The sequence below is a fragment of the Hydrogenophaga palleronii NBRC 102513 genome, assembly GCF_001571225.1.
GTDB classification, from domain to species: domain Bacteria; phylum Pseudomonadota; class Gammaproteobacteria; order Burkholderiales; family Burkholderiaceae_C; genus Hydrogenophaga; species Hydrogenophaga palleronii.
Genome location: NZ_BCTJ01000016.1, coordinates 54901 through 106768, shown reverse-complemented (window position 1 = coordinate 106768; position 51868 = coordinate 54901). Strand labels below are relative to the sequence as shown.

General features: G+C 67.5%; 51 protein-coding genes and 1 tRNA gene (1 of these 52 cut by a window edge). 17 read left to right on the top strand and 35 right to left on the bottom strand.

Annotated elements, in window-relative coordinates:
• Nucleotides 1-14: 14 nt before the first annotated feature.
• Nucleotides 15-659, bottom strand: coding sequence for a response regulator (locus HPA01S_RS13100; RefSeq protein ID WP_174525298.1), 645 nt, complete (start codon nt 657-659; stop codon nt 15-17).
• The gene (locus HPA01S_RS13095) at nt 634-1785 is read right to left on the bottom strand and encodes a sensor histidine kinase (protein WP_066270633.1); all 1152 of its coding nucleotides are present in this window, start codon (nt 1783-1785) and stop codon (nt 634-636) included. Before HPA01S_RS13095 ends, HPA01S_RS13100 begins: the two co-directional genes overlap by 26 nt.
• 196 nt (nt 1786-1981) lie before the next feature.
• Here HPA01S_RS13095 and HPA01S_RS13090 point away from each other — a divergent pair, with 196 nt between their 5' ends.
• The 3 genes from HPA01S_RS13090 (at nt 1982) to HPA01S_RS13080 (ending at nt 5079) form a co-directional block, all read left to right on the top strand.
• Complete coding sequence (locus tag HPA01S_RS13090) at nt 1982-3868, top strand: methanol/ethanol family PQQ-dependent dehydrogenase (protein ID WP_066270632.1); 1887 nt, start codon at nt 1982-1984, stop codon at nt 3866-3868.
• Nucleotides 3869-3947: 79 nt separating this feature from the next.
• Nucleotides 3948-4562 (top strand): pentapeptide repeat-containing protein, encoded by a 615-nt coding sequence (locus tag HPA01S_RS13085; RefSeq protein WP_066270631.1) that lies wholly within the window; start codon nt 3948-3950, stop codon nt 4560-4562.
• 13 nt (nt 4563-4575) lie between these two features.
• Nucleotides 4576-5079 carry a c-type cytochrome gene (locus HPA01S_RS13080; RefSeq protein ID WP_218005349.1) on the top strand — a complete coding sequence of 168 codons (504 nt, stop codon included), beginning with the start codon at nt 4576-4578 and terminating at the stop codon, nt 5077-5079.
• Between the two features lie 69 nt (nt 5080-5148).
• Here HPA01S_RS13080 and HPA01S_RS13075 read toward each other — a convergent pair whose 3' ends face one another.
• Both HPA01S_RS13075 and HPA01S_RS13070 read right to left on the bottom strand, forming a co-directional pair.
• Nucleotides 5149-5886: an alpha/beta fold hydrolase gene (locus HPA01S_RS13075; protein WP_066270629.1), complete on the bottom strand. Its 738-nt coding sequence runs from the start codon at nt 5884-5886 to the stop codon at nt 5149-5151.
• A 77-nt stretch (nt 5887-5963) separates the two neighbouring features.
• Nucleotides 5964-6944, bottom strand: coding sequence for a Bug family tripartite tricarboxylate transporter substrate binding protein (locus HPA01S_RS13070; RefSeq protein WP_066270627.1), 981 nt, complete (start codon nt 6942-6944; stop codon nt 5964-5966).
• Nucleotides 6945-7050: 106 nt separating this feature from the next.
• On the opposite strand from HPA01S_RS13070, the gene HPA01S_RS13065 reads away from it, so the two are divergent.
• The 3 genes from HPA01S_RS13065 to HPA01S_RS13055 all read left to right on the top strand — a co-directional run bounded on the left by HPA01S_RS13065 (nt 7051) and on the right by HPA01S_RS13055 (nt 9678).
• Complete coding sequence (locus HPA01S_RS13065) at nt 7051-8028, top strand: LysR family transcriptional regulator (protein ID WP_066270623.1); 978 nt, start codon at nt 7051-7053, stop codon at nt 8026-8028.
• Nucleotides 8029-8100: 72 nt separating this feature from the next.
• Nucleotides 8101-8430 (top strand): LuxR C-terminal-related transcriptional regulator, encoded by a 330-nt coding sequence (locus HPA01S_RS13060; RefSeq protein ID WP_169801531.1) that lies wholly within the window; start codon nt 8101-8103, stop codon nt 8428-8430.
• Between the two features lie 237 nt (nt 8431-8667).
• Entirely contained in the window at nt 8668-9678 is a 1011-nt protein-coding gene (locus tag HPA01S_RS13055) for a helix-turn-helix transcriptional regulator (RefSeq protein WP_245638645.1), read from the top strand.
• Nucleotides 9679-9726: 48 nt separating this feature from the next.
• Here HPA01S_RS13055 and HPA01S_RS13050 read toward each other — a convergent pair whose 3' ends face one another.
• The 6 genes from HPA01S_RS13050 to exaC all read right to left on the bottom strand — a co-directional run bounded on the left by HPA01S_RS13050 (nt 9727) and on the right by exaC (nt 16393).
• Entirely contained in the window at nt 9727-10062 is a 336-nt protein-coding gene (locus HPA01S_RS13050; protein ID WP_066270619.1) for a c-type cytochrome, read from the bottom strand.
• Between the two features lie 184 nt (nt 10063-10246).
• The gene (locus tag HPA01S_RS13045) at nt 10247-11236 is read right to left on the bottom strand and encodes a quinoprotein relay system zinc metallohydrolase 1 (protein ID WP_084360665.1); all 990 of its coding nucleotides are present in this window, start codon (nt 11234-11236) and stop codon (nt 10247-10249) included.
• Complete coding sequence (locus HPA01S_RS13040) at nt 11233-12072, bottom strand: quinoprotein dehydrogenase-associated SoxYZ-like carrier (RefSeq protein ID WP_245638644.1); 840 nt, start codon at nt 12070-12072, stop codon at nt 11233-11235. The genes HPA01S_RS13045 and HPA01S_RS13040 overlap by 4 nt, the downstream gene beginning before the upstream one ends.
• Nucleotides 12073-12081: 9 nt before the next feature.
• Nucleotides 12082-14208: a TonB-dependent receptor family protein gene (locus tag HPA01S_RS13035; RefSeq protein WP_084360664.1), complete on the bottom strand. Its 2127-nt coding sequence runs from the start codon at nt 14206-14208 to the stop codon at nt 12082-12084.
• A gap of 165 nt (nt 14209-14373) precedes the next feature.
• A complete protein-coding gene (locus HPA01S_RS13030; protein WP_066270616.1) occupies nt 14374-14748 on the bottom strand; it encodes a DUF779 domain-containing protein in 375 nt (124 codons plus the stop codon).
• A gap of 124 nt (nt 14749-14872) precedes the next feature.
• The gene (gene exaC, locus HPA01S_RS13025) at nt 14873-16393 is read right to left on the bottom strand and encodes an acetaldehyde dehydrogenase ExaC (RefSeq protein ID WP_066270614.1); all 1521 of its coding nucleotides are present in this window, start codon (nt 16391-16393) and stop codon (nt 14873-14875) included.
• Between the two features lie 213 nt (nt 16394-16606).
• Between exaC and HPA01S_RS13020 the strand changes: the two genes are divergently transcribed.
• A complete protein-coding gene (locus HPA01S_RS13020) occupies nt 16607-16795 on the top strand; it encodes a hypothetical protein (protein WP_157085004.1) in 189 nt (62 codons plus the stop codon).
• Between the two features lie 102 nt (nt 16796-16897).
• On the top strand, nt 16898-17359 hold the full coding sequence (locus HPA01S_RS13015; RefSeq protein ID WP_066270611.1) for a GAF domain-containing protein: 462 nt from the start codon (nt 16898-16900) through the stop codon (nt 17357-17359).
• Between the two features lie 83 nt (nt 17360-17442).
• Here the strand turns inward: HPA01S_RS13015 and HPA01S_RS13010 are convergent, their stop codons facing one another.
• The 5 genes from HPA01S_RS13010 to HPA01S_RS12990 all read right to left on the bottom strand — a co-directional run bounded on the left by HPA01S_RS13010 (nt 17443) and on the right by HPA01S_RS12990 (nt 21268).
• Nucleotides 17443-17856: a DUF3597 family protein gene (locus HPA01S_RS13010; RefSeq protein WP_066270609.1), complete on the bottom strand. Its 414-nt coding sequence runs from the start codon at nt 17854-17856 to the stop codon at nt 17443-17445.
• A 166-nt stretch (nt 17857-18022) separates the two neighbouring features.
• The gene (locus HPA01S_RS13005) at nt 18023-18808 is read right to left on the bottom strand and encodes a molybdate ABC transporter substrate-binding protein (protein ID WP_066270606.1); all 786 of its coding nucleotides are present in this window, start codon (nt 18806-18808) and stop codon (nt 18023-18025) included.
• 122 nt (nt 18809-18930) lie between these two features.
• Entirely contained in the window at nt 18931-19749 is an 819-nt protein-coding gene (locus HPA01S_RS13000; RefSeq protein WP_066270604.1) for an ABC transporter substrate-binding protein, read from the bottom strand.
• A complete protein-coding gene (locus HPA01S_RS12995; RefSeq protein WP_066270602.1) occupies nt 19746-20531 on the bottom strand; it encodes an ABC transporter ATP-binding protein in 786 nt (261 codons plus the stop codon). Before HPA01S_RS12995 ends, HPA01S_RS13000 begins: the two co-directional genes overlap by 4 nt.
• On the bottom strand, nt 20528-21268 hold the full coding sequence (locus HPA01S_RS12990) for an ABC transporter permease (RefSeq protein WP_066270601.1): 741 nt from the start codon (nt 21266-21268) through the stop codon (nt 20528-20530). The genes HPA01S_RS12995 and HPA01S_RS12990 overlap by 4 nt, the downstream gene beginning before the upstream one ends.
• A gap of 124 nt (nt 21269-21392) precedes the next feature.
• On the opposite strand from HPA01S_RS12990, the gene HPA01S_RS12985 reads away from it, so the two are divergent.
• Complete coding sequence (locus tag HPA01S_RS12985; protein ID WP_066270599.1) at nt 21393-22520, top strand: substrate-binding domain-containing protein; 1128 nt, start codon at nt 21393-21395, stop codon at nt 22518-22520.
• Nucleotides 22521-22665: 145 nt separating this feature from the next.
• Here the strand turns inward: HPA01S_RS12985 and HPA01S_RS12980 are convergent, their stop codons facing one another.
• The 16 genes from HPA01S_RS12980 to coaBC form a co-directional block, all read right to left on the bottom strand.
• A complete protein-coding gene (locus HPA01S_RS12980) occupies nt 22666-23253 on the bottom strand; it encodes a nitroreductase family protein (RefSeq protein ID WP_066270597.1) in 588 nt (195 codons plus the stop codon).
• Nucleotides 23254-23263: 10 nt separating this feature from the next.
• A complete protein-coding gene (locus tag HPA01S_RS12975) occupies nt 23264-23656 on the bottom strand; it encodes a DsrE family protein (protein ID WP_066270595.1) in 393 nt (130 codons plus the stop codon).
• On the bottom strand, nt 23649-24098 hold the full coding sequence (locus tag HPA01S_RS12970; protein WP_066270657.1) for a glycine cleavage system protein H: 450 nt from the start codon (nt 24096-24098) through the stop codon (nt 23649-23651). Before HPA01S_RS12970 ends, HPA01S_RS12975 begins: the two co-directional genes overlap by 8 nt.
• 127 nt (nt 24099-24225) lie before the next feature.
• A tRNA-Sec gene (locus HPA01S_RS12965) sits at nt 24226-24321 on the bottom strand.
• Nucleotides 24322-24339: 18 nt separating this feature from the next.
• Nucleotides 24340-26280, bottom strand: a complete 1941-nt coding sequence (selB, locus tag HPA01S_RS12960) for a selenocysteine-specific translation elongation factor (RefSeq protein ID WP_066270594.1) — start codon at nt 26278-26280, stop codon at nt 24340-24342.
• The gene (phnE, locus tag HPA01S_RS12955; RefSeq protein WP_066270590.1) at nt 26277-27077 is read right to left on the bottom strand and encodes a phosphonate ABC transporter, permease protein PhnE; all 801 of its coding nucleotides are present in this window, start codon (nt 27075-27077) and stop codon (nt 26277-26279) included. Before phnE ends, selB begins: the two co-directional genes overlap by 4 nt.
• Nucleotides 27078-27201: 124 nt before the next feature.
• A complete protein-coding gene (locus tag HPA01S_RS12950) occupies nt 27202-28032 on the bottom strand; it encodes a PhnE/PtxC family ABC transporter permease (protein ID WP_066270588.1) in 831 nt (276 codons plus the stop codon).
• Between the two features lie 7 nt (nt 28033-28039).
• Nucleotides 28040-28873: a phosphonate ABC transporter ATP-binding protein gene (locus HPA01S_RS12945; protein WP_066270655.1), complete on the bottom strand. Its 834-nt coding sequence runs from the start codon at nt 28871-28873 to the stop codon at nt 28040-28042.
• An 8-nt stretch (nt 28874-28881) separates the two neighbouring features.
• Entirely contained in the window at nt 28882-29757 is an 876-nt protein-coding gene (locus HPA01S_RS12940; RefSeq protein ID WP_066270586.1) for a putative selenate ABC transporter substrate-binding protein, read from the bottom strand.
• 56 nt (nt 29758-29813) lie between these two features.
• Nucleotides 29814-31172 (bottom strand): NAD(P)/FAD-dependent oxidoreductase, encoded by a 1359-nt coding sequence (locus HPA01S_RS12935; RefSeq protein ID WP_084360663.1) that lies wholly within the window; start codon nt 31170-31172, stop codon nt 29814-29816.
• Nucleotides 31173-31215: 43 nt separating this feature from the next.
• Nucleotides 31216-32673: an L-seryl-tRNA(Sec) selenium transferase gene (selA, locus tag HPA01S_RS12930; protein ID WP_157085002.1), complete on the bottom strand. Its 1458-nt coding sequence runs from the start codon at nt 32671-32673 to the stop codon at nt 31216-31218.
• On the bottom strand, nt 32673-33716 hold the full coding sequence (gene fdhE, locus HPA01S_RS12925; RefSeq protein WP_066270585.1) for a formate dehydrogenase accessory protein FdhE: 1044 nt from the start codon (nt 33714-33716) through the stop codon (nt 32673-32675). Before fdhE ends, selA begins: the two co-directional genes overlap by 1 nt.
• Before the next feature lie 136 nt (nt 33717-33852).
• Entirely contained in the window at nt 33853-34473 is a 621-nt protein-coding gene (locus HPA01S_RS12920; RefSeq protein WP_066270584.1) for a formate dehydrogenase subunit gamma, read from the bottom strand.
• Complete coding sequence (gene fdxH, locus HPA01S_RS12915) at nt 34470-35366, bottom strand: formate dehydrogenase subunit beta (RefSeq protein ID WP_066270583.1); 897 nt, start codon at nt 35364-35366, stop codon at nt 34470-34472. The genes HPA01S_RS12920 and fdxH overlap by 4 nt, the downstream gene beginning before the upstream one ends.
• Before the next feature lie 75 nt (nt 35367-35441).
• Nucleotides 35442-38528: a formate dehydrogenase-N subunit alpha gene (gene fdnG / locus HPA01S_RS12910; protein WP_157085001.1), complete on the bottom strand. Its 3087-nt coding sequence runs from the start codon at nt 38526-38528 to the stop codon at nt 35442-35444.
• Between the two features lie 374 nt (nt 38529-38902).
• Entirely contained in the window at nt 38903-40132 is a 1230-nt protein-coding gene (coaBC, locus tag HPA01S_RS12900) for a bifunctional phosphopantothenoylcysteine decarboxylase/phosphopantothenate--cysteine ligase CoaBC (protein WP_066270578.1), read from the bottom strand.
• Nucleotides 40133-40269: 137 nt separating this feature from the next.
• On the opposite strand from coaBC, the gene pyrG reads away from it, so the two are divergent.
• The 5 genes from pyrG (at nt 40270) to HPA01S_RS12875 (ending at nt 45339) form a co-directional block, all read left to right on the top strand.
• Complete coding sequence (pyrG, locus tag HPA01S_RS12895) at nt 40270-41943, top strand: CTP synthase (RefSeq protein ID WP_066270576.1); 1674 nt, start codon at nt 40270-40272, stop codon at nt 41941-41943.
• A 23-nt stretch (nt 41944-41966) separates the two neighbouring features.
• On the top strand, nt 41967-42824 hold the full coding sequence (gene kdsA, locus HPA01S_RS12890) for a 3-deoxy-8-phosphooctulonate synthase (RefSeq protein ID WP_066270574.1): 858 nt from the start codon (nt 41967-41969) through the stop codon (nt 42822-42824).
• 43 nt (nt 42825-42867) lie between these two features.
• Nucleotides 42868-44154, top strand: coding sequence for a phosphopyruvate hydratase (eno, locus tag HPA01S_RS12885; RefSeq protein WP_066270572.1), 1287 nt, complete (start codon nt 42868-42870; stop codon nt 44152-44154).
• A gap of 115 nt (nt 44155-44269) precedes the next feature.
• The gene (locus HPA01S_RS12880) at nt 44270-44554 is read left to right on the top strand and encodes a septum formation initiator family protein (protein WP_066270568.1); all 285 of its coding nucleotides are present in this window, start codon (nt 44270-44272) and stop codon (nt 44552-44554) included.
• A gap of 92 nt (nt 44555-44646) precedes the next feature.
• On the top strand, nt 44647-45339 hold the full coding sequence (locus HPA01S_RS12875) for an AAA family ATPase (protein ID WP_066270566.1): 693 nt from the start codon (nt 44647-44649) through the stop codon (nt 45337-45339).
• A 32-nt stretch (nt 45340-45371) separates the two neighbouring features.
• Here HPA01S_RS12875 and hslO read toward each other — a convergent pair whose 3' ends face one another.
• Together hslO and HPA01S_RS12865 are read right to left on the bottom strand one after the other, a co-directional pair.
• On the bottom strand, nt 45372-46349 hold the full coding sequence (hslO, locus tag HPA01S_RS12870; RefSeq protein ID WP_066270565.1) for an Hsp33 family molecular chaperone HslO: 978 nt from the start codon (nt 46347-46349) through the stop codon (nt 45372-45374).
• 51 nt (nt 46350-46400) lie between these two features.
• A complete protein-coding gene (locus HPA01S_RS12865) occupies nt 46401-46925 on the bottom strand; it encodes a gamma carbonic anhydrase family protein (protein WP_066270562.1) in 525 nt (174 codons plus the stop codon).
• A 47-nt stretch (nt 46926-46972) separates the two neighbouring features.
• Between HPA01S_RS12865 and HPA01S_RS12860 the strand changes: the two genes are divergently transcribed.
• Nucleotides 46973-47809, top strand: a complete 837-nt coding sequence (locus HPA01S_RS12860; RefSeq protein WP_066270560.1) for a ferritin-like domain-containing protein — start codon at nt 46973-46975, stop codon at nt 47807-47809.
• A 129-nt stretch (nt 47810-47938) separates the two neighbouring features.
• Here the strand turns inward: HPA01S_RS12860 and HPA01S_RS22730 are convergent, their stop codons facing one another.
• Both HPA01S_RS22730 and HPA01S_RS12855 read right to left on the bottom strand, forming a co-directional pair.
• Nucleotides 47939-48430, bottom strand: a complete 492-nt coding sequence (locus HPA01S_RS22730) for a DUF4279 domain-containing protein (protein ID WP_169801530.1) — start codon at nt 48428-48430, stop codon at nt 47939-47941.
• A gap of 125 nt (nt 48431-48555) precedes the next feature.
• Entirely contained in the window at nt 48556-49578 is a 1023-nt protein-coding gene (locus tag HPA01S_RS12855) for an NAD-dependent epimerase/dehydratase family protein (RefSeq protein ID WP_084360660.1), read from the bottom strand.
• A 127-nt stretch (nt 49579-49705) separates the two neighbouring features.
• Here HPA01S_RS12855 and dbpA point away from each other — a divergent pair, with 127 nt between their 5' ends.
• Both dbpA and HPA01S_RS12845 read left to right on the top strand, forming a co-directional pair.
• Nucleotides 49706-51100, top strand: coding sequence for an ATP-dependent RNA helicase DbpA (dbpA, locus tag HPA01S_RS12850; RefSeq protein WP_066270556.1), 1395 nt, complete (start codon nt 49706-49708; stop codon nt 51098-51100).
• Nucleotides 51101-51109: 9 nt separating this feature from the next.
• On the top strand, nt 51110-51868 hold the 5' portion of the coding sequence (locus HPA01S_RS12845) for an SdiA-regulated domain-containing protein (protein WP_245638647.1). Its footprint extends 159 nt past the window's final position; only the first 759 of its 918 coding nucleotides appear in the window; it begins with the start codon at nt 51110-51112; its stop codon lies beyond the right edge, outside the window.

Here is a 51868-nt window from a genome sequence, read left to right as displayed (position 1 = left end):
CAGGGGGGAGCCCCTCACACAGCCATCGCCTGCAAATCCACCAGCCCGTGGCGCACCGCCAGCCGCAGCAGCTTGATGTCGCTGTCGGTCTCCAGCTTCTGCCGCACCATCGACAGGTGGTTGTGAATCGTCTTCGGGCTCAGGTGCATGTGGGTGGCGATCTCGCGCGTCTCTTCGCCCGAGGCCAGCATGCGCAACACCTCGAACTCGCGCGGCGTGAGGCGGCTGAGCACCTGCTCGCCGTCGAGGCTGGCCTCGGCCAGCATCTGCGCCACGTCGGTGGAGAGCACGCGCCGCCCGCGCGCCACCGCGCGGATGCCGTCCAGCAGTTCGCTCGGCTCGCTGCTCTTGGTGAGGTAGCCCAGGGCGCCGGCGCGCATCGCCTGGGTGACGATGTTGGGGTTGTCGTGCATCGACAGCACCAGCACCCGGATCTGCGGATCGCGCGACAGGATGCGGCGGATCGCATCGATGCCGCTGGTGCCGCGCAGGCTGATGTCGACCACCACCAGGTCGATGCGCCCTTCCTGCAGCCGCGCATAGGCCTCGCCCGCGGTCGCGGCCTCGGCCACCACGCGCAGGTCGGGCTCGGCGTCGATCAGGCGGCGGTAGCCGGTCCGCACGACGGAATGGTCATCCAGCAGCAGTACGTTCACCATGGTGTGTGTCTCCTTCTTCGTGGTTTTCAACATGTCCACTCTCGGGCAGCCACAGGCTGACCCGCAATCCGCCCAGCGCCGAGGCACGCAGCCGCAGCCGCCCGTGCGCTGCCGCAGCACGCTCGCGCATGCCGCGCAGACCCGAGCGCGAGGAACGCAGTGCGGCCCGCACGTCGGTGCCGTGGCCGTCGTCTTCAATGCACACCGTGAGGCCCGGGCCTGCGAGCGCCACCGTGATCCGCACGCGGCGCGCGCCGGCGTGGCGCACGACGTTGGTCAGCGCTTCCTGCGCGGTGCGGTAGAGCGCCAGCCGGGCGTGCCGCGACAGCGTGGGCAGCGCCACCGGGCATTGCAGTTCCACCTGCAGGCCGGCGGCGTGCAACCAATGGCCACGCACCAGTTCTTCGAGTTCGGCGCGCAGCTCGCGCTGGTGTGCGTCCGGCCCGTGCAGGCGCCGCAACTGGCCGCGCACCTGCCGGCCCATGCGGGTGGCGGCTTCGCGGATGTCGCGTGCGCATTCGCCCAGCACCTGTGCCGGCGCGGTGGCGGCATGGCGCTCCAGGTAGGCTGCGGCGGTCTGCATCACCGTCAGGTTCTGGCCGAACTCGTCGTGCAGCTCGCGCGCCAGTTCCTGCCGTTCGGCCTCACGCGTGGCCATCACGTCTTCGCGCAGGCGGTGCAGGTCCACGCCGGCCTGGTCCAGTGCGGCACTCAGGCGTTGCGCGCCCACCGTGAAACCATGCAGGGCGCGCACCACCCACCACCAGGCGCCCAGCGCCAGCAGCAAGGCCAGCGGTGTGAGCACCGTCGCCATGCGGCCGGCTGCCTGCCAGCGAGACGGCGGCACTGCGCCGTCTGTTGCGAAATGGGACAGCGGTTGGTACAGATCGTGGGACACCGGCTGGGACAGGTGTTGCTCGGCTGAACGTTCGTGCCGGGCCAGCACCACGCGCACGTTGTCCGTCGCGGCCACCGCTGCCGGCAGGCGCGGGCCCATTGGCAGGGGTATCGGCAGCGCGCCACGCCCGTCCTGCCGCTCTTCGGCCAGCACCAGCGTCACGGCCGTCAGCATCAGGGCCATGCCCCCGGCCAGGAAGCACAGCAGCAGTCGAAACCTCAGATCCATGGCGTCTCCTGGTGTTGTTGCAGTGCCCTACCGCAAGGCACATGCCAACCCGGGCGAATGGCCCGGGCGCGTCGGGCATTTTTCCCGGATACGCGCCGCCAGACTCCCGATGCGAAAACGGGCCGCCGGTCAACACTTCCCCTGCGTTGCGGCATCCGTCACAACGACAAGACCACCCCTGACAAGAGGAGCACTCATGAGACAAGAAACCGCCCGTCGCGGTCGATGGCTGACCCGCATCACGCTGGCCACCGCCGCGCTGCTGGCCGGCGCCACCCACGCCGCCAAGCCCGTGACCTGGGAAGACATCGCCAACGACCACAAGACCACGACCGACGTGCTGAGCTACGGCCTCGGCCTGACGGCGCAGCGCTACAGCCCGCTGAAGACCGTCAACACGAAAAACGTGGGCGGCCTGATCCCGGTGTGGAGCTACTCCTTCGGTGGTGAGAAACAACGTGGCCAGGAAGGCCAGGTGCTGGTGCACGACGGCGTGATCTACGCCACCGGCTCCTACTCGCGCTTCTTCGCCATCGACGCGCGCACCGGCAAACGCCTCTGGACCTACGAGCACCGCCTGCCGGAAGACATCCGCCCCTGCTGCGACGTGGTCAACCGCGGTCCAGCGATCTACGGCGACAAGGTCTACTTCGGCACGCTGGACGCATCCATCGTGGCGCTGGACCGTGCCACCGGCAAGGTGGTGTGGCGCGAGAAGTTCGGTGACCACAAGGTCGGCTACACCATGACCGGCGCGCCCTTCGTCGTGAAAGACCAGAAGAGCGGCAAGGTGATGCTGGTGCACGGCTCGTCGGGCGACGAGTTCGGCGTGGTGGGTTACCTCTACGCACGCGACCTCGACACCGGCGCCGAGATCTGGGCGCGCCCGATGGTGGAAGGCCACATGGGCCGCCTCAATGGCAAGCCCAGCACGCCCACCGGCGACCCCAAGGCACCGACCTGGCCGAACGACCCGAACTCGCCCACCGGCAAGGTCGAGGCCTGGAGCCAGGGTGGCGGCGCGCCGTGGCAGACCGCCTCGTTCGACGTCGAGACCAACACCATCATCGTCGGCACCGGCAACCCCGCGCCCTGGAACACCTGGAAGCGCACTGCCGACGGCGACAAGCCACTCGACTGGCCCAGCCTCTACACCTCCGGCCAGGCCTATGTGGACCCGACCACCGGCGACCTGAAGAGCTTCCTGGCGCACACGCCGAACGACGCCTGGGACTTCTCCGGCAACAACTCGATCCTGCTGTTCGACTACAAGGACCCGAAGACCGGCAAGACCGTCAAGGCATCGGCGCACGCCGACCGCAACGGCTACTTCTTCGTGACCGACCGCGAGAAGCTGGCCAAGGGCGGCGGCCACCCGTGGAAGCAGAACTCCATCATCGGCGCATGGCCGTTCGTGGACGGCATCACCTGGGCCAGCGGCTTCGACCTGAAGACCGGCATGCCCATGGTGGACGAGAAGCAGTACCCACCGAAGCCGAAGCCAGGCCAGGACAAGGGCGACAGCATCTTCGTGTCCCCACCGTTCCTCGGCGGCACCAACTGGATGCCGATGAGCTACAGCCCGGACACCGGCCTGTTCTACATCCCGGGCAACCACTGGGCCATGGACTACTGGTCGGAGAACATCAACTACAAGGCGGGCGCGGCCTACCTGGGCCAGGGCTTCCGCATCAAGAAGCTGTACGACGACCACGTGGGCATCCTGCGCGCCATCAACCCCATCACGGGCAAGATCGAGTGGGAACACAAGGAGCAGTTCCCGCTCTGGGCCGGCACCATGACGACCGCTGGCGGCCTGTTGTTCACCGGCACCTCGGACGGCTACATCAAGGCCTTCGACACCAAGAACGGCAAGGAGCTGTGGAAGTTCCAGACCGGCTCCGGCGTGGTCTCGGTGCCCGTGACCTGGGAGATGGACGGCGAGCAGTACATCGGCATCCAGTCCGGCTACGGCGGCGCCGTGCCGCTGTGGGGTGGTGACATGGCCGAGCTGACCAAACAGGTGTCGCAAGGCGGCTCCATGTGGGTCTTCAAGCTGCCCAAGCAAGTGGCCAGCCGCTGAGATTCAGCTCCCCTCCCCGACCTGGCCTGCGCGCTCCCACGGAGACCGGCCAGGTCTTTTTCTTTCTGGAACACCCGCCATGAAATCCCCACCCAAAGCCCTGCTCGCCGCGGCGCTGCTGGCCGCGATGTACAGCGCCGGCACGACCGCACAACCCGTGGGCGACACCACGGGCGCCAGCGACAACAACGAGCCTCTGATCATCAACGGCTGCCCGATCTGGACCTACACCCGCTGCCCCGGCGCCGACCTGCGCCACGCCAACCTGGTGGGCAAGAACCTCGCCGGTGCCGACCTGCGCGGCGCCGACCTGACGCGTGCCGACCTGCGTGGCGCCAACCTGGCCGCGGCCGACCTCGAAGGCGCCAACCTGACCGGCGCGCGCCTGAACAAGGCCACCGCCGCCAACACCAACTTCCAGAAGGCGCGTTTCATCGGCACCGACCTGGAGGGCGCACGCCTGATGCGCGCCGACTTCTCCGGCGCCGAGTTCGTCGGCGTGAACATGGAGATCGCGCGAATGAACCACGCCTGGTTCGTCGGCGCGCGCATCGTTTCCAGCGACCTGCAGGAAGCCAAGTTCATCTCCGTCAACCTGAAGGACGCGACCTTTGAAGGCAACGTCACCCGCTACGCGATCTTTCCCGAGTCGCTCATGGACGGCTGCAAGGGCTGCCCGGAAGGGTGGAAGTGAGATGGACATGCACATGAACATGCACACCAAGACCAACACCCGGTTCGCCCCGTTGCGCGCGCTGCTGCCCTGCGCGGCCTTGTTCATCGCCATGCTGGCGGCCACACCCGCGGCCCATGCCGACGTGGTCGCGGTGGCGCCGACGGTGGACACCGCGTCGCTGCCCACCATCGAGGCCGGCTGGGCGCCGGTGAACCCGCTGCGTGGCAATGCCAACGCCGTCAACGTCGGGCGCGAGGCCTTCAACCAGTCCTGCGCCGCCTGCCACGGCACCAACGCCAACGGCTCCCGCTCACCGGCCCCCGACCTGCGCCGCATGGGCCGCAGCTGCCAGCGCCTGCAAGACCCGGCGCTGCGCCAGCGTTGCCAGTCGGACGCGGACTATTTCTTCGTCAAGTCCGTGCGCTACGGCAAACAGAAGTTCGGCATCGTGCACATGCCACCGTGGGAAGGCGTGCTGGATCCGCGCATGATCTGGTCGATCCGGACCTTTGTGGAAAACGCGCCGATGCAATGACGCTGGCGGTGCGCCACCGTGCCTCCGGCAAGTCGATGCGGGGGCACGGTCCGGCAGCGTTGGAGCAACTCAATAAGCAGCCCGCCGCGCGATGAAGTCCAGCACCTGCCGGTTGAACTCGGCCGGCTTCTCGAAGTACGCCGAATGCCCGGCCTGATCGACCACGACCAGTTCGCTGCCGTCAATCAGGTCTGAGACCTCCTGCATCACGGCCACCGGCACGATGGGGTCTTCACGCCCCACCAGCAACAGCGTGGGACAGCCCACCTCACGCAAGGCGTCCACCGGGGTCAGGCTCTCGGGCCGGTGCAGGCCCGCCAGCGCCGCACCCCAGTCGCTGCCGGCAATGGCGTACGCACTCGGGTTGAAGTGGTTGATCTGCGCGTACAAGGCCGCCTTGTCGGGGTGCTGGGCCACGAACCAGGCGCCGAGGGAGCGCTCTTCAATGGTCACCGCCTGGTGCGTGATCTGACGCCTGGCGATGCTCTCCAGCAAGACCGGATGGTTGATCGCCAACGAGCTGTCGCAAGCCACGAAGGCGGCCAGCCGCGAGGGATGCACGAGCGCCATCCTCAAGCCGATCATGCCGCCCAGCGACTGCCCCACCAGCGTGGCGCGTGCCACGTTTTCGCGGTCGAGAACGGCCACCATGTCCTGCGCCAGCACATCCATCACAAACTCGTCCAGCGGTGCCACCGAACGCCCGAAGCAACGAATGTCCACCGTGATGCAGGTGTGCGTGCGCGAGAAGTCCGGCAGTTGCTGCCACCATGTCGCGGCGTTGGAGCCGGCGCCATGGCAGAACATCACGACAGGGCCATCTCCTCGACGCTCGTAATAAATGCGGCGTCCGAGAGATTCAACAAATGCCATTCGGAAAGTCCTCAGTTCGCCTTGATGTTGAGACTGCGAACCAGTTGTCCCCAGCGATCTGTCTCGCTGCGCACCAGTCGCGTGTACTGGTCCGGTGAGCTGAGCATTGGCTCAAGCCCCTCGAACTCCAGCTGCTTGAGCAAGGCCTTGTCTTTCAGCGCGAGCTGCAGCGCCGCGTTGACCTTGCGAACGATCGCCTCCGGCGTTCCCTTGGGGGCAGACACGCCGACCCAGCTGTTCACCGTCAGCTGTGGCAAGCCCAGCTCGACAAAGGTCGGCACGTCGGGGATGACGCTGTTGCGCTGTGTGCTGGTGATGGCCAGCACCTTCAGCTTGCCCGCCTGCACGCCCGGCGCCGCCGCGTTCTGCGGGATCACGATGACGGGCACCACCCCCGCGAGCACATCCTGCAGCGCAGGCGCTCCGCCCTTGTAAGGCACGTGCGTCAACTGCGTGCCAGTGGCGCGCTGCAACAGCTCCATCACCAAGTGGCCCGAGCTGCCCGCCCCGGAGCTGGCGTAGTTGACACCACCCGGATCCTTCTTGGCCTTCTGCACCAGCTCGGCAAAGCTGCCAAAGCCCGCATCGCTGCGCACCACCAGCCATTGCGGCCCCTCGCCGATGGCGCCGACGTGCTCGAAGTCCTTGTTGATATCGAAGGGCACGTTCTCGTAGATGCTCTGCGCGATCGTGTTGAGCATGCCCGTCATCGTCAGCGTGTAGCCATCCGGCACGGCAGTGGCGCCGGCCTGGGTGCCGACGATGTTGCCGGCGCTGGGCCGGTTGTCCACCACCATGGGCTGCTTGAGAATCTGCCCCATGTGCTGCGCAAGTGGCCGCATCGTGCGGTCGAACGGTCCGCCTGCGGGTGCAGGCACGATGATGCGGATCGGCCGCGCAGGCCAGTCGGCGGACTGGGCCAGCACAGCACTCGGCGCGATGGCGCAGGCGCCGGCCAGCACGGCGAACAATCGTCGGTTGAAAATGGTCATGTCTGTCTCCTGTTTTTGACGTACTCAAGGCACCAGGGGATCTTCTGTCCGCCCTGCACCCGTGGCAAATTAATTCCGACGGCAACCCATTAGACTTTCCGATACCTTGAGCACCACCTCGTCCGTATTCCTCAACCGCCTGCTGGCACGCGGCAAATTCCGCCACGTGCAGGTTTTGCTGCACCTCACCGAACTGGGCAGCGTTCAGCGCACGGCCGATGCGATCGGCATGACGCAGTCGTCCGTGACACAAACCCTGGCCTACCTCGAAGAGCTGCTCGGCATCAAGTTGTTTGACCGGCATGCGCGCGGCGTGAGGCCAACCCCCGCCTGCCAGGACTTGCTGCCCGTGGCGCGTCAACTCATGCTGGGGCTGAGCGAAGGCGCCGAAGTGCTGGCCGCGCGCCAGCAGCAAGGCGTCGGCACCATACGCCTGATCGGCTCGGCCTCGGCCATCAACGGCCTGCTGCTCAACGCCCTGCCGGCGTTCGGGGAGTTGCACCCCGGCATACAGATCCACCTGCGCGAGGCCGAAGACGAAGACCAGCTGCTGGCGATCGCCCGCGGCGAGGTCGATCTGGTGGCCTGCCGTCGCCCATCGGTCGTGCCCGAGGGCTGGGAGTTCCACCCCGTGCTCGAAGACCATCTGCTGGTCGTGTGCCGCGCCAACCACCCGGTGGCCCGGCTGCGCAAGCCCAGCTGGTCGACGTTGAGCAAGCAGACCTGGTTCGTGTCGCCCGCAGGCCTGACGGCAAGAACGCATTTCGACGCGCTGTGCAAGCCGCTGGCAAAAGCCCCGAAAACCTACACCGTCGTCACCCGGTCAATGCCCATGTTGTGGCAACTCCTGCTGCACAGGGACCTGCTCGCACTGCTCCCGCTCACGCTGGTTCGGCCCTTGCTCGAAACCGGGGCACTGGTGTCTGTGCCTCTGGCCGAAAACGTCGCCATGCCACCGATCGGCCTGCTACAGCCGCGCGCCGGCATGGGTGTGGCCGCAAGCAGCCTGAGCCAATTCATTCACCACAGAAGCTCCGCCGACAGCCCCAAGGCCGCACGACCTTCGCGCAAGCCCCGGCGGTGAGTTGGGTGGCTGGGTGCATCAACGATCCACCGCCTCCGGCGCAGCCATGACGCGCACCACGAACCGACCAACGTGACAACCCCTTCTCTCGGAACCACGGTACTCGGCCAGCGGCTGTTGCGGCTCTACCGGCTTTCGCACGAACAAGCCATCACCGGGTTTCAGGATGCGGCCCTGGACCTGCTGTTCCTGCACACCCGGCGCCGGCAGGGGGTGGACGAACTCAGCGAGCGCGAACGTGTGGTGGCCGAGCTGGTGGCGACCGGCCAGAACCACAAGGAAATCGCCAGGACCCTGCAGCGTTCACCCTCAACCGTGCGCAACCAGATCCGCTCCGTCTACAGCAAGCGGCAGGTGGGCAATGTGGCCAGCCTCGTCCATGCCTTGAACGCCGCCCAGTAGCGCCAAAGCGTTGTGGCAGCGGCGCAGCCCGGCACGCCTGCTGGCGCCTTGTACCGCGAAGGTTTTCAGGCGTTTGATGCAGGCGTGGTGCGCTACATTCAAGTGGCGTACAGGGCCGCGGCACAGGCGGCTCAACCACTCCAGACTCACCCACCTTTTCAACACATTGACCACCGGCAGAACGCCAGAAACCGGCCCGCTGCACGAGCATGCGAAGCCCGTGCCGGGGAGGCCGACATGGGGGTGAAGGCGCAGACGGTGCAGGCCGCGCAGACCGCACACATGGCGGCCGACATGAACCACTTCCTGCTGGACCTGTATCGGCTGTCCTACGAACGCCCGCTGGGTGAGTTTCAGGACGCGGCGCTGCGCCTGGTGCAGCAGGTGCTGCCGTTTGATTCGGCCGCCTGGGGCACCGCCATCGAAGCCGGCGACGGCGTCACCACCCACAACATCCACCTGCACCGCCAGCCCGAGGAGATCCTCTCGGCCTACGAGCAGATCAGGCACCTGGACACCGCCGCACAGGCGGCCTCCCGCCGGCCGCGCAGCACGCTGGGCATTCACGCGCGGCGCTGGTTTGCATCGGCCGAACAAGCCGCCGTGCGCGACTACGGCCGCCGCTTCCAGCTGGCGAACTACTTCATCGCGTCGAACCTGGACACCCGCGCCAACTGCTTCAACTGGGTCACGCTGTACCGCCACGACGAAGAGCAGCATTGCCTGGAACACGAATGCGCCCTGCTCGACACCGTGTCGCCACACCTCATGCAGGCGCTGGCGATCAACCGGCTCGCCCACCTCGAACGCGTGAACGCGGAACCGCGCGACAACACGGGCCGCGCCATCGCCGACCTGCGCGGCGTGCTGCACCATGCGGACGCGGCCTTTTGTGATCTGCTGCGGCGCGAGTGGCCGGCCTGGCGCAGCGGGCGCCTGCCCGACGCCCTGATGGAGCATGTGCGGCAAGGCCCCTCACGCTGGGTTGGCCGCAACACGGTGGTGTCACAGCGCGAGGAACACGGCCTGTGGTTTCTGGACGCACGCGAGCGCTGCCCGGCCGACAACCTGACGCCACGCGAACGCCTGGTGGTTGAACTGGTGGCGCGTGGTCTCTCGCACAAGGACATCGCACAGCAGTTGAAGCGTTCGCCCTTGACGATCCGCAACCAGGTTCGCGCGGTCTACGAAAAGCTCGACGTCAGGAACGCGGCCAGTCTGATCAAGGCCTTGCGCGCGGGCAACTGAGCGCCCGAGCGAGCGAGCCCCGGCAGGCCCGGCGCGCGGTGACAGCCTTCAGGGCTTGATGGTCAGCACCCACTCGGCCAGCCGCTTCACGTCAGCGGGTGGCACGCTCGGGTGGCCCGGCATCGGGATGCGTCCCCACTTGCCGCTGGAACCGTTCTGGATCGACATCGCGAGATCGGCCGCCGCGTCCTTCTGGCCGGCGTACTTCGCCGCCACGGCCGAGAACGCCGGGCCCACCACTTTCTCGCCGTTCGAATGGCAGGAGTAGCAGCCGCTGGCCTTGGCCAGATCGGCCACGGCGCTGAGGTCGGTGGCCTGCGCATTCAGCGCAGCGCCACACAGCGCCAGAACACAAGAAGCTCGAAGAAGGAAAGAAGCGCGCATGGGGTGGTCCTGTTGTCTCATGTGGGGTCAATAAATGGGCAGGCCCGGCCATTCCGCAAACTCTGTGCCAGTGGTGCAACGGCCAGCGCTGTTCAGAATTGACACAGCGGTGTGGCGCGGCTGTTGCAGCCTGGCCCGCATGAGCGCTCTATCGACGCCCTGTCAGCGGTCTATCAGCGGCCTGTCAGCGCCCTTCGAGCGCCTGCTGTTCGTACACCGGGTACCACTGCGCCAGCGTGCGCTGCAGCTCCACCGGCTGCGCCGCCCAGCTGGCGAAGCGGGCCGGCACCGGCATGCCCAGCACCTCCGAAAGATCGCGCCCGGCCTGCGCCTGCTCGCGCATGTGGCCGGCCAGCCAGCGCAGCCAGTCGCGCGTCTGCACGATGCCGCGGTGGCCTTCGTGCACCGGTCCGTGGCTGGGCACCACCTGCCGGAAGTAACCGAGCTGCAGCATGTTCTCCAGCTTGTCCAGGCTGGCCAGCCAGGCCGCAAAGTCGGCGTGCGGCGTGGTCGGCACCCGTTCGGCAAACACCAGGCCACCGGCGAACAACACGCCGGTGCTGTGGTCGATCAGCACCAGGTCGTCTTGCGTATGGCCCTGAAGCCGCACCAGTTCCAGCCGGTGCTGGCCGAGCGTGCGCACACCGGCTTCGACGCTGCGTTCGGCCGGCGTCGGTTCGGTGCCCTGCATCCACGGGCCGCACAGGCGGTACAGGTTGTCGGCGTAGGCACTGCCCTCGGCCCGCATGCCGGTGATGCTGCCGGCCAGCGCCTGCGCACCTGGCGCGACCCAGGCCTGGTTGCCGAAGAAGTAGTCCGGGTGCAGGTTGAGGTTGAGCACCTGCACCACCGGTTCGCTGGTGGTGCGCTCGATCAGGCGGCGCTGCTGTTCGCCGTACAGGCGCGAGGGCCCGGTGTTGACCACCACCACACCGGCACCGGTGGCGATGAAGGCGGTGTTGATGATGTTGCAGCCGTTGCTGGTGTGGAAGTCGGCCACCGCACCTTCGATCACCCAGGTGCGCGGCGCAATGGCACGCGCCTGCAAACGGTAGTCCAGCCGCGCCACGTCCGCCTGCGACGGCGTGCTCGCCACCGCAACGGCCTGGGCCTGAACCGGAGGGGCAAGGATGGCGGCCATGGTCGCGGTGAGCGCGCAGAGCAGCGGCTTCATGACGGCACCACCGCGTCGATGCGGTTGCCGTTGTTGTCGCGCCCCACCAGCCGCAGCGTGCCAGTGATCTGGCGCGGCAGCTCGAAGGTGATGAGCGGGTTCTCCGACACCGGTTCGTGCAGGGCCAGCCGCCACCAGGGCTCACCCGCCGCGTCCAGCAAGGCCAGTTGTTCGAGGTGGAAGGCGGGAATGCCGGCGACCAGGCCGGTGTCCATGGGGTGCATGACGCGCACGCGCAGGCGCCGGCTGTGGTCGATCACGTTGTTGAAGAAACGCGCCTGCACCTGGTTCAGCGTCTGGCTCCAGCTGCCGTCGGCGCGCGTCACGCCTGGCACGGTGCAGCCACCGCCCGCGGCCTGCACCCAGGTGCCGCCCACGTGCCACTGCCCGTCCTGTGTCTGCACCAGCGCACGCACCGGCGAGGCCTGCTCCAGCCGCAGGCGAAAGGCCAGCACCGGCAGCGCGCGCAGCGGCTCGAAATCGAGCACGTGGCGCACCGGGTTGCGGTCGGCCACCACGCGGATGCGCGCCACCGGCACACCGGCCTGGGCCAGCGCACGCGCGTCAACCATCACCGGCACGTTCATCGCGTCGTCGGCAAAGGCCGGGCCTTTCACCAGCACACGCTCGCTGAAGCGCACGTTGCCACCGGCGCCGATGAAGCTCTGCTTCACATCCGGCCATTGCGTCGAGCCCAGCGGGTCACCCTCGCTGGCATCGCCGGCGGCGCGTGCGCTGCGCCAGGGCGCCAGCAGGGTGAAGGCGGTGGCGCCCAGCAAACTGCGGCGCAGTGGCCAGACAGAAGGCGGCAGCGTTGCCATGGTGCGATGACGCATGGCCGGCCTTCAGAACGCGAGGCTGGCGCTCATGCCCAGCCCCCACTGCCGGCCCGGCGCGGGCTCGAAGAAGCGCCGGTTGCCTTCGTTGGCGATCACCGAGCCCACATAGGCCTTGTCGGCCAGGTTGTCCACACGCAGGTACTGGCGCAGGCGCCAGGCGCCCACGCGCTGCTCCCAACCCAGGCGGGCGTGGAACACGGTGGCGGCCTGGGTGCGGTCGGTGTTGAGGTCGTCCACCGCCATGCGGCCCAGGTGCACCACCTCCAGTGCGGCACTGAAGCCGGGCCAGGCGCGCGGTTGCCAGGCCAGTTCACCGAACAGGCTGGTGTCCAGCGTGCCGGGGATGCGGTTGCCGCGCGCGACGGTGGCGCCGCTGCTGCTGGCAAAGGCGTCCTTGAAGCGCGCGTTCAGCGTCGACAAGGCCACGTGCGTGCGCCACTCGGGCGTCCACTGCATGCTGTGCGCCACCTCGATGCCCGAGCGCTGCGTCTTGCCAGCGTTGGTGAAGATGCTGCGCCCGCCCACGCTGGAGGCAACCACGATCTCGTCGCGCGTCTCGATGTGGAACAGCGCCACGTCCAGCCGCTGCCGTTCGGACACGCGGGTCTTCAAGCCCAGTTCGCTCAGGGTGCTGCGCGCGGCCTGCAAAGCCAGGTTGGGGCCGCTGCCGCCGCTGCGGTAACCGATCTCGCTGAAGGTGGGGGTCTCGAAGCCGCGGCCGATGTTGAAGTACAGGTTGGTGTCGGCGCCGAAGTGGCGCGTCACGCCCACCACCGGCGTGTTGGCGCTGAAGCGGGCACGGCCGCTGTCGTCGGGGTTGCCGGCGCGCACGAAGTGGTCGTCCACCCGGAAGGTCACGCGGTTGGCGCGCACACCGGCCAGCGCGCTCCACTGCTCGTTGATGCTCCAGTCGAGCTGCGCGTAGACACCCGTGCTCTGCACCTTGTCGTCTTCGTCGCGCTTGAGTGCGCCGCGCACACCGAGGTTGTTGATGTAGCCCAGGCGCTGCTCGCTCATGCGCTCCAGATCGACACCGACGCTGGTGCGCAACTGCCCCTGGCCGAGCGCCTGGCGCGTGCTGTAGCGCAGGCCGGCGCCGCTGTACTCACGGTCCAGCTGCACGATGCCGCCGGCCGAGGTGGCGGGCATCTGCGCCGCGAGCGGGATCGAGAGGCGGTTGTCCAGATCGCGCTGGCCGGTGTAGATGCGCGCCATCAGCTCGCTGTCGGCGTTCAGCCGGTGGTCCACCACCAGGCCCAGCTGGCGCTGCGACACGTCCTTGCCGGCGTTGTATTCGAGCGAGCGGCTGTCGGCCTGGCGCGGGTTGGCCTGCAGCTGCGCACGCGTGAGACCCAGCGGATCGCCCGACACCGGTTGGTCGAACACGTTGGCCACCAGCGTGATGCGCGTGTCGTCACCGACCTGGGTGCGCAGCTTGGCGTTGAGGTGGCGGCGCTGGGCCGCGCTGTTCTGGCGCCAGCCGTCGGTGCGGAAGTCGCTGTAGTCCACCACGTAGTTCAGGCCGCCCTGCTGGCCGGCGGCCTGCAGGCCGTAGCGGCGCATGCCGTCGGGGCCGGCATCGACGCTGAAGCGCAGCTCGGGCCGCGCCGGGCCGTCGGCGGTGAAGACCTGCACCACGCCGGCCGAGGAGTTGCCGTACAGCTGCGCCAGCGGGCCGCGCAAGACCTCGATGCGCTGGGCCGAGGCCAGGCTGATGGTGGAGGCCTGGCCCTGGCCGTCGGGCATGGTGGCGGGAATGCCGTCCACGATCAGGCGCGAACCCCGGATGCCGAACGACGAGCGCGAGCCGGAGCCGCGGATGGAGAGCTGCAGATCCTGCGCGTAGTTCTGCCGGTTGAGCGCGGCGATGCCGGGCACGCGGTTGAGCGACTCGGACAGGTTGACGCGTGGCCCGGCGGCCTCGATCACGTCCTGCCCCACGGCCTGGATGGCGGCGGGGGCGTCGAAACTGCGCTGCGCCTGGCGGTCGGCGCTGATCACCACCTCCTCCAGCAACTGGGCGTGGGCCGTGGTGCCGGCCAGGGCGGCCAGGCAGAGCGCAGCCTGCAGCGGGCGCAAGTGGTGGGCAGGGTGCGCAGCGGCGCGAGACGCTTGAAGGGCTTTCAAGGGCATGGGGATTTGTCTCCGTTGTATCGGTGCCCCTGCGTGGGCGCTGCACCGGGGATATGTCTTTTTTGTCTGTCTCTCACCGGCACATGCAACAAGTTCCGTGCCATGCCGAAACTGCGCCACGGTGTTCAGAAATGGAGCAACCGGCCGGCCCCGGTGTGCGCGGCCTCAGGCGGCGCGGTCGAGCGCGTCCAGCTCGGCCATCTCCTGTTCGGAGAACACGCGCGAGCGGGTGTGGAAGGCCTTGCCCTCGGGGCCTTCGAGCGAAAAGGTGCCGCCGTGGCCTTCGATCACGTCGATGATGAGCTGGGTGTGGCGCCAGTACTCGTACTGCGCCTTGCCGATGTAGAACGGGCAGCCACCGATGTCGCCCAGGTACACATCGCCCGCGCCGGTGGTGATCTCGCCCAGCAGGTAACAGTTGGCGGCGCTGTTGTCGCAGCAGCCACCACTCTGGTGAAACATCAGGCCGGGGCCGTGTTTGCGCTTGAGCTGCTCGATCAGCTCCACGGCGGCGGGGGTGGCGATGACGCGTTCAACCATGAAGTGTCTCCAGGAGAAAAAGCCCCGGAACCGCCGGCTCCGGAGCGAGGTGCCTAGCCAGCCGGCCCGCACGCGTTGCCCCCTTCGAGGGGGTGACGCGCCGCAGGCGCGGCGCGGGGGTGGCTCAGAAGAACCCGAGCTTGTTCTCGTTGTAGCTCACCAGCAGGTTCTTGGTCTGCTGGTAGTGGTCCAGCATCATCTTGTGGGTTTCGCGGCCGATGCCCGATTCCTTGTAGCCACCGAATGCGGCGTGTGCCGGGTAGGCGTGGTAGCAGTTGGTCCAGACGCGGCCGGCCTTGATGGCGCGGCCCATGCGGTAGGCCACGTTGCCGTTGCGGCTCCACACGCCGGCGCCCAGGCCGTACAGCGTGTCGTTGGCAATGGCCAGCGCTTCGGCCTCGTCCTTGAAGGTGGTCACGGCCAGCACCGGGCCGAAGATTTCTTCCTGGAAGATGCGCATCTTGTTGTGGCCCTTGAACAGCGTGGGTTGCACGTAGTAGCCGCCTTCCAGATCACCACCCAGGTGGGCCTGGCCACCGCCGGCCAGCACTTCCGCGCCTTCCTGCTTGCCCAGGTCGAGGTACGAAAGGATCTTGGTCAGCTGTTCCTTGCTGGCCTGCGCACCCATCATGCTGTCGGTGTCCAGCGGGTTGGCGTGCTTGATGGCGGCCACGCGCTTGAGCACACGCTCCATGAACTTGTCGTAGATGCTTTCCTGGATCAGCGCGCGGCTCGGGCAGGTGCAGACCTCGCCCTGGTTGAAGGCGAACAGCACCAGGCCTTCGATGGCCTTGTCGAGGAAGGCATCGTCCTTGTCCATGATGTCGGCGAAGAACACGTTGGGCGACTTGCCGCCGAGTTCCAGCGTGGCCGGGATCAGGTTGTTGGCCGCCGCCTGCGCGATCACGCGGCCGGTGGTGGTGGAGCCGGTGAAGGCGATCTTGGCGATGCGCTTGCTGGTGGCCAGCGGCATGCCGGCTTCGCGGCCGAAACCGTTGACGATGTTGAGCACGCCCGGCGGCAGCAGATCACCGATCAGCTCGGCCAGGATCAGGATGGAGATCGGGGTGGACTCGGCGGGCTTGAGCACCACCGCGTTGCCGGCGCCCAGCGCGGGCGCGAGTTTCCACGCCGCCATGAGGATGGGGAAGTTCCAGGGAATGATCTGGCCGATCACGCCCAGCGGTTCCTGGATGTGGTACGCCACGGTGTTCTCGTCGATGTTGCTCAGCGCGCCTTCCTGGGCCCGCACGCAGCCGGCGAAATAACGGAAGTGGTCTACCGTGAGCGGGATGTCGGCGTTGAGCGTTTCGCGGATCGCCTTGCCGTTGTCCACGGTCTCGGCGTAGGCCAGCAGTTCCAGGTTCTGCTCGATGCGGTCGGCGATCTTCAGCAGCACGTTGGCGCGCTCGGCGGCCGAGGTCTTGCCCCAGGCGTCGGCGGCGGCGTGCGCGGCGTCGAGTGCGAGTTCGATGTCTTCGGCGGTGGAGCGTGCAGCCTGCGTGTACACCTTGCCCGAGACAGGCGTGATGACGTCGAAATACTGGCCCTTGACCGGCTTGACCCAGCGGCCGCCGATGAAGTTGTCGTACTGGGCCTTGTAGGCGATCTTGGCGCCGGCGGCGCCGGGTGCTGCGTAAAGCATGGTGTCTTCCTCTGGATGGACGTTCGTTGATGGCGGACCTGTGTCATCAGGTCTGCTTCACTCCTCAAGTTCCATGCCATGTGCTCTCCCCCTGCGAAAACGCTGCAGGCCGGCGCAAGCGGCGGTGACACTGTTCCTAAAACGCGCAACCGTGCACGGCGGCTGTTGCAAAGCGGCGCAGTGAACGCCGGGCGCGTGGCCATAATGGGCGCGATGCAACAGGACACCGAAGAACGCTTCAAGACCGGCCTGCAGGTGATCGGCATCCTGGGCCTGCTCGGCATCGTGTCCATGTTGTTCCACAAGGGTTTCGTGGACATCTCGGTGCTGTGGCAACAGCACTCGGGCGCAGATTTCCTGGCCGCGCTGGCGCGCTACTTCTTCAAGAACCTGGCAGGCTGATGCGCTTGGTGCCGGCGGCCCCTGCGGTCCGGCTGGCGCGGGCCGTGCTTGTCGGGTTTAATCACCAGCGACCTCGACGGCACCCACCTCCACGGGATTTCCATGACGCAACAAGAACGGCTTGAAGAACTGCGCACCGCCCTGCGGCACACGGGCATCGACGGCGGCCTCAAGGTCTTGAACGACGGCATAGCGCACCGCTACACCGCGCTGTACCGCCTGCACGATTCCATGCTGAAGAACGTGGGCCTGTTCGACAAGGCCGGCGAGGTGCGGGCCGAATACCTGGCCGTGGTGCCGCTGGAATCGAGTTTTTGCCAGTTCGTGCTGCGCGATGGTTTTTTTGCCTCCTCCGACACCGGTGAAGACCGCCGGCTGGATGGCCACGTCTACCAGGGCAAGCTGATGGCCTACCACGGCGTGCCGGTGCGCGACCGCCATGGCGAATTGTTCGGCACCCTGTGCCACTTCGACATGCTGCGGCGCGACATCTCGCAAGAAAATTTCGAGCTGATGCAACAGGCCGCCGTGGCCTTCGCACCCCTGCTGGAACAGCAGCCCTAGGGGCTTCCACCACGTGCCGGCCCGGCCACACAGCACAACGCCCCTTTCGGGGCGTTGTGTTTTTCAGGCGCGGCGCAGCCAGATCAGTTGAACAGCTCTTTCGGCACGTTGCCGCCGTTGGCCGCGATGTGGGCCAGCACGTTCTTGTGCAGCCACATGTTCATCTTGGCCGAGTCGTTCATCAACTCGTCGGGGCAGTACAGCTCCTTGGCCAGTTCCTTGCGCGCAGTCAGGCTGCTGTCGAGGTCCAGCAGCTTGAGCAGGTCGACGATGGAGGTTTTCCAGTTCAGCTTCTGCGGGTTGGCTGCGGCTTTCTTTTCCATCAGGGCCATCACGTCGACCAGGGTGATCGAGGCCACGGCAGGCGCTGCGGCCGGTGCGGGCGCGGGGGCGGCGGCAGCGGGGGCGTCGTTGGGCGCGGCTGGCGGGGTGATCACGGGGGCGGCGGCGGCCGACGACATGCCAAGCTTCTCAAGAATGTTGCTGAAAAATCCCATTGCTCTCTCCTGGTTTCGTTAAAAAAAGGGCCCGCGCGGGTCAGCCCCGCGGGTTTCGCCAGCATAGGCGATAAACCCGGCGCCAGTGTGTCGCATGTCAATGAAGCGACTCGATCGCGCTGGTGGCGATCACCCACCGGGCCGGGAGTCGGTCGATGGCTCAGCCTCAGGGCTTGCCAAAACCGTAACGCGCAAACGTGGCCTGCGCGCCGGGCGCCAGCAGGGCCTTGGCGAAGGCCTCGGCCTGCACAGGTGCCCCTTGCCGCACCGTGAGTCCATAGGCCGCGCCCACCTGCAGCTCGGCAGGCATCTGCACCAGCTTCAGCCGCGGCACTTCCTTCTGCGACGCCACAGCGTTGGTGCAGTAGGTCAGGAACACGTCGGCCTGGCCCTGGTCCATCACCCAGGCGTAGGTGCCCTGGCCGGCGGGCGGCTTGGGCGAATCCGGGCCACCGGTGAGCTTGAGGGCCTTGGCATCGAGAGCCGCGTAAGCACCGACCCGCACACCGTCGGCCTTGCGGAACAGCTCCCACGCGTAGTCGCCCGACGGATCGGCCTTGGGCGTGGACGTGCCCAGCCGCACCGCCGGGTTGAGCATGGTGTCCAGCAGGGTCTGCGGCGTGGCGTTCACGTTGGCCTGCGTCAGTGCGCACAGGCTGTTGCGCACGAACACGGTGTGCGGTGCCCAGCCACCTGCGGCAGCCAGGCGCTGCGGATGCTGCGTGTCGGCCGAGGCAAACACCATCGCACCCTCACCTTTTTCGATGCGCTCGCGCAGCAGGCCGGAGGCGCCGAAGGTCAGCGCCACCTTCTGCCCGGTGCGCGCCTCGTGCTCGCGCGCGATCTCGGTGAGCACCTCGCGCAGGCTGCCCGCGGCGTAAACCTGCAACGGTTCACTCATGGCGGGAGCTGGCGATGTGGCGCAGGCCGAGAGCAGCAACAGGCCACCCATCGAGGCGCTCAGCAGCAGCCCCCTTCCAGGGGCTCCGCGCAACCGGCTCTGCCGGGCCGCCCGTGCCGCCCCCTTGAGGGGAGATGCGGCGACACGCAGTGAGCAAGCAACGGGGGTGATCATCACTTCGCTGCATTGGGGAAGAACAGCTGCTCGCCACCGATCTTGTAGCTGGCAATGGCCGCCTGGCCGGCCGGGCCGGTGACCCAGTCCACGAACTTCTGGCCTTCGGCGGTCTTCACCTGCGGGTGCTTGGCTGCGCTCACCAGCATCACGCCGTACTGGTTGAAGAGGCGCTTGTCGCCTTCCACCAGCACCGCGAGATCGGCACGGTTCTTGAAGTTGAGCCAGGTGCCGCGGTCCGACAGCACGTAGCCGCCGCTGCTGGCCGCGATGTTGAGCGCCGGGCCCATGCCGCAGCCGCATTCCTTGTAGCCCGTGCCCTTGTTGGCGTCGGCCTCGCTCATCTTCCAGAAGCGCAGTTCGGCCGCGTGCGTGCCGCTCTTGTCGCCGCGCGAGATGAATTCGGCGTTGGCGGCGGCGACTTTCTTCAGCGCTGCCACGATGTCGTCGCCCTTGGTCTTCACCGGGTCGGCCTTGGGGCCGATCAGCACGAAGTCGTTGTACATGACCTCCTGGCGCTTGGCAGCGAAGCCATCGGCCACGAACTTGTCTTCGGCCACCTTGTCGTGCACAAACAGCACGTCGGCGTCGCCGCGGCGCGCCATGTCGATGGCCTGGCCGGTGCCCAGCGCGACCACTTTCACATCGATGCCGCTGGCCTTCTTGAACTCGGGCAGCAGGAAGGAGAACAGGCCGGACTGTTCGGTGGACGTGGTGGATGCCACCACGATGCTCTGCGCGAAGGCGCCTGCACTGGCGAGCAGGCCGGCGGTGCCGAGAACAGCGGTGAGGGTGAGATGGCGGAAGGTGGTTTTCACAGGCTTTCTCCTTGGACAAATAAATCGGCTTGCGGACACAGGGACCGCAGCAGTTCGTGGTTGAAAAAATCACTCACGGGCAGGTCCGCCAACAGGCGGCCTTGCTCGAGATAGACAACGCGGCTGGCCAGGCGCTTGACCTGGCCAAGGTTGTGGCTGCTGAAGACCAGCGTGGTGGGGCGCCCTGTCGAGGCGCCCGTGCCGTCGCGCTGGCCTGCAGTGGTGAATTCGGTGATGAGGGATTCGACCTCGCGTTTGGCGTGCGGGTCCAGGCTGGCGGTGGGCTCGTCGAGCAGCCACACCGCCGGGCGCAAGGCCCAGGCACGGGCCAGCGCCAGACGCTGCTGCTGGCCACCGGAGAGGGCGCGCGCATTGCGCCCGGCCAGGTGCGCCATCTCGACCCGCTCCAGCGCCTTCAGCGCCGTCGCACGTGTCTCACGCAGCGGCACACCCTGCAGCCAGAGGCCGAGCTGGATGTTGCGCAGCGCGCTCATGCGCAGCATGTGCGGGCGCTGGAACAGCATGGCCACGCGCTGCCGCGCCGGGCTGTGCAGCTCACCGCTGCTGGGCCGCTGCAGGCCGTGCAGCGTGCGCAGCAAGGTGCTCTTGCCGCTGCCGTTGGCCCCCACCAGCGCCACGCGCTCACCTTCTTCGATGCGCAGGCGCACGTCGGTCAGGGCCTGCAGGCGCGCCGCCGGGCCCAGGTGCACGTTCACGCCGCGCAGCTCGAAGCAGGCGGTGGGCACGATGGCCTGTTGCGCAGTGAGGGGCAAACCGCTCATGTCGCCACCACCGCAGGGCCTGCTGCACCAACGGCGCCGTCGGCGCGCTCGCGCCAGCGCCGCAGCAAGGACACCAGCGCGTTGAGCACCAGCACCACCACCAGCAGCAGCACGCCCAGGCCGAGAGCCAGCGGCAGATCGCCCTTGCTGGTTTCGAGTGCGATGGCGGTCGTCATGACGCGCGTGAAACCTTCGATGTTGCCGCCCACGATCATCACCGCGCCCACCTCCGAGACCGCGCGGCCAAAGGCCGTCAGCAGCACGGTGAGCAAGGCGTAACGCTCGTCCCAGGCCAGCAGCAGGCTGCGCAAGGTGGCGCCGGCGCCCAGCGACGACAGTTGTTCACCATGGCTGCGGTCGGCGTCTTCCACCACCTGGCGCGTGAGCGCGACCACCAGCGGCAGCACCAGCACGGTCTGCGCCAGCACCATGGCCTTGAAGCTGAACAGCCAGCCCAGGAAGCCCAGCGGGCCCGAGCGCGAGAGCAGCAGGTAGATCACCAGACCCACCACCACCGAGGGAATGGCGAGGAAGGTATTGAGCACGGTGAGCACCGCGCCCCGCCCGGCAAAACGCGCGGCGGCCAGCCACGCGCCGATCACCAGGCCCAGGCCACAAGCCAGCACGCAGGCGCTGGCACTGACCGCCAGCGAACGCATGACCACTGTCCACAGGCCCGGGTCTCCGGAAAGAATCAATCGCAGCGCCGTTGCAACGCTGTCGGAAAACGTGTTCATATGTTCTTCTGAGCTTACGTTGTCGCTCCTGAATTGAGAGTACGTATTCACTCGGTATGAACAACAAGACATACGTTGTGGGCTGGCAAAAAAACGCCCGCCGTTTGGTGCAAACTCGGCGTCCATGCGAAAGATCGAGCTCTCCTACACGCTGACACCGTCGACGCCCGAGCGCTCGTCCCAGCCGGCCCTGCTGCGCAACCCCATGATGGACGTGCTGCACGCCTTGCGCAGCAGCGGTTCGATCTCGGGTGCCGCGCGCGAACTCGACCTGTCCTACCGCCATGTGTGGGGCCAGTTGAAGGACTGGGAAGCCGGCCTGGGCCAGCCACTGATCTTCTGGGAACGTGGCCAGGCCGCGCGCCTCACGCCCTTTGGTGAACGCCTGCTGATGGCCGAGCGCCTCGCGCAGGCGCGGCTGGGGCCGCAGATGGAGAGCCTGCGCGCCGAGCTGGAGCGCGCATTTGCCATGGCCTTCGACGACAACACGCAGGCCAGCCCGAGCGACGTGCTCACGCTCTACGCCAGCCACGACCACGCGCTGACCGAACTGCAGCAGCACGCGGGCCAGCCCACCGAGGGCCGCAACGCCGCGCCGGCGCTGCACATGGACATCCGCTTCTGCGGCAGCGTGGACGCGATCCGCGCGCTCAACGAAGGGCGCTGCGAGTTGGCGGGTTTTCACAGCCAGCCGTTCGCCGCCGCCGGCAGCCTGAGTGCCCGCGCCTACCGGCCGCTGCTCAAGCCCGGCCTGCACAAGATCATCGGCTTCGCACGCCGGTCGCAGGGCCTGATGGTGGCGCCGGGCAACCCGCTGCGCCTGAGCGACATCGGTGACGTGGCCCACCTGCAGGCGCGTTTCGTCAACCGCGCCATCGGCACCGGCACCCGCCTGCTGCTCGACGAGCTGCTGGCGCAGGCCAGGCTGCTGCCGATGGACATCGTGGGTTACCACAACGTCGAGAGCTCACACGCGGCCGTGGCACAGGCCGTGGCCAGCGGCAGTGTGGACGTGGGCCTGGGCACGGAATACGCGGCGCGCGCGCAGGGCCTGGGCTTCGTGCCGCTCACCGAAGAACGTTACCTGCTGGTGTGCCTCAAGAGCGCACTGGAACAACCCGCCATGCAGCGCCTGCTGCAGCGCCTGCGCAGCCGCGCCTGGCAGGAGCGACTGAACGCCCTGCCCGGTTATGCGGCGGACCATTGCGGCGAAGTAGCCGCCATGAAGCGCTTGTTGCCCTGGTGGGATTGAAGAAGCCCCCACGCTCCGCCGCTGCGCGGGTCGCTGCCCCCCAAGGGGGCTGATCCGGCTTGGGGCGGCCCGGCGCCGGATCGTGGCCCTCACGCTCCGCCGCTGCGCGGGTCGCTGCCCCCCCCGAGGGGCTGATCCGCTTCGCCTACGGCGCTGGCGGCCAGTCGCTCAATACATCGGCCGCATCGGGCTTGTTGAACTTGGGCGAACCCACCTTGCGGGGTGTGCCCAACACCACCCACCCCACCAGTTGTTCGCCGGGGCCGCAGAAGGCCTGCATCACCGGCACCGAGCGCACCTTGGCACCCGAGAGCATCTTGCCGCCGTAACCCATCGCGTGCACGGCGTTGAGGAAATTGGTGAGGGCGCCGCCCACCGTCATCCATTGTTCGTGCACCGTGGCCAGCGGGTGGCCGGGGTCGATGCGGGCTATCACCGTCACCAGCATCGGCGCGCCCAGGGCGCGCTGGCGATCGAGTGCGGCGTCGGCCTCGCTCTTGCCGGCCAGCACCGCGGCCTGCTCGAACAGATCGGCCAGGCGCTCGCGTGCCGCGCCCCGGATGGCCGCAAAGCGAAACGGCACCAGCCCGGCGTGGTCGGGCGCGCGCAGGGCGGCTTCGGTCATGCGGTGCAGTTCGTTCAGCCCCGGCGCGGGTTCGGCCAGGTGTTTGGTGCCAACCGAGTAGCGCTGCAGCAGGCTGGCGAGAAATTCAGGAGAGCGGGTGTCCGTCACGGCGGGGTTCCTAGAAAACGAGGGTGCGCCAGCGCAGATCGGCCGCGCGGGCCATGAACTGTACGGCGCCGCCGTGGCCGCTGCATTCGGCAATGAGCTGTTGCGGGTTGATGCCCTGGGCGTGCAAGGCGTCGGTGCAGGCCAGCAGGCGCGCGCCGTGCGACACCGCCTCGCGCATCGCATCGAGCACGGTCTTGTCGAATCGCTCGCTGGCGCGCAACCGCGCGGCCACGCCGGGCACGAGCAGGTGCACGCTGCGCGCGGTGAAGTAGATTTCCACCGGCACATCCATGGCCGCCGCCGCGGCGGCGTGGAAGAACGGGGTGGCCAGCCGGTGCGGCGCTTCGGGCTCGGCGGCCCAGAGCAGCATGGCGATACCGGCGGCCTCGTGCGTGTCAGCCATGCACCATCTCGATGTTGTAGAGCCGCGCATAGGCGGCCATGGCTTCGAACACGGGGGCACCAGCGTCACCACGCAGCAGCGCAGCGCGCTCGGCCTGCAGCGCCGAAGGCCGCAGCCGCGCCACCCAGCCGCTGCCATACGGGTCTTCGTGCACGCGCTCGGGCTGTTGCGCCAGCGCCGGGTTGTGCTCGACCACCGTGCCCGACAGCGGCGCCTTCACCGAGACGATGGACTTGGCCAGCTCGACCACGCCCACCGACCTGCCCTGCTCCACCACCGTGCCCAGCGGCCGGGCGCGGCACATGTAGATCTCGCCCGAGACCCGGATGCCGAGCGCGGTGATGCCCACGGTGACCAGGTCCGGCGCATCGATGCGCGCCCACACCTGGTGCTCCACGTGGTACAGAAGATCGGCAGGGAAGTCAGGTGCGAATCGGTCCATGGTCAACACAAGCGCAACGCCCGAAGTGACCCATCCGGCAGATGCCGCGGAACCGGCTTTGCCGGGCCGCCAGCATCGCCCCCTCGAGGGGGTCGCGCGCAGCGCGGCGGGGGTGCCATCCAAATGATGGCGGAGGAGAATGGGAGTCGAACCCACCCGGCGACGCATGGCGCCACCCACCGGGTTTGAAGCCCGGCCGACCCACCAGGATCGTTTCCCCTCCGCGAAAAAGGCTGACCGATCATAGCGACGCATCCGCTGTGTCGGTCGACAAAAACAGCTGGCTGTCCGCGCGCAGCCAGTGCACATCACCGACGCGGCGCAACAGGCCGATGCGGTCGAAGTGTTCCAGGATCTGGATCGCGCGTTTGCGGCCCAGGCCGGTTGCGTCGCGAAAGGCCGCCGCCAGCACAGAACCACCGTTGCTTGCCGCCACGCTGCGCGCCAGCGTCCCCAGCCGCGCCATCGTGGCCGGCGGGTAGTACAGGTCCTTGACGACCTGGTACAGCTCACCGCGCTGCGACAGGCGCACCAGGGTCACGCGCATCAGGGCCTCGGGCTCGCCCGCGTCGCGCGCCAGGTCTCGCACCCACGCGCCCTCGAAGCCGGAGGCCTGCAAAGGCGTGGCCACTTTCTGCGCCAGGCGTTCTTCGGTGGCCGACAGCCGCACGCCGTGTTCGGGCAGGTGCACGAACGCGCCACGCACCTGCACCAGGCCACCGCCCTGCAGGCGCGACAGCAGCGCGCGCCACAGCGGCTCGGGCAGGCGCGGCAGGGCCAGGCGGCGCAGGCGGGCAGCGTCCGGGCCGAGCTCTTCGGTGTGCGACGCGTGGTAGGCGCCCAGCACCTGCAGCACACGCTCGCTCGCCTGCGTGGTCTGCAGCGCACCCAGCGCCATGTCGGCGTGTGCATCGGTGTGGCGCAACACGTCGGCTGGCAGCTCACCGGGCCGCACGCCCTGGGCCGCGGCGAAGCGCCGCAGATCCAGCCCCTGCGGCGCCACGGCCAGCAGGGCATTCAGGCGCTCCTGCGCGGCGGGCAAGGCCAGCGCGTCCAGCTCGGCCAGGCGCTGCGCCGTGCGCCGGTAACGCACCGGCGCGCACGGGTCGAGCACGTGGCCGCCGGCCAGCGTGCGAGACGCGGACGCATCGCGCAGCACCACCCGGTCACCATGCCATGCACCCAGCGGTTTGCGCAGCACGAGTTGCACACGCCCACCCTGCCCGGGCTCCAGCAGCGGCGGGTCGAGCACGGCCACCGCCGCCAGCACCGAGGCCGAGCCGAGGTGCGCGTGCACGATGGCACCGGAACGCAGCGGCTTGGTTTCGCCATGCCAGAGCGACAGCTGCACGTCCACGCGTTCGGTGGTCATGGCCATGGCGGGCTCGCAGAGCCACTGGCCGCGTTCGATCTCCTGCTTGTCCACACCGGCCAGGGCCACGGCGCAGCGCTGCCCGGCATGCGCCGTGGTCACGGCGCGGTTCTGCGCATGCAGGCTGCGCACCCGCGCGCGGCGCTCGCCCGGCACCAGTTGCAGTTCGTCGCCCACGTTCACGCGGCCCGCGTGCACGGTGCCGGTCACCACCGTGCCGACGCCGTCGAGCGTGAACGCGCGGTCCACCGCGAGGCGGAAGGCTTCGCCTTCGCGGGCGTGTGCGGCGGTGTCGGCCGCGGCCTGGAACAGCACGGCCTTCAGCGCATCGAGGCCCTCGCCGGTGTGCGCGGACACCGGCAGCACCGGCGCCCCCGCCAACGGCGTCTGTTGGAGCAGCGCCTGCACATCGGCCACCACGGCCTGCACACGCGCGGGGTCGGCGCGGTCGCACTTGGTGACGGCGACCAGGCCACGCCCGATGCCGAGCAACGACAGCACCGCCAGGTGCTCGCGCGTCTGCGGCATCACGCCATCGTCGGCCGCCACCAGCAGCAAGGCGAAGTCGATGCCCGTGGCGCCGGCGAGCATGGTGTGCACCAGGCGCTCGTGGCCGGGCGCGTCGATGAAGCCGATGCGGGTGCCTGCCGGTTGCGCGCCTGCGGCGGCGGTGTCGAGAAAGGCGTAGCCGAGTTCGATCGACACGCCGCGCTGCTTCTCTTCGGGCAGGCGGTCGGTTTCCACGCCGGTGAGCGCGCGCACCAGCGTGGTCTTGCCGTGGTCGATGTGGCCTGCGGTGCCGACGATCATGGGTTGAGCATCCTTCGGGTGACGGTGGACAACAGATCAACCAGCGCCACCAGCACGATGGTGGCGATCAGGATGGAGCCGGTTTCGCGCATGTGGAACAGGCCCATGTGGAAAGACAGCATCTGCCCCAGCCCGCCGCCACCCACCACGCCCAGCACCGCCGCCGCGCGGATGTTGTTTTCCCAGCGGTACAGGGTGTACGAGAGCAGTTGCGGCAGGGCCAGTGGAAAGGTGGCGTGCAGGAACACGCGGCCGGCGGGCACGCCCTGCACGCGCAGCGCGAAGGCCGGGCCGTCGGGTGCGTTCTCGATCACCTCCGCGAACAGCCGGCCGAGCACGCCGGTGGTGTGCAGGGCCAGCGCAAGCGTGCCGGCCAGCGGGCCGAGGCCGGCCGAGATGAGCAGCAGCGCGGCCCACACGAGTTCGGGAATGGAGCGCAGCACGTTGAGCAGCCAGCGCGTGGGCATGCGCCAGAAGCCCGCGGCCTGGCCGGGCGTGCGGCTCGCCGGCAGCGCCAGCAGCAGGCCGAACACCGCCGCCAGCAAGGTGCCCACGGCCGACATCGCCAGCGTCTCCAGCGTGGCCACACCCAGCCGCGCGAGAAACGCGGGCTCGACCGCCGGGTGCGCCATCTCGCCCAGGAAGCGGCCCATCTTGTGCGCCGCGTCCATGAAGAACAAGCGCCCCCAGTCAACGCCGATCTCGGCAAAACTGGCCACCGCGAGCGCGGCGATGCCGAGCAGGAGCACGGGCACGCTCCAGCGGCGCGGTGGCTGCGGTGGAAGAACATGGCTCATCGCTCATACCTCCCGCACGCCGACCCGTCCGTCAAGAACGCCGTGGATCCGGCTTTGCCGGTCCACTGGCGTTGCCCCCTTGAGGGGGTGACGGCCCGAAGGGCCGGCGCAGGGGTGGACCGGTTCACCCGATGGCCTTTCTCAGCTGTGCGCTGACCAGATCCGCCAGCGCCACCAGCAGGATGAACGCCAGCAGGATGGTGGCGACCTCGCCGCCGTTGAACATCTTCATCGATGCATCGAGCTGCTGCCCCAGGCCACCCGCGCCCACGAAGCCCAGCACCGCCGAAGAGCGGATGGCACATTCCCAGCGGTACACGGTGTAGCTGGTGAGCTCGCGCGAGTTGCCGGGCAGCAGCGCATACAGAAAGGCCTGCAGGCGGCCGCTGCCGTTGCGCAGCAGCGTGCGTGTGGGGTGCAGGTCGCCGCTTTCCAGGATTTCGCCATACACCTTGCCGAGCATGCCGGCGTAGGTGAGCGCGATGGCCAGCACACCGGCCGTGGGACCGAGGCCGACGACGCGCACGAACACCAGTGCCCACACCAGCTCGGGCACGCTGCGCAGCACCACCAGCAGCGCGCGCACGGCCTGGCGGAAGGCCCAGGCCAGCGGGTGCATGCGCCCGCTCAGCGACGAGACCGACAGCGCCGCGCTCGACAACAAGGTAAGCGGCACCGCCAGCACCAGCGCGAGCACCATGGCGCTGGACGCGATGGCAACGGTGCGCCAGGTCTCGCGGGCCACCATGGAGAGGAACTCGGCCGAGGTCGCGAGCGGCAGGAAGTCACCCAGGAAGCGGCCGGTGATGCGCAGATTGTCGGGCTCGAACAGCAGCCACAGCTTGAACTCCACCGCCACCAGCGCGGGCGCGAGCAACGCCAGCCCGGCCAGCATCCAGAAGACGCGGCCACGCCAGGCGGGGTCGTGGTGGAGGTCGAGCCGGGCGGTGCTCATGGGGCCATCAGCAATGCATCACCGAGGCGGTGGAGCGCGATGCCTGCGTGGCCTCCCCCGCGCCGGGCGGTGCACCCAGCAGTTCGTGCTCGAAGCTCGCGTACAGCTGCGCGAGCCGGTCCCGGCTCACCTCGCCGGCCGGCAGGTCGAACACCAGACGGCCATCCCGCAAGCCCAGCACGCGCGGAAAACTCGCCAGCGCCAGATCCACCTGGTGCAGCGTGGCCACCAGCGTGACGCCACGTTCGCGCGCAAGCTGCGTGAGCGCGCGCATGGCCAGCGTCGCACGCGTCGGGTCGAGCGCCGACAGCGGCTCGTCGATCAGCCACAGCGACGCGGGCGACAGCAGCGCGCGCGCCAGGCCCACGCGCTGGCGTTCGCCGCCAGACAGGCGGTCCACGCGCTCCCAGAGCTTGTCGCCGAGGTCGAAACGTTCGAGGGCGGCGTGGGCGTCGGCTGCACCACGCGGCTTGAGCAGGGACGCGAGGCTGGCGCCCAGGCCCATGCCGGGCAGGCGCGCGGCCAGCACCGAGGTCACCACCCGCTGGCGCGGCGGCAGCGGCGGCGTCTGTGGTGCCAGGAACAGGCGGCCGCGCAGGCGCCGCAGATCGCTCGCGCCGAGCGTCCAGGGGTTCTGTTCTGCCACGCGCAGGCTGCCGCCGGCCGGCTTCAATGCACAGGCCAGCGCATGAAGCAGCGTGGTCTTGCCCGCGCCCGACGGGCCGATCACGACCACCTGCTCGCCGGCTTCGATGCGCAGATCAAAACCGGCGAGTGCGGGCGTGGCGCTCTCGCTGGCGGCGGGGTGCCGCACGGCCAGCTGGTCGAGCGCGAGGGACAGCCCGGGCATTACTTGATCAGGCCCGCGCTGCGTCCGGCGGCCTCCAGGCCCTTGTAGTTCTCCGGCTTGGTGGGCACGAAGCGGGTGGCGCGCGCCAGGCCGAGCACTTCCTTGCCTTCGGCGTTGTCGGTGTTCAGCGCCAGCAGGGCCTGCGTCACCTTCTCGCGCTGCGCGGCGGGCATGTCGGCGTGCACGGAGTAGTTGTAGTTGAAGTACGGCGGCGTGGTGTAGAACACGTCGACCTTGTTGGTGTCGACCTTGTTGTCGGCCACGAACTTGCGCCACACGGTGATGTCGAGCGCCGCGGCATCCACCCGGCCGCTGACGACCGAGGCAATGGTGGCGTCGTGCGCGCCCGAGAAGGCCACGCGGCGGAAGTCGCGCTCGGGTTCGATGCCGGCTTCGAGCAGGAAGCTGCGCGGCATCAGGTGGCCCGAGGTGCTGGAGGCCGAGCCGAAGCTCACCTGCTTGCCCTTGAGGTCGGCCAGCGTCTTGATGCCGGAGTCTTTCTGCGTGATGAAGACCGAGCGGAACTGCGTGTCTTCCTCGCGCTGCACCAGCGGCACGATCTTGTCGCCCGAGCGCAGCTTGGCCTGCACGAAGGTGAAACCGCCGAACCAGACCATGTCGACCTGCTTGTTCACCAGCGCCTCGACGGCGGCGGGGTAGTCGCTCACCGGCACGAACTCGACCTTGGTGCCCAGCGTGCGCTCAAGGTACTTCACCATCGGGCCGTACTTGCGGATCTGTTCCGACGCGGCCTCTTCGGGAATGGTGGTGACCTTGAACGTGGCCTGCGCCTGCGCGCCCACGGACACCGAGAACGCTGCCACGGCAGCCAGCAGGCGCGCCCGACGGGCGACGCGGTGGAAGATGGAAGTCATGGGAGCTGTCCTTTCGATGAGGTTTGCGTGGGGAGGGATGGGCTGCTGCTCGGCCTTCAGCTGAGCATGTCGTCGAACTTCAGGCCGGCCCAGCGGAAGTTCTCCTTCACCAGGTCGGCGCTGCGCTGGTTGATGTCGATCTGGGTCTGCTCGATCACGCCCTTGTCGTTGACCTTGTAGTCAAACTGCACGCTGATGGCCTCGCGCGGATCGCCGTTGACCATCATGTAGCAGAGGTTGTCGGGCAAGGCTGCGTTCGGGCTGCGACCCGCGATGCGGTCGGCGATGTAGCCCGCCACGATGTGGCCGTGTTTGTTCGCCACGTGCGCGCTCTTGGGATAGAAGGCGAACTGCGGCGAGACGAAGCCGACCGCGTCACCGATCACGTACACGTTCGGGTCGCCCTTGAGGTGCAGCATCAGCGGATCAACATCGGCCCAGCCGTTGGGCTTGCCCTCGCTGGTGCGGCCGATGGCGCCGGCTTTCCAGGCCAGGTCGCCGGCCTGGTGCGGCGCCATCAGCACCGCGTGGTCGAACTTCATGTCGCCCGCGTCGGTCTTGATCTCCTTGGTGAACGGGTCGATGGACTGCACGTGCGCGTTCGGCACGTAGGTGATGTAGTCCTTGTAGAGCTCGTTGAAAGCAGCCCGGAAGCCCGGGCCGATGGGGCGCACACCGTCCTTGTGGTCGAGGATGGTGACCTTGCCCTTGATCTTGTTGTGCTTGAAGTGCCAGGCCACCATGCAGGCGCGCTCGTAGGGCGACGGCGGGCAGCGTTGCGGTGGCGGTGGCAGCGTCATCACCCAGTCGCCGCCCTTGAAGTTGTGCAGGGCCTGCTTCAGTGCGAAGTGTTCGTTGTTGGTGACGTAGGCGGCCGGGAAGCGCGCGCGCGTGGCGTCGGCGATGCGGCGGTCGTTGCCGAACCAGGCTTCGTAGTTGTAGCGGATGCCGGGGGCCAGCACGAGGTAGTCGTAGTCGAGCGCGCCCATGGTGGTCACCACGCGCTTGGCGCTGCGGTCCACCTCCAGCACCTCGGTCTGGATGAAGCGGTAGCCGTGGCGCTCGGACACGCGCAGGTAGTCGTGCGTGATGAAGCTGGTGTCCACCATGTCGACCAGCCACTTGTTGCTGATCGGGCAGGAGAAGAACACCGGGTTGCGTTCGAGCAGCACCACCTCGGCCGAGGGCGCCAGCTGGCGCATGTACTTGGCGGTGGTGAGCCCGCCCCAGCCGCCGCCGCAGACCACCACGCGCGGCGCCTTGCCCTTGGGCAGCAGGGTCTGTGCCGGCTGGCCGATGAAGAACGGCAAGGCAGGCGCGCCGCCGGGCGCCGCACCGGAAGTGGCGCAGCCGGTCAGCACGGCACCGGTGGCGCCGGCTGCGGCGGTGAGGAAGGAACGTCGATCCAGACCCATGTGTGTCTCCTGTCGTTGTGTTGGTGTGATGCGGCCCTGACCCTCAAACCAGTGCCTGCCGCAGAAGAGGCAACTGGTTCACGAATGGCGCGCTGTCTTCCAGGCAGCGCAGATCAAGCAGCAGGCGGTCGTCCGCCACGCGCCCGATCACGGGCAACGGCAGCGTGCGCAGCGCCGTCGCGAGTTCGTCGAGGGCGCGGCCGGCGCCCTTCTTCTGCACGGGCGCGATGGCCAGGCCGGCCGAAGGCAGTTTTTCCACCGGCAGGGAGCCCGAGCCGATCTGGCCCATGAGGTCCAGCACGGCAACCTCGAAGCGCGGCGCCACCGCATTGGCCAGCGCCGGCTGCAACGACACGGCCAGCGCGCGGATGGCATCGGCCGGGCGCGTGAGCAGGCGCAGCGTGGGCAGGTCTTGCGTGAGGCGTTCGGGCCGCAGGTAGAGCATGAGCGTGGCCTCCAGCGCGGCCAGCGGCAGCTTGCTCATGCGCAGCGCGCGCTTCATGGGGAACTTGCGGATGCGCCCGACGGCGGCCTTGCTGCCGACGATGAGGCCGGCCTGCGGACCACCGAGCAGCTTGTCGCCACTGAAGGTGACCACGTCGCAGCCGGCCGCAATCATTTCCTGCGGCGTAGGCTCGTGCGGCAGGCCCCAGGCCGACATGTCCACCAGCGCGCCGCTGCCCAGGTCGGTGGCCATGGGGATGCCGCGGGCGTGCGCGATGCGGGCGATCTCGCCTTCATCCACCGACGCGGTGAAGCCCTGCACCGCGTAGTTGCTGGTGTGCACCTTCATCAGCAGGGCGGTGTGTTCGGTGATGGCCTGCTCGTAGTCGAGCGGGTGGGTGCGGTTGGTGGTGCCGACCTCGACCAGCGTGGCGCCGGCCGAGCTCATCACGTCGGGCATGCGGAAGGCGCCGCCGATTTCCACCAGCTCGCCGCGCGAGACGATCACCTCCTTGCCGTGCGCCATGGCGGCGATGGTGAGCAGCACGGCGGCGGCGTTGTTGTTGACCACCGTGGCCGCTTCCGCGCCGGTGAGCGAGCACAACAGCTCCTCGACCATGCTGTCGCGGTCGCCCCTGCCGCCGTCGTCCAGGCTGTACTCCAGGTTGTTCGGCCCGGCCATCATGGTCAGCAGGTGCTGCAGCGCGCTGTCGGCCAGCAGGGCCCGGCCCAGGTTGGTGTGGATCACCGTGCCGGTGAGGTTGAGCACGGCGCGCATGCGCGGCGCCAGGCGCGCGGCCACGCGCGAGCGGATGGTTTGCTCCACGGCTTCGGGCGTGAGCGCGGCGGCGTCGAGCGCCCCGCCCTGCCGGGCGCGTTCGCGCAGGGCGTCGATGGCGCTGCGGGTCTCGGCCGCCACCAGGGTGTGGCCGTGCTCGGCCACGAGGGCCGCCACATCGGGGGATCGCAACAGGCGATCGATGCCGGGAAGGTTTTTCAGGTCCACCGGGTTCTTCGCCTGGGAACCGTCAACGACGGATTCGGTCAGGCGCTTCATCACGGTCGCCCTGGTGGTGAGCCGTCGTCGAGGACGGGCTCGGGTTCGGCCTCGGATTCGCCGAACAGCAGCATGAAGTTCACACCGTGGCGGTGTTTTCCGGTGTCGGACATCAGCAGGTCCAGCGTGAGGCTGGACAGGTCGTCGGCCACCGGTTCGACGAAGGGGTCGCGGTCGGTGTGCACGATCTTCAGGTAGTGGCCGCACTCGTCGCAGGTCTCGGCCTGCACCTTGGCCGAGGTGGCGCGCGACGCGCCGCCCTGCTCCACAGCGCCGCCGTCGGCGAGATCGAGCGCGAGGAAGGACAACGACTTGCCGCTCAGGCAACGCGGGCACTTGCCCCGCACCATGTGCCATTCCAGGTTGCACAGCGAGCAGTGCAGGTAGCGCTGGCCCAGCGATTCGCCGGAGGTTCGCGTGATGCTCGCGGTGGGGCGGCCGCCACAGCAGGGGCAGCTGCTTTCGTCGTCGATGCGGCCGAAGGGCGCGCCCTGGCCCTGGTGGCCAGCCTGCACCGACAGCAGCAGGTGCGTCCAGTACACCTGCAGCGCGGCGCCGATCACCGGCGCGGCCCCCAGGTCGAGCCCGTTCGACTGCCCATTGAGCAGCAGGTCGGCCTGGCATTCGAGGAAGGCCTCATCGGCCGACGCGAGTTCGTTCAGCATGTCGCGCGCGCCTTCGGGTGCCGTGGTGGCCAGCGCGGCGGCGATGTGGTGCGTGGTGGCCCGCCAGGCCGGGTCGCGCGGCCAGTCGCTCAAGGGCAGCAGCGGCATGCCGGCCCGCGCGGCCGCGTCGATGGCGGCGGCGTCCGGCATGGGCAACGCTGGCATGGCCTGCAAGGCCTGGTGTTGTTCGTTGGCCAGATCGGCCATGAAGCGCAGGTAGTCGCCCAGCGCATGGTCGCTGGCCAACTGCCGCAGGCGCATGGCGCGTTCGGCGAAAAGGGTGGCGCGCTCGGGAAAGCGCAAGTGCGGTGTCTCACCACCGCCGCGAGCGGCGATTTCTTCGGCGGACATGATGCGCACCGTGGCGCTGCTCGTCATCCAGATCTCCTCAAACGTCACGTCGATACCGACTCAAGCCGTATGCCAAGTGCCGCATACATCCCCCGGAAATGCCGCGGAACCGGCTTCGCCGGTCCGCAGGCATCGGGGGTTGCGCGCGGCAGCGCGGCGGGGGTTACCTCTTCGTCACTTCCTCGTGCCACAGCGGGTGGTTCAGGCGGGCCCAGTTCTCGGTCACGGTGCCACGCGTCATGGCGCGCACCGTGCCCTTGACCCAGATCGCCGCGTACACATGCATGATCACGCTCAGGATCAGCACCACCGCCGCCACCGCGTGCAACAGCACCGCGATACGCATGAGCGGGATGCTGAAGAACGGCGCGAACCAGGGCCGCCAGAACATGAAGCCCGTGACCACCAGCACCAGAAGGCTCAACGCCATCAGCCAGAAGACCATCTTCTGACCGAAGTTGTATTTGCCCACCGGCGGCATGCCGGCCTTGTCCCCCTTGAGCATGCGCCCCGCGTGTTTCGCCCACTCGCGGTCGCGGGCGTTGATGAGGTTCTCGCGCCAGATCTTGAGGAAGAACACGAGGAACCCCACCACCATCAGCAGCCCCATGAAGGGGTGCAGGATGCGCGTCCACTGGCCACCACCGAACAGGTGGCTGAGGAAGAACAGGCTGGGGTGGAAGAAGGCCAGGCCCGAGAGCCCGGCGAGGAAGAACATGAGCGCGATGAACCAGTGGTTCATGCGGTCACCGTCCTTGTAGCGAAGCAACAGCCGCTGGCTCATTTCACCACCTCCTTGTCTTCCTTGTCTTCTTCAGCCGGGTCCTTCTCCTCGATCGGGCCCACCTTCATGTAGTGGAAGAAGCCGGCCACCGCAGCGCCAAGCACGGCGGCCACCGCGAGCGGCTTGGTCACGCCCTTCCACAGCGAAACGAAGGGGCTGATCGACGGGTCTTTCGGCAGGTCCACCAGCTCGGGGCGGTCGGCATGTTTCATCACGTACATGACGTGCGTGCCACCCACACCTTGCGGGTTGTAGAGGCCGGCGTTCTGGAAGCCCCGCTCCTTCAGCTCCTCCGAACGCTTCTCGCCATAGGTCACCATGTCGTCCTTGGTACCGAAGGTGATGGCGCCCGTCGGGCAGGTCTTCACGCAAGCCGGCTCCAGGCCCACGCCCACCCGGTCGGAACACAGGGTGCACTTGTACGCCTTGTTGTCCTTCTGGCTGATGCGTGGCACGTCGAAGGGGCAACCCTTGACGCAGTAACCGCAACCGATGCAGTTCTCGCTGATGAAGTCGACGATGCCGTTGGCGTACTTCACGATCGCGCCGGGCGACGGGCAGGCCTTGAGGCAGCCCGGGTCCTCGCAATGCATGCAGCCGTCCTTGCGGATCAGCCATTCGAGGCTGCCCTCTTCGGGCTCCACCTCGAAGAACTTCATCACCGTCCAGCTGGTGGGCGTGAGATCGGCGGGGTTGTCGTAGACACCGATGTTGGTGCCGACTTCGTCGCGCAGGTCGTTCCAGTTCATGCAAGCCACCTGGCAGGCCTTGCAGCCGATGCACTTGGACTCGTCGATGAGCTTGGCGAGCGCCGGCATGGACGTTCGCACCTGCGGTGTGGGGGTGGTGGTCGCCGAGCGGGCGACCACGTCGAGTGATTGCAAGCTGGACATGTCAGTCTCCGCAGAGCCGCCTCAAGGAGGCTGAAGCCCCCTTTGGGGGCAGCGAATGGAATGAGCGTGGGGGCGTCATGTGGTCACCTTTTCGATGTTGACGAGGAACGCCTTGAACTCCGGTGTCTGCGAGTTCGCATCACCGACGAAGGGAGTGAGCGCATTGGCCAGGTAGCCGTTCTGCGTCACGCCCTTGAAGCCCCAGTGGATCGGAATGCCCACGTGGTGGACCTTCTGACCGTTGACGTCCAGCGCCTTGATGCGCTTGGTGACCACACAGGCTGCAACCACCTCGCCCCGGTTGCTGCGCACCCGGACCATGTCGCCCTGCTTGATGCCCTTCTCCGCCGCCAGCGCTTCGCCGATTTCGACGAAGGGCGCTGGCTGCACGATGGCATTGCTGCGCGAGTGCTTGGTCCAGAAGTGCATGTGCTCCGTGAGCCGGTAGGTGGTGGCCGCGTAGGGGAACTCGTCCTTCTTGCCGAAGGCTTCGAGATCGCCCTTGAACACACGCGCCGCCGGGTTGCTGACCGCCTTCGGGTTGTTCGGGCACATCAGGTTCACACCCAAGGGTGTCTCGAACGGCTCGTAGTGCTCGGGGAACGGGCCTTCGCTCATGCCGATGGCGTGCAGGCGTGCCACACCTTCGGGGTTCATGATGAAAGCACCCACACCTTCTTCCGGCGCGGCGTTGGGCCGCATGTCCGGCACGTCGGCGCCGCCCCAGGCCGTGCCGGTCCAGCGCAGGTAGGAGCGCGATGCGTCCCAGGGCTTGCCTGCCGTGTCGGCCGAAGCGCGGTTGTAGAGGATGCGCCGGTTGGCCGGCCACGCGAAGCCCCAGTTCGGGAACACACCCAGGCCACTCGGGTCGGAGGTGTCGCGCCGCGCGGTCATGTTGCCAGCCTGCGTCCAGCAACCGGCGTAGATCCAGTTGCCGCACGCGGTGGAGCCATCGTCCTGCAGCAGCGCGAAGTTCGGCATCTGATCGCCGGCCTTCACCAGCACGGGACGTGGTGCCTCCGGGTTCTTCGGATCGACCGGCCCGAGCACGTCCTTCAGCGCCCGGCCGTTGATCTCGCGCAGCAGTTCCTGCGGCGAGGGCACGTTGGCGTTGATGTACGGCCAGGTCAGCGCCGCCACCGGCTCGGGCAGCGTGCCGCCCTCCTTGGCGTAGAGCGCGCGGATCTTCATGAACAGGCGCGCCATGACTTCCGAGTCCGGCTTGGCCTCGCCCGGTGGATCGACGGCCTTCTCCTTCCAGCCGATGACGCGGCTGGAGTTGGTGAATGTGCCGGTCTCCTCGGCGAAGCAGCTGGTCGGGAAGCGGAACACCTCGGTCTGGATCTTGGCGGGGTCGACGTCGTTGAGCGGCCCGAAGTTCTTCCAGAACTCGCTCGTCTCGGTCTCCAGCGGATCCATCACCACCAGGTACTTCAGCTTGCTCAGCGCCTGCGACAGCTTCTTCTTGTTGGGCACCGCCGCGATCGGGTTGAAGCCCTGGCAGAGGAAGCCGTTCATCTTGCCCTGGTGCATCATCTCGAACATGTACAGCACGTCGTACTGTGCATCGCGCTTGGGCAGCCAGTCGTAGGCGAAGTCGTTCTCTGCCGTCGCAGCATCACCGTAGTACGCCTTCATCAGGCTGGTGTGCCACTTCGGGAAGTTCTGCGGGAACGACATCTGGTTCGGACGCAGCGGCTTGGGCGCGCGCTTGGCCAGGTAGGTCGCGCGGTCGGGGTCGTTCTCCAGCGGCGCCAGCATGTAGCCCGAAAGCACTTCCGAGTACGCGTTCATGTCGGTGATGCCCTGCACGTTGGCATGGCCACGCAGCGCGTTCACACCACCACCCGGCCGGCCCATGTTGCCCAACAGCAGCTGGATCATGGCCATGGTGCGGATGTTCTGCGAACCCACGCTGTGCTGGGTCCAGCCGAGCGCGTAGCAGATCGTCATCACCTTGTCGGGCCCTGCCGTGCCAGCCAGCATCTCCGCCACCTTCAGGAACTGGTCCTGCGGCGTGCCGGTGATCCGGCTCACCATCTCCGGCGTGTAGCGCGAGAAGTGCTTCTTCATCTGCTGGTACACGCAGAGCGGGTCCTGCAGGGTCTCGTCGACCTTGACGAAGCCGTCCTCGCCGATCTGGTAACCCCAGGTCGACTTGTCGTAGCTGCGTTTCTCCTCGTTGTAGCCCGAGAACAGGCCATCCTCCAGCTTGAAGCCGGGCTTGGTGAGGAAGGTGCAGTCCGTGTTGGCCCTGACGTATTCGTGGTGAATCTTGTCGTTGCTCAACAGGTAGTTGATGACGCCGCCCAGGAAGGCGATGTCCGTTCCCACACGGATCGGGGCGTAGTAATCCGCCACCGCCGCGCTGCGCGTGAAGCGGGGGTCGACGACGATCAGCTTGGCCTTGCGGTGCTGCTGCGCCTCCGTCACCCACTTGAACCCGCACGGGTGTGCTTCGGCGGCATTGCCGCCCATGATCAGGACAAGATCTGTGTTCTTGATATCCGTCCACGAGTTGGTCATCGCTCCGCGACCGAAAGTCGGGCCCAGACTGGACACCGTCGGCGCGTGTCAGATGCGTGCTTGCGTGTCCAGGGTCACAAGACCCAGGCCGCGAGCAATCTTGACGCTCAGATAACCGGATTCGTTGGAGGAAGCAGAGGAAATCAGGAAACCGGTGGAGTTCCAGCGGTTGACCGTCGTTCCAGCGGCATTGGTCTTGATGAGGTTGGCATCGCGGTCGGCCTTCATGTGCACGGCCACGCGATTGAGTGCATCTTCCCAGGAGATGCGTTTCCACTGGTCGCTGCCAGGTTCGCGCACCTGCGGGTGCTGCACCCGGCTGGAGGACTGGATCATGTCCATCACGCCCGCGCCCTTGGGGCACAGCGTGCCGCGGTTCACCGGGTTGTCCGGATCGCCCTCGATGTGAACGATGGTCGATTTGACGTTCTTGGCCTTGTCACCCAGGGTGTACATCACCAAGCCGCAACTGACGGAGCAGTAAGGGCAGATGCTGCGCGTTTCGGTGGTACGGGCCAGTTTGAAGCTGCGCGTTTCCGCGAGAGCTGCGCTGGGTGAGAACCCCAACGCCACAAGGCTGGAACCTACCAGCCCTGCGCCACTGACCCGGAAGAAATGCCTCCGGTTCATGTCCATGTCGATCTTCTCCTGCGGGCGTGGGGGCCTGCACTGAATTCGCCTGCTTCACGGCAGAGCTGGATTCAGTTTGCATGAGCACCCCTGCAGGGGAGTGATGGCAATCACCTATGAATTCATGTGCAGACGTTGCAACCCCGTGATGCGGGCGATGCAGGGGCTCAGGGGGTGCAGTGCTCCGACAACTTGTCGCAACACAAGCCGCTCACATCCCAAAACCCTCTTGATTGCAGTGCTTTTACCGGGCCCGCTTGTTGCTTGGTGCGAACGAGCGCCCATGCACTTGCTGGAGAGCGCTCGTTGTCAAGCCTTCAAAAACGGACTCGACCGGGCACAAAACGGGGCCGACGCGTGCACCGCACCGGCCACCACTGTCACTTTCGCGACAGGCGGCGCGCGATCTCCACCACGAGCTGGCGCGCCAGCACCAGCTTGCTGGCGCGGGGCAGCTCGGTCAGGCCGTGCTCGTCCACCAGCAGCAGGGCGTTGTCGTCCTGCCCGAAAGTGGCCGGGCCGATGTTGCCCACCAGCAGCGGCACGCCCTTGCGCAGCCGCTTGGCCTGGGCGTGTTGTTCCAGGTCGTGGCTTTCGGCGGCAAAACCCACGCAGTAGAGCGCCCCGCTCTTCGCACGTGGCGAGGCGGCGATGCCGGCCAGGATGTCGGGGTTCTCGACGAAGGACAACGTGGGCACCTCGCCCGAACCGTCCTTCTTGATCTTCTGTTCCGCCGCTGTGGCCGGGCGCCAATCGGCCACCGCGGCGGCCGAGATGAACACCGTGGCGGCCGGCACCAGCAGGTCCAGGCTCTTCTGCATGTTGAGCGCGGACTTCACATTGACCCGCCCCACGCCCCGCGGCGTGGGCAGGCCCACCGGCCCGGCCACCAGCGTCACCTGGGCACCGGCCTCGTGGGCCGCGCGCGCAATGGCAAAACCCATCTTGCCGCTGGAGAGGTTGGTGAGGCCGCGCACCGGGTCGATGGCCTCGAAGGTCGGGCCCGCGCTCACCAGCACGTGCTGGCCAGCCAGCGGCTTGGACTGGAAGAAGCGCGCAATGTCGTACAGCAGCTCTTCGGGTTCGAGCATGCGGCCGTCGCCGGTTTCACCGCAGGCCTGGTCGCCCGCGCCCACGTCGAGCACGGTGGTGCCGTCGGCGCGCAGCTGCGCCACATTGCGCACCGTCGCGGGGTGGGCCCACATCTCGCGGTTCATGGCCGGCGCCAGGATCAGCGGCACGCGGTCGATGGGGCGCGCCAGGCACATCAGGCTGAGCAGGTCGTCGGCCCGGCCGTGCACCAGCTTGGCCATGAAGTCCGCGCTGGCGGGCGCGATCACGATGGCATCGGCCTCGCGGCTCAGGTTGATGTGGGCCATGTTGTTGTTCTGCCCGCCCGAAGTGCGCGCGTCCCACTGCGAGGTGAAGACCGGCCGGCCCGACAGCGCCTGCAGCGTGACCGCGGTGGCGAACTGCTCGGCCGCTTCGGTCATCACCACCTGCACCGTGGCGCCGTCCTTCACCAGCGCCCGGCACAGCTCGGCCGCCTTGTAGCAAGCAATGCCCCCCGAGAGGCCCAGCACGATGTGTTTTCCAGCGAGTTCGTTCATGCGCGCAATGTAGCAGTTGGCCCCTGCCCGGATGTCCGGTGTGGACAGGGGTCTGAAAGGGGCTGCCGGCGGGACCGAAAGGGGGCCCCCTATAATCCCCATTTCCACCTCCTGCGAGCAAGCGGCTCGCCCGAGACATGACCAAATTTGTGTTCGTTACCGGCGGTGTGGTGTCCTCTCTGGGCAAAGGCATCGCCTCCGCATCCCTGGCCGCTCTGCTAGAGTCCCGCGGCCTCAAAGTCACCCTCATCAAGCTCGACCCGTACATCAACGTGGATCCGGGCACCATGTCCCCCTTCCAGCACGGCGAGGTGTTCGTCACCGACGACGGCGCCGAGACCGACCTGGACCTGGGCCACTATGAGCGTTTCATCGAAACGCGCATGAAGAAGACCAACAACTTCACCACCGGCAAGATCTACCAGTCGGTGCTGGAGAAGGAACGCCGCGGCGACTACCTCGGCAAGACGGTGCAGGTGATCCCGCACGTCACCAACGAAATCCAGGAATTCATCCAGCGCGGCGCCGGCATCGGCACGGCCGATGCGGTGGACGTGGCCATCGTCGAAATCGGCGGCACCGTGGGTGACATCGAGTCCCTGCCCTTCCTGGAGGCCGTGCGCCAGATGAGCCTGCGCCTGGGCCCGAACAACTCGGCCTTTGTGCACCTGAGCTACGTGCCCTGGATCGCCGCCGCCGGCGAACTCAAGACCAAGCCCACGCAGCACACCGCCAAGGAGCTGCGCGCCATCGGTATCCAGGCCGACGCCCTGCTGTGCCGCGCCGACCGCCGCGTGCCCGACGACGAGCGCGCCAAGATCTCGCTGTTCTCCAACGTGCCCGAGTGGGGCGTGATCTCCATGTGGGACGTGGACACCATCTACAAGGTGCCACGCATGCTGCACGAGCAGGGCCTGGACGGCCTGATCTGCGACAAGCTGCGCATCAACACGCCGCCGGCCAACCTCAAGCGCTGGGACGACCTGGTGTACGAGGTGGAGCACCCGAAGGCCACGGTGAAGATCGCCATGGTCGGCAAATATGTCGACCTGTCGGACAGCTACAAGTCGCTCAACGAAGCGCTGCGCCACGCCGGCATGCGCAACCATGCCAAGGCACAGATCGAGTACATCGATTCGGAAACCATCGAGCCCGGCAACGTGGCGAAGATCCTCGGCCTGTACGACGCCATCCTGGTACCCGGCGGCTTCGGCAAACGCGGCGTGGAAGGCAAGATCTGCGCGGCGCGTTACGCCCGCGAACAGAAGGTGCCCTACCTCGGCATCTGCCTGGGCATGCAGGTTGCCACCATCGAGTACGCGCGCCATGTGGCCGGCCTGAAGGACGCCAACAGCACCGAGTTCGAACCCGACACGCCGCACCCGGTGATCGCCCTGATCACCGAGTGGAAGGACGCCGACGGCAGCATCCAGCAGCGCAGCGCAAGCTCCGACCTGGGCGGCACCATGCGCCTGGGCTCACAAAGCTCCGACGTGGCCGACGGCACGCTGGCGCGCCAGATCTACGGCCCGGTGGTCACCGAGCGCCACCGCCACCGCTACGAAGCCAACGTGAACTACCTGGACCAGCTGCGCCAGGCCGGCCTGGTGATCGCGGCGCTCACGCAGCGCGAGCAGCTCACCGAAATGGTCGAGCTGCCGCAGCAGGTGCACCCCTGGTACGTGGGCGTGCAGTTCCACCCCGAGTTCAAGTCCACACCGTGGGACGGCCACCCGCTGTTCAACGCCTACATCAAGGCGGCACTGGACCACCAGGGCCAGCCGGCGGCGAAAGCCGCCGTCGCTGCCTGAGTCCTGCCGATCGGAGCCTTCCCATGAAACTCTGCGACTTTCACATCGGACTCGACCACCCGTTCTTCCTGATCGCAGGCCCCTGCGTGATCGAGTCCGAGCAGCTGCAGATGGACGTGGCGGGCCAGCTGAAGGAAATCACCGCCTCACTCGGTGTGCCCTTCATCTTCAAGAGCAGCTTCGACAAGGCCAACCGCAGCAGCGGCACCAGCTACCGCGGCCCGGGCCGTGACAAGGGCCTGGAGATCCTGGCCAAGGTCAAGCGCGAGCTCGGCGTGCCGGTGCTCACCGACGTGCACAGCGAAGAAGACATCCGCGATGCCGCCCAGGTCTGCGACGTGCTGCAGACCCCGGCCTTCCTGTGCCGCCAGACCGATTTCATCCGCGCCGTCGCCCAGAGTGGCAAGCCGGTGAACATCAAGAAGGGCCAGTTCCTCGCGCCGCACGACATGAAGAACGTGATCGACAAGGCCCGTGCCGCCGCCAAGGAAGCCGGCCTGGACGAAGACAGCTTCATGGCCTGCGAACGCGGCGCCAGCTTCGGCTACAACAACCTGGTGTCCGACATGCGTGGCCTGGCCATCATGCGCGAGACCGGTGCGCCGGTGGTGTTCGACGCCACCCACAGCGTGCAGCTGCCCGGCGGCCAGGGCACCAGCAGCGGCGGCCAGCGCGAGATGGTGCCGGTGCTGGCGCGCGCGGCGGTGGCCGTGGGCGTGGCCGGCCTGTTCATGGAAACCCACCCCGATCCTGCCAAGGCCCTGAGCGACGGCCCCAACGCCGTGCCGCTCAAACACATGAAGGCCTTGCTCGAGACCCTGATCGCCCTCGACGGCGTGACCAAGAAGAACGGTTTCCTCGAAGACCGTTTCAACGCCTGATCTTTTCCATTTTTTATCGTTCTCACCCAGAGGTAATGAATCCATGAGTGCAATCGTTGACATCGTTGGCCGCGAAATCCTCGACAGCCGCGGCAACCCCACCGTCGAATGCGACGTGCTGCTGGAAAGCGGCGTGATGGGCCGTGCGGCCGTGCCCTCGGGCGCCTCCACCGGTTCGCGCGAAGCCATCGAGCTGCGCGACGGCGACAAGAGCCGTTACCTCGGCAAGGGCGTGCTCAAGGCGGTGGAGAACATCAACACCGAAATCAGCGAAGCCGTGCTGGGCCTGGACGCCTCCGAGCAGGCCTTCCTGGACAAGACCCTGATCGACCTCGACGGCACCGACAACAAGGGTCGCCTGGGCGCCAACGCCATGCTGGCGGTTTCCATGGCCGTGGCCCGCGCCGCCGCCGAAGAAGCCGGCCTGCCGCTGTACCGCTATTTCGGCGGCATGAGCGCGGTGCAGATGCCGGTGCCGATGATGAACATCATCAACGGCGGCGCACACGCCAACAACTCGCTCGACCTGCAAGAGCTGATGATCATTCCAGTGGGCGCACCGAGCTTCCGCGAAGCCCTGCGCTGGGGCGCCGAGGTGTTCCACGCCCTCAAGGCCATCCTGCACGACAAGCACATCAGCACCGCCGTGGGCGACGAAGGCGGTTTCGCGCCCTCGGTCGAAAACCACGAAGCCGCGCTGCAACTGATCCTGCAGGCCATCGACAAGGCCGGCTACACCGCCGGCGAGCAGATCGCCCTCGGCCTGGACTGCGCCGCCAGCGAGTTCTACAAGGACGGCAAGTACGTGCTCGAAGGCGAAGGCGGCATCGCCCTGACCGCCGAGCAGTGGACCGACATGCTGGCCACCTGGGTCGACAAGTACCCCATCGTGTCCATCGAAGACGGCATGGCCGAAGGCGACTGGGACGGCTGGAAGGTGCTGACCGACCGCCTGGCGAACAAGGTGCAGCTGGTGGGCGACGACCTGTTCGTCACCAACACCAAGATCCTGAAAGAAGGCATCGACAAGGGCATCGCCAACTCGATCCTGATCAAGATCAACCAGATCGGCACGCTGACCGAAACCTTCGCCGCCATCGAGATGGCCAAGCGCGCCGGCTACACCGCCGTCATCAGCCACCGCTCGGGCGAGACCGAAGACAGCACCATCTCCGACATCGCCGTGGGCACCAACGCCGGCCAGATCAAGACCGGTTCGCTCTCGCGCTCGGACCGCATGGCCAAGTACAACCAGCTGCTGCGCATTGAGGAAGACCTGGGCGAAGTGGCGGTGTACCCAGGCCGCGCTGCCTTCTACAACCTCAAGTAAACGTGGCTGCCACGCCGCGCCGCCACACGCGCCAGCACCCCTGCCAAGGGGCTGGCCATTGGCACGCGGCGTGTGGTGCGGGTGACCGAATGCTTTTCGGTGACAATCAGAGCCCATGGCCCGCCGCTTGATTCCCCTTCTGCTGATCGCCTTGCTGGTGGTGGTGCACGCCCAACTGTGGTTCGGGCGCGGCAGCGTGCCGCAGGTGACGAGCATGAAGCAGCAACTCGCCCTGCAAGACCAGGCCAACCGCGATGCTGGACTGCGCAACGACCAGTTGCGCAACGAGGTGCGCAACCTGCAGGAAGGCCTGGACATGGTCGAAGAACTCGCCCGCCAGGAACTGGGCATGGTCAAGCCCAACGAGATCTTTGTGCAGATCGCCAAGGGCAGGCCCTGAGCGAGACGCTCTGAGTCTGTGGTCACGCAGACCCGTCAACGCCGCTGCGGCGTTGACACACCCGGCCCCTCCCCCACCATGAAGCGCGCGCCATGAGCATCCCCGGCCACGCCCCCGTCATCGCCCTGCTCGGCGGCGAGTCCAGCGGCAAGAGCACACTGGCCCTGGCCTTGCAACAAAGGCTGCAGGCGGAGCACGGCCTGCAGGTGGCCGTCGTGCCCGAGCACCTGCGCCACTGGTGCGAACAACAAGGCCGCGCACCACACGCCCATGAGCAGGCCGCCATCGCGGCCGAACAGAGCCGCCGGATCCGCGCCGCGCAAGACACCCCGGGCATCGGCCTGGTGATCGCCGACACCACAGCCCTGATGGTGGCGGTGTACAGCGCGCAGTACTTCAACGACCGCAGCCTGCTGGCCGACGCACTGGCCGAACAGGGCCGCCACAGCCTCACGCTGCTGATGGGCCTGGACCTGCCCTGGACACCCGACGGCCTGCACCGCGACAGCCCGCAGGCGCGCGCCCGCACCGATGCCCTGCTGCGGCAGGAACTGCAGGCTGCGGACGTGGCCTTCCAAGCCGTTCATGGTGCGGGTGCGGCGCGCGAGCGGCAGGCCCTGCGCGCCATCGGCCGCCTGCTCGGGCGCGCCCTGCTGGCCGAAGACCCGGCGCTGGCCCACGGCCTGCGCCCCTGGTCTTGCGACAACTGCAGCGACCCGGTGTGTGAACACCGGCTGTTCACCGCATTGCTCAAGACCGGTGCGCCCACCCGGACCGAGTCATGAAGACCGGCCGGACGGGCGCTACGGCCCCCCGCTCAGTGAACGCCGGGTGAGCCGGGCGGCTGGATTTCCGGCTGCAGGAAGACCTGGGCTGCGTCCACCGGATCAAAGCGGTACTGCGCGCCACAGAACTCACAACCCACTTCCACCTGGCCTTGTTCGGTCAGGATCGACTCCACCTCGTCGCGGCCTAGGCCGCGCAGCATGTTGCTCACGCGCTCGCGCGAGCAGGTGCAGGAGAAACGTGGCCCCGTCTCGCCCATGAGCGGCTCGAAGCGCAGCAGCTTCTCTTCCCAGAACAGGCGGTGCAGGATGGTGTCGGCATCCAGGCCCAGCAACTCCTCGCGCTTCAGGCTGGAGGCCAGGATCGCGATGCGGTTGTAGTCCTCGTTCTGGCCGATCTGGTCTTCGTCGCGCGCCACCGACTGGCCGGCCAGGTTGCCCTCGCCTTGCAGCGGCAGGCGCTGGATCAGCAGGCCGGCGGCCATCTTGTCGTCGGCGGCCAGCACCAGGCGCGTGTCGAGCTGCTCGCTCTGCAGCATGTAGTGCTCGATCACGTCGCTGAGTCTTTCCAGCTTCTCGCGCTTGTCGCCAAACAGCGGCACCACGCCCTGGTAGGGCTGCTGGCCCGGCAGGCGGTCCTTGGGGTCGAGCGTGATGGCGCAGCGGCCCTGGTTGTTCACGTTGACCATGTGCGACAGCGGCGCATCGGCCGCCACTTCGCCCTTCACCGTGGCGGTAGCGCGCAGGCTCAGGTCGGGCTGCACCTCGGCCACGGCCAGCTTCACCGGGCCGTCGCCCATGATCTGCATGATCAGCGCGCCGTTGAACTTGATGTTGGCCTGCATCAGCGTGGCGGCCGCGGTCATCTCGCCCAGCAGCTCGGTGACGGCCGCGGGATAACCGCCACCATCGCGGTGGCGTTGCAGGATGTCTTGCCAGGCATCGGTGAGGCGCACCAGCATGCCGCGCACGGGCATGCCTTCAAAGACGAATTTGTGGAGTTCGGACACGCAGGGCTTTCGGAGACAGTCAGAAAAAAATCGAAGGGAAGCAGGTGGTGCTCAGGCCAGCTTTTTCAAGCCCTGGCGGTAGCGTGCGGCGTTCTCGATGTAGTGGTGCGCGCTGCGGCGCAGGCCCTCGATCTGCTCTGGCGTGAGCGTCTTCACCACACGCGCCGGGCTGCCGAGGATCATGCTGCCATCGGGAAACTCCTTGCCCTCGGTGACCAGCGCGCGCGCACCCACCAGGCAGTTCTTGCCGATCTTCGCGCCGTTGAGCACGGTGGCGCCGATGCCGATCAGGGTCTCGTCGCCGATGGTGCAGCCGTGCAGCATCACCTGGTGGCCCACCGTCACGTTCGCGCCCAGCGTCAGCGGAAAGCCGATGTCGGCGTGCATCACGCTGCCATCCTGGATGTTGCTGCCCGCGCCCACGGTGATGGTTTCGGTGTCGCCACGCAACACGGCACCGAACCAGACGCTGCTGTCGGCTTCCAGCACCACGTTGCCCATCACCTGCGCGCTGTCGGCCACCCAGGCCGATGCCGCCAGTTGCGGTGCCACGCCGTCGAGTTCGTAGATTGCCATGGGGGAGTCTCCGTTGTCGGTCTTTGATGAAACCTAGAATTGTAGGGATGCAAGCCACCGTCACCCTGTCGCCCCCGTCCCTGCGCGCCAGCGCCCTGGCCGCCCTGTGCGAGAGCGATCCGGCCCGCAAGGTGGCGGCCACACAGGCGCTGTGGGCCGCCTGGTCGGCCGGCGAAACCACGCTGGACACCGCAGAGCGCCTGCAGCCGCCCCCGAACACCACCCTGCCCGGCCGCCCCGCGCGGCCCGAACTGCTTGCACCGGTGGACGTGCCGCAGCGCTCGCCCTTCACGCCGCCCGGCCTGGCGATGCTGCTGCACGCGGTGACCCACATCGAGTTCAACGCCATCAACCTGGCGTTGGACGCGGTCTGGCGTTTCCCCGACATGCCGGCCGACTTCTACAGCGACTGGCTGCACGTGGCACACGAAGAAGCCATCCACTTCGAACTGCTGCGCACCCACCTGGAAAGCCTGGGCCACCACTACGGCGACTTCGCGGCGCACGGCAGCCTGTGGGAGATGTGTGTGCGCACGCAAGAGGACATCACCGCCCGCATGGCCCTGGTGCCGCGCACCATGGAAGCCCGCGGCCTGGACGCCACACCACCGATGCAGGCACGCCTGCGCAAGGTTGGCACACCGGCGGCGCTGCGCGCGGTGGAGATTCTGGACGTGATCCTGCGCGACGAGATCGGCCACGTGGCAGTGGGCAACCGCTGGTATGGCTGGTTGTGTGCGCAGCAAAGCATCGAGCCGCTGAGCCACTACCGCCGGCTGGCGCGTGCACACTCGGCGCCACGCCTGAAGCCACCGTTCAACGACTCGGCTCGGCTGGCGGCGGGGTTCAGCCAGGCGGAGCTGGATGCGTTGCTGCAGTCCTGATCGGGCTGCGCCGGCTCGGGGCTATCTGATGGCGGCGCAGCACGGCAAGATGCCAATTGCGTAGCCAGACCGTGGCGCGGCCGGCTTACGCCAATGTCTAGAATGACCGCGATCGGCCAAGAGCGGCATTCAATCGTTCTCCCTGGCGGCATCACAGTACACGTCAAACCACACAGAAATCTGTCGCTCGCCAAGGAAGCGGAGGAGCTCTGGTTGCAAGGTGAAATCACCATTCCAACCTGTTAAGTCCAGCCCTATCGACAGCCTTAAACTACATTTCTCGAAAACTGGCCGCCATACCTCTAGGTCCTTTGGCAACATAGCAAGAAGCTCTTCCACTGCCGAACCTACATCCCATTCATCGGTTTGATGCTTCTTAATTTGAAGTTTCCAGCTTCCGTGGTCGGGTAGCTTCACCAATGGCGGCCAGTCGGCATCCAGCACGGGAACTCCTTTGGTCCGGCTTCTCGTCGGCTCTACCCCAAAGACACGCGAGATTTCCTCAGGTATCAAATCGTCAGCTGTAACGGTGAGGCCGATGGAGAACCAACCAATGGGCTCAATCAGCGTGATCGTTTCTGGAGGCGCGTCGGGCGGGGGTAGCGGAAATGGGTCTTGCATGTGGTGAATTGTGTGGCAGCTCGTAGCATCTTCGTCGCATACCGCTTTGGGCCCAAAGCAGCTCTCAAGGCCCTGCTCCATTCAGCCAATCCAGCGAACCGCGCAACAACAACCACGCCACCCACTCAAGACAACCGGAAGTCATCCCGCAACGCCACCCGCCGATGAGTCACCGGCAGCGGCGCGCGCCCCAGCAGCGGCGGCAGCGCGTTCGGCAGCGGCATGTTGTCGCGCTGCAGCAGGATCCAGTGGCCGTAGCTGAAGGGGCTGAAGCGGAACAGGTCGCACAGGTGCGCGCCGGTGCGGCTCATCCAGTCGGGCAGCTGCACCTGCAGTGCCGGTGCCACCGGTTGTTCGGTGTGCTCCACACCGCGCAGCAGCTGCAGGTATTCACGGTAGGCAAACAGGCGCTCACCGCCCAGGTTGGCTTCGCGCTGGCCGGAGAGGGTGGGCATTCTGGCGAGCACGGCATAGGCCTGGCCGAGGTCGCTGGCCTGCAGTGCGGCAATGCGGCCGGTGGCGCCGCGCGGCACGAAGTGCACCGGCCAGCCCGCCAGCATGCGCAGCCAGCTGGCACCAAAACCGCCCAGGCCATCGATCAACGAGGGGCGCACGATGCAGTGGTCGGCCCCGCTGGCCTGGATGGCCTGCTCGCCGCGCAGCTTGCTCGACAGGAAGCGGCTCTTCGCGCCTTCGTGCAGGCCCAGGGCCGAGGTGTGGATGAGCCGCACGCCCGCGGCAGCGCAGGCGGTGGCCAGTGCGCGCGGCATGGCGTGGTGCACCTGCTCGTAACTCTCGCCGCTGCGCTGGCGCAGGATGCCGACGCAGTTGATGACCACGTCCACCTCCTCCAGCTGCGCCTGCCAGGCGGCAGGCTCCAGCACCGTGTGCAAGGGCAGGAAGCGCCAGCGCAGCCGATCGTGGTCGGCGTTCGCCAGCGTGGCGGGTGCAGGCGCCGTGCCTGCTGCGCCATGCGGGCGGCGCACGCCCAGCACCTGCGCGCCGTCGGCCAGCAGGGCCTGCACCACGTGGTGGCCGATGAAGCCGCTGGCGCCGAGCACCATGGCGCGCAGCGGCCGCGCCGCACTGGCTGTGGCGCCAGTGTGCATCGCCTCGTGGCCCGGCCGTTCTTGTTGCTCCGAAAACATCTGCGGCCTCCCCTGCCGGTGCCCGACAGACAGGCGTGTGCGGCGGATTCTACGGGCGCGAGTGGGTGACGATTGAGCGCCGAAGCGCGTGATCGAGGCCGCCGTGGTCGATCCCGGATAATTCGGGATGACTTCCGCACCCTCGACCGCCTTCAGCACCCTGCCCCTTTCGCCCGCCACCCTGGCCAACCTGGAGCAGCTGGGCTACACCGCCATGACGGCGATCCAGGCCGCCGCCCTGCCCCCCGCCTTGCTCGGCAAGGACATCATTGCCCAGGCCAAGACAGGCAGCGGCAAGACCGCCGCCTTTGCCCTGGCCCTGCTGGCCAACCTGAACCCGCGCCGTTTTGCGGTGCAGACGCTGGTGCTGTGCCCCACGCGCGAACTGGCCGACCAGGTGACCACCGAAATCCGCCGCCTCGCGCGCGCCGAAGACAACATCAAGGTCGTCACGCTGTGTGGTGGCGTGCCACTGCGCGGCCAGCTCGCCACGCTGGAGCACGGCGCGCACATCGTGGTGGGCACACCGGGCCGCATCATGGACCACCTGGAACGTGGCAGCCTGCAGCTGGACGCGCTCAACACCCTGGTGCTGGACGAAGCCGACCGCATGCTGAACATGGGCTTCTTCGACGACATCGTCACCGTCGCCCGCCAGTGCCCGAAGGCACGCCAGACCCTGCTGTTCTCCGCCACCTACCCCGAGGGCATCGCCAAGCTCAGCGCGCAGTTCATGCGTGAGCCGGTCACCATCAAGGTGGAAGCGCAGCACGCCGGCGCGCAGATCGAGCAGCGCTGGTACGAGGTGAGCGAGAACGAACGGCTCGACACCGTGAGCAAGTTGCTCGCCCACTTCCGCCCGGCGAGCACGCTGGCCTTCTGCAACACCAAGGCGCAATGCCGCGACCTCGTGGCGGTGCTGCAGGCGCAAGGCATCAGCGCGCTGGCGCTGTTCGGCGAACTCGAACAACGTGAGCGCGACCAGGTGCTGGTGCGGTTTTCCAACCGCAGTTGCTCGGTGCTGGTGGCCACCGACGTGGCCGCGCGGGGCCTGGACATTGCCAGCCTCGCCGCCGTGATCAACGTGGACGTGACGCCCGACCCCGAGGTGCACATCCACCGCATCGGCCGCACCGGCCGCGCCGGCGAAACCGGCCTGGCGCTCAACCTCGCCAGCCTGGACGAGATGGGCAGCGTCGGCAAGATCGAACACCTGCAGGGCCGCGAATCGGCGTGGCATCCGCTGAACGAATTGCAACCGGCCAGCCGCGAGCCCCTGGTGCCACCCATGGCCACGCTGCACATCCAGGGCGGCCGCAAGGAAAAGATCCGCCCCGGCGACGTGCTGGGCGCGCTCACCGCCGACCTCGGCTACACGCGCGAGCAGGTGGGCAAGATCAACGTCAACGAATGGTCCACCTACGTTGCGGTGGACCGCGACATCGCCCAACAGGTGGCAAGCCGGCTCAACGCCGGCCGCATCAAGGGCAAGAGCGTGAAGGTGCGGGTGCTGGAAGACTGAGTGAGCGCCATGCACCTGCTGCGCAAGCGCTGGGTCTGGGTGACCCTCATCACCCTGGCTGTGCTCTTCGTCTGGTACTTCAAGGTGCTCACCCTGGGTTACTACTGGGCCAGCACCAGCCTGCGCGCCGCGCAGTGGCAGGGCAAATCGCTCTGGCTGCCCGACTACCGCGTGACGGTGGAAGCGCTGCCGGTGCAGGGCCTGAGCCGCAACGCCTCCGGCCTCACCTTCAACACCGAGACCGGCACACTGTTCACCGTGATCAACCGGCCACCGCAGGTTGCCGAACTCACACCCGACGGCCAGCTGCTGCGCGTCATCGCGCTCAACGGCGTAAAGGACCCGGAGGGCATCACCCATGTGCAGGGCGACACCTACGTGGTGTCCGACGAGTCGAGCCACACCATGTACTGGGTGAAGATCGGTGCCGATGCCACGCGCGCCTCGGTTCAAGGCTCCTCCAGCCTGGGCCTGGGCATCGACACTGTGCACAACAGCAGCTTTGAAGGCGTGTCCTGGGACAGCCGGCACGACCGCCTGTACGTGGTGAAGGAAAAACTGCCGCTGCGCGTGCTGGTGATCAGCGGGCTCGACGTGTTCAACGAATCGCGCGGTTTCAACATCGACATCAGCGAATGGCAGTCTTCGCGCTCGGCCTCGCTGTTCATGAGCGACCTCTCTTCGCTCACCCTGCACGACCCGACCGGCCACCTGCTGTTGCTGAGCGACGAGTCGGCGCTGATCGCCGAGTACGCACCCGACGGCCAG

What these genes read in the sequence shown, in the direction of transcription:
- HPA01S_RS13100 (WP_174525298.1), bottom strand. Translation starts at nt 659, where the DNA reads ATGGTGAACGTACTGCTGCTGGATGACCATTCCGTCGTGCGGACCGGC.
- HPA01S_RS13095 (WP_066270633.1), bottom strand. Translation starts at nt 1,785, where the DNA reads ATGGATCTGAGGTTTCGACTGCTGCTGTGCTTCCTGGCCGGGGGCATG.
- HPA01S_RS13090 (WP_066270632.1), top strand. Translation starts at nt 1,982, where the DNA reads ATGAGACAAGAAACCGCCCGTCGCGGTCGATGGCTGACCCGCATCACG.
- HPA01S_RS13085 (WP_066270631.1), top strand. Translation starts at nt 3,948, where the DNA reads ATGAAATCCCCACCCAAAGCCCTGCTCGCCGCGGCGCTGCTGGCCGCG.
- HPA01S_RS13080 (WP_218005349.1), top strand. Translation starts at nt 4,576, where the DNA reads ATGAACATGCACACCAAGACCAACACCCGGTTCGCCCCGTTGCGCGCG.
- HPA01S_RS13075 (WP_066270629.1), bottom strand. Translation starts at nt 5,886, where the DNA reads ATGTTCTGCCATGGCGCCGGCTCCAACGCCGCGACATGGTGGCAGCAA.
- HPA01S_RS13070 (WP_066270627.1), bottom strand. Translation starts at nt 6,944, where the DNA reads ATGACCATTTTCAACCGACGATTGTTCGCCGTGCTGGCCGGCGCCTGC.
- HPA01S_RS13055 (WP_245638645.1), top strand. Translation starts at nt 8,668, where the DNA reads ATGGGGGTGAAGGCGCAGACGGTGCAGGCCGCGCAGACCGCACACATG.
- HPA01S_RS13050 (WP_066270619.1), bottom strand. Translation starts at nt 10,062, where the DNA reads ATGCGCGCTTCTTTCCTTCTTCGAGCTTCTTGTGTTCTGGCGCTGTGT.
- HPA01S_RS13045 (WP_084360665.1), bottom strand. Translation starts at nt 11,236, where the DNA reads ATGAAGCCGCTGCTCTGCGCGCTCACCGCGACCATGGCCGCCATCCTT.
- HPA01S_RS13040 (WP_245638644.1), bottom strand. Translation starts at nt 12,072, where the DNA reads ATGCGTCATCGCACCATGGCAACGCTGCCGCCTTCTGTCTGGCCACTG.
- HPA01S_RS13035 (WP_084360664.1), bottom strand. Translation starts at nt 14,208, where the DNA reads ATGCCCTTGAAAGCCCTTCAAGCGTCTCGCGCCGCTGCGCACCCTGCC.
- HPA01S_RS13030 (WP_066270616.1), bottom strand. Translation starts at nt 14,748, where the DNA reads ATGGTTGAACGCGTCATCGCCACCCCCGCCGCCGTGGAGCTGATCGAG.
- exaC (WP_066270614.1), bottom strand. Translation starts at nt 16,393, where the DNA reads ATGCTTTACGCAGCACCCGGCGCCGCCGGCGCCAAGATCGCCTACAAG.
- HPA01S_RS13020 (WP_157085004.1), top strand. Translation starts at nt 16,607, where the DNA reads ATGCAACAGGACACCGAAGAACGCTTCAAGACCGGCCTGCAGGTGATC.
- HPA01S_RS13015 (WP_066270611.1), top strand. Translation starts at nt 16,898, where the DNA reads ATGACGCAACAAGAACGGCTTGAAGAACTGCGCACCGCCCTGCGGCAC.
- HPA01S_RS13010 (WP_066270609.1), bottom strand. Translation starts at nt 17,856, where the DNA reads ATGGGATTTTTCAGCAACATTCTTGAGAAGCTTGGCATGTCGTCGGCC.
- HPA01S_RS13005 (WP_066270606.1), bottom strand. Translation starts at nt 18,808, where the DNA reads ATGGGTGGCCTGTTGCTGCTCTCGGCCTGCGCCACATCGCCAGCTCCC.
- HPA01S_RS12995 (WP_066270602.1), bottom strand. Translation starts at nt 20,531, where the DNA reads ATGAGCGGTTTGCCCCTCACTGCGCAACAGGCCATCGTGCCCACCGCC.
- HPA01S_RS12990 (WP_066270601.1), bottom strand. Translation starts at nt 21,268, where the DNA reads ATGAACACGTTTTCCGACAGCGTTGCAACGGCGCTGCGATTGATTCTT.
- HPA01S_RS12985 (WP_066270599.1), top strand. Translation starts at nt 21,393, where the DNA reads ATGCGAAAGATCGAGCTCTCCTACACGCTGACACCGTCGACGCCCGAG.
- HPA01S_RS12975 (WP_066270595.1), bottom strand. Translation starts at nt 23,656, where the DNA reads ATGGCTGACACGCACGAGGCCGCCGGTATCGCCATGCTGCTCTGGGCC.
- HPA01S_RS12970 (WP_066270657.1), bottom strand. Translation starts at nt 24,098, where the DNA reads ATGGACCGATTCGCACCTGACTTCCCTGCCGATCTTCTGTACCACGTG.
- selB (WP_066270594.1), bottom strand. Translation starts at nt 26,280, where the DNA reads ATGATCGTCGGCACCGCAGGCCACATCGACCACGGCAAGACCACGCTG.
- phnE (WP_066270590.1), bottom strand. Translation starts at nt 27,077, where the DNA reads ATGAGCCATGTTCTTCCACCGCAGCCACCGCGCCGCTGGAGCGTGCCC.
- HPA01S_RS12950 (WP_066270588.1), bottom strand. Translation starts at nt 28,032, where the DNA reads ATGAGCACCGCCCGGCTCGACCTCCACCACGACCCCGCCTGGCGTGGC.
- HPA01S_RS12940 (WP_066270586.1), bottom strand. Translation starts at nt 29,757, where the DNA reads ATGACTTCCATCTTCCACCGCGTCGCCCGTCGGGCGCGCCTGCTGGCT.
- HPA01S_RS12935 (WP_084360663.1), bottom strand. Translation starts at nt 31,172, where the DNA reads ATGGGTCTGGATCGACGTTCCTTCCTCACCGCCGCAGCCGGCGCCACC.
- selA (WP_157085002.1), bottom strand. Translation starts at nt 32,673, where the DNA reads ATGAAGCGCCTGACCGAATCCGTCGTTGACGGTTCCCAGGCGAAGAAC.
- fdhE (WP_066270585.1), bottom strand. Translation starts at nt 33,716, where the DNA reads ATGACGAGCAGCGCCACGGTGCGCATCATGTCCGCCGAAGAAATCGCC.
- HPA01S_RS12920 (WP_066270584.1), bottom strand. Translation starts at nt 34,473, where the DNA reads ATGAGCCAGCGGCTGTTGCTTCGCTACAAGGACGGTGACCGCATGAAC.
- fdxH (WP_066270583.1), bottom strand. Translation starts at nt 35,366, where the DNA reads ATGTCCAGCTTGCAATCACTCGACGTGGTCGCCCGCTCGGCGACCACC.
- coaBC (WP_066270578.1), bottom strand. Translation starts at nt 40,132, where the DNA reads ATGAACGAACTCGCTGGAAAACACATCGTGCTGGGCCTCTCGGGGGGC.
- pyrG (WP_066270576.1), top strand. Translation starts at nt 40,270, where the DNA reads ATGACCAAATTTGTGTTCGTTACCGGCGGTGTGGTGTCCTCTCTGGGC.
- kdsA (WP_066270574.1), top strand. Translation starts at nt 41,967, where the DNA reads ATGAAACTCTGCGACTTTCACATCGGACTCGACCACCCGTTCTTCCTG.
- eno (WP_066270572.1), top strand. Translation starts at nt 42,868, where the DNA reads ATGAGTGCAATCGTTGACATCGTTGGCCGCGAAATCCTCGACAGCCGC.
- HPA01S_RS12880 (WP_066270568.1), top strand. Translation starts at nt 44,270, where the DNA reads ATGGCCCGCCGCTTGATTCCCCTTCTGCTGATCGCCTTGCTGGTGGTG.
- HPA01S_RS12875 (WP_066270566.1), top strand. Translation starts at nt 44,647, where the DNA reads ATGAGCATCCCCGGCCACGCCCCCGTCATCGCCCTGCTCGGCGGCGAG.
- HPA01S_RS12865 (WP_066270562.1), bottom strand. Translation starts at nt 46,925, where the DNA reads ATGGCAATCTACGAACTCGACGGCGTGGCACCGCAACTGGCGGCATCG.
- HPA01S_RS12860 (WP_066270560.1), top strand. Translation starts at nt 46,973, where the DNA reads ATGCAAGCCACCGTCACCCTGTCGCCCCCGTCCCTGCGCGCCAGCGCC.
- HPA01S_RS22730 (WP_169801530.1), bottom strand. Translation starts at nt 48,430, where the DNA reads ATGCAAGACCCATTTCCGCTACCCCCGCCCGACGCGCCTCCAGAAACG.
- HPA01S_RS12855 (WP_084360660.1), bottom strand. Translation starts at nt 49,578, where the DNA reads ATGTTTTCGGAGCAACAAGAACGGCCGGGCCACGAGGCGATGCACACT.
- dbpA (WP_066270556.1), top strand. Translation starts at nt 49,706, where the DNA reads ATGACTTCCGCACCCTCGACCGCCTTCAGCACCCTGCCCCTTTCGCCC.